This window comes from Saccharopolyspora soli (genome assembly GCF_022678645.1).
Classification (GTDB): Bacteria; Actinomycetota; Actinomycetes; order Mycobacteriales; family Pseudonocardiaceae; genus Saccharopolyspora; species Saccharopolyspora soli.
Map to the genome: position 1 here is coordinate 1 of NZ_JALBWV010000012.1, position 57,671 is coordinate 57,671.

Below are 57,671 nucleotides of genomic sequence, written 5' to 3' on the forward strand. Positions count from 1 at the left end.
AACCGCGCAGTCAGGGGCATAAAAGAACACTAACCAAAACAGTCCACTGTTGAGTTCTCAAAGAACACACCCACACCGAAACCACAACCCAGATCAGGGTCACAGCTCCAGGGAGCATTTCCTCTTTCGCTTTTGCCGTTAGCCAGGCTAGCAGACCCTTTTTTCGGCCTCACCAGGGGGACCCCCACCGATTTGCCGCCGAAAATCAGCTCGCTATTCAGCCCGGCCGCAGCCGAAGCATTATTGCATCAAAGATCTGGAGGAAAACCACACCTCATGCTGGGACAGCAAGCCCCAACTAGAGGATGTTTCAGCTTTCCCGATCGGGGCGCCCACTCTACCACCCAAAGGCAGGAGCTTGGTTCGCGACCCCATGTCAGTGCCCGGTCCGCAATGTCGGCCCGTTCCGCGCTGACTCGAAAGAATTTACGCCTTGATCAACGCCGAGTCAAATCGGCTCCAAACAACCCCGGAAGGAGGCCAACGCGCAGGTCAGCGCCCCTTTCCGGTGCTGAATTCAGGCTAGTGCAGGACCCGAACGCCCGCAGTGTGACGCTTACCACGGCGAATTACCAACCATCGCCCGTGCAGCAAGTCGTCCTTGTTCGGAGACCACTCCTCATCTGCGATTTTCTCGTTGTTGACGTACGCGCCGCCCTCCTTGATGGTGCGTCGCGCCGCCCCCTTCCCGGCCGCCAGGCCGGTCTCCACCAGCAGGTCCACCATGGTCGGCCCGTCGGCGAGCCGGACGTCCGCCGTCGGCACCTCGGCCATCGCGGCGTCCAGGGTCGGCTCGTCGAGCTCGGCGATCTCACCTCGGCCGAACAGCGCCTGGCTGGCCGCGATGACCTTGCGGGTCTGGTCCGCACCGTGCACCAGCGTGGTCAGCTCCTCGGCGAGCTTGCGCTGGCCAGCTCTCAGCTGGGGACGCTCGACCGTGGTCTTTTCGAGTTCCTCGATCTCTTCGCGGTCGAGGAAGGTGAACAGCCGCAGGTACTTCGCCACGTCGGCGTCGGCGGCGTTGACGAAGTACTGGTACCAGGCGTACGGCGAGGTCATCGTCGCGTCCAGCCAGACGTTGCCGCCGCCGGTGGACTTCCCGAACTTGCGCCCATCGGCGTCGGTGACCAGCGGCAGGGTCAGCGCGTGCGCCGTGACCGCTTCCTGCTTCCGGACCAGGTCGACACCGGCGATGATGTTGCCCCACTGGTCGGAGCCGCCGAGTTGCAGCCGGGTGCCGTACTTCCGGTACAGCTGCACGTAGTCGTTGGCCTGCAACAACATGTAGCTGAACTCGGTGTAGGACATGCCGTCGGATTCCAGCCGCCGCTTGACGGTATCGCGGGCCAGCATCGTGTTGATCGAGAAGTGCTTGCCGATGTCCCGCAGGAACGACGTGACCGACAGATCAGCGGTCCAGTGCGCGTTGTTCTCCATGATCGCGCCGGTCGGCGAGTCGTCGAAGTCGACGAACGCCGAGAGCTGGGTGCGGATCTTCTCGGTCCACTCCAGCACCGTGTTCTCGTCGTGCAGGTTGCGCTCGCCGACGTCGCGCGGGTCGCCGATCAGCCCGGTGGCACCACCGGCGAGCGCCACCGGCCGGTGCCCGGCCTGCTGGAAGCGGCGCAGGGTCAGGATCGGGATCAGGTGCCCGGCGTGCAGGCTGGGCGCGGTCGGATCGAAACCGGCATAGAGGGTGAGCGGCCCGTCGTCCAGTTCTCGCCGCAGCGAGTCGAGATCGGTGGACTGCGCGATCAGTCCGCGCCAGGTCAGCTCGTCAAGGATGTGCTCGCTCACGCAGTTCAGTTTCGCGCATCCCCGCAACCGCGTTTACGTCCGGGCCTGGATGCGGCGACGACTGCCACGCCGGTAGGAGCTGACCGCCGTGGACCCGTCCACCCAGGTTCGCCAGGGCAGGTCCATCGCGGCGGCCACGCCGACGCGGGGACCGCTGCGGATGTCGTCCTCGCTGACCGGGGTGCCGTTGTGCAGTCGGATCGAGGACGTCGGACTCGTCAGATCGACCCCGTTGTGGTCCCGCGTGATGCCCAGGACCCCGGCCAGCCGCGCTGGACCGCTGGCCAACTGGGTGTCCTTGCGGACCGCCGGGCGCCGGGTGCGGGCCAGTTCCCAGCCCGCGGTGACCTCACCGGCGCGCAGCAGCACGGCGCCGGGGACGCCGTCGGTCAGGCACACCACGTTGATGCAGAAGTGCATCCCGTAGACGAAGTAGACGTAGAGGTGGCCAGCGGGGCCGAACATCACGGCGTTGCGCTCGGTGCGACCCCGGTAGCAGTGCGACGCGGGGTCGTCCATGCCGCGGTACGCCTCCACCTCGACCAGGCGCACGCGAACCTCGCCCTGCGGGCTGGTCGAGCGCAGCTCGCAGCCGAGCAACCGGCGGGCCACCCACAGCGGATCGAGGGCTAGTTCGTCGCGTGTCACCTGACTCACACCCATGACACTACCGGTTGTGGCCGAACCGTGATCACTTAGACAGCCACTCGCGATGTTCCCGCACCACGGCCGCTACGCGTTCGCGCTGTTCGGCGACCCTGTTGGGGGCAGTGCCACCGTGCGCATCGCGGGAGGCGATGGAGCCTTCGACGTTGAGCACCTCGCGCACCTTCGGGGTCAGCGCGGGATTGGCCGCGGCCAGTTCCTCGTCGGTCAGGGCCTCCAGGCCGACGCCGCGGGCTTCGGCGGTGCGCACGCACTCCCCCGACGCCTCGTGCGCCACCCGGAACGGAACCCCTTGGCGGACCAGCCATTCCGCGATGTCGGTGGCGAGGGTGAACCCGGCGGGCGCGAGTTCGGCCAACCGCCCGGTGTGGAAGGTCAGGGTGGCGAGCATGCCCGCCATCGCGGGCAGCAGCAGTTCCAGCTGCTCGACCGAGTCGAAAACCGGTTCCTTGTCCTCCTGCAGGTCGCGGTTGTAGGCCAGCGGCTGCGCCTTCAGCGTGGCCAGCAGGCCGCTGAGGTTGCCGATGAGCCGTCCGGACTTGCCGCGGGCCAGTTCGGCGACATCCGGATTCTTCTTCTGCGGCATGATCGAGCTGCCGGTTGCCCAGGCGTCGTCGAGGGTCACGTAGCGGAATTCAGCGGTGTTCCAGATGATCACCTCTTCGGCGATCCGGGAGAGGTTGACGCCGAGCATCGCGAGGCAGAACGCCGCTTCCGCGGCGAAGTCGCGCGAAGCGGTGCCGTCGATGGAGTTGTCGACGGCACCGGCGAAGCCGAGTTCGGCGGCGACGGCCTGGGGGTCGAGCCCGAGCGAGGAGCCCGCCAGGGCGCCCGAGCCGTAGGGCGAGTACGCGGTGCGGGCGTCCCAGTCGCGAAAGCGCTGGACGTCGCGCAGCAGCGCCTGGCAGTGCGCGAGGAGGTGGTGCGCCAGCAGCACCGGCTGTGCGTGCTGGAGGTGGGTGCGTCCGGGCAGCACCGCGGCCGGGTGCTTGGTGGCCTGGGAGACGAGGGCATCGACGACGTCCAGGACTCCGGAGACCACCCGGCGGTTGGCGTCCCGCAGCCACATCCGGAACAGCGTGGCGACCTGGTCGTTGCGGGAGCGACCGGCGCGCAGCTTGCCGCCGAGTTCCGGGCCGACTCGTTCCAGCAGTCCCCGTTCGAGCGCGGTGTGCACGTCCTCGTCGTCGAGCACCGGCTGGAAGGTGCCTGCCTCGACGTCCGCGGCCAGGGTGTCCAGGCCCGCGAGCATTCGTTCCAGTTCGTCGGCGGTGAGCAGGCCAGCTCGGTGCAGCACGCGGGCGTGGGCTCGCGAACCGGCGATGTCGTAGGGCGCCAGGCGCCAGTCGAAGTGGGTCGACAGGCTCAGCGCGGCCATCGCCTCGGCCGGGCCGGAGGCGAACCGGCCGCCCCAGAGCTTGGTGGGCTCACTGCCTTGCTGCGTCACGATGTTCCCTCGGTCGTGTCGGTTTTGCGCGGGTTGGCAATTTCTCGCGAAATCGCCAACCTTCACTCGTCGGGGCCAGGCGCCGGTTGTTCCAGTGTGGACGATTCGGCGTCCACTTCGGATTGTCGGCCACCGGCGGCCATGGCGTTGAACCGGTCGGCCAACTCGTGGCCGGTGAGAGGTTCGCGGGCGACGATCATCACCGTGTCGTCCCCGGCGATGGAGCCGACCACCTCCGGCATCGATGCCCGGTCGATGGCGCTGGCCAGGAACTGCGCCGCGCCCGGTGGGGTGCGCAGCACGGTCAGGTTGCCCGCGCCGTCGGCACCGACGAGCAGTTCGCCGAGCAGTCGGCTCAGCCGCGACGTGCCGCCCTGCACGCCGCGGACCGGGCTGCCGTCCTCTGGGATGACGTAGACCGCCGCCCCGCCGTCAGCGCCGCGCAGCTTGACCGCACCGAGCTCGTCGAGATCGCGGGACAGCGTCGCCTGGGTGACGTCGATGCCGTCGTCGGCGAGCAGCTTGGCCAGTTCGGTCTGGCTGCGGATGCCCGTCGAGGCGACCAGTTCGATGATGCGGGCTTGCCGCGCGACCCTGGTCGTCATCGTCGTCGCACCAGCCACGCCAGCAGCGCCTTCTGCGCGTGCAGGCGGTTCTCGGCCTCGTCGAACACGGCGCTGGCCGGGCCGTCGATGACATCGTCGGTGATTTCCATGCCGCGGTGCGCGGGCAGGCAGTGCAGCACGCTGGTGTCGGGCTTGCCGGTGGCGGCCAGCAGTTCGGCGTTGAGCTGGAACGGCCGGAACGGGGTGACCCGGTCCTTGCCGTCGTTCTCCTGCCCCATCGACGTCCAGGCGTCGGTGACCAGCACGTCCGAGCCGTCGACCGCGCCCTTCGGGGTGTTGAACAGCTCGACCGAGCCGCCGGTCTCCACGGCCCGCTTGGTGGCCGCCTCCAGCACCCAGTCCAGTGGCCGGAAGCCTTCCGGCGCACCGATGCGGACGTGCATCCCGGCGGTGGCGCCGCCGACCATCAGCGAGTGCGCCATGTTGTTGGCGCCGTCGCCGAGGTAGGTCATGGTCAGCCCGGCGAGCTGGCCGTGCCGTTCCCGGATGGTCTGCAGGTCGGCGAGCACCTGGCAGGGGTGGAACTCGTCGGTGAGCGCGTTGATCACCGGCACGGCCGATACCGAGGCCAACGCGTCGATGCGGGCCTGCGCGAAGGTCCGCCACACCACGGCGTCGACGTAGCGGGACAGCACCCGCGAGGTGTCCTCTATCGTTTCCTCGCGGCCGAGCTGCATCATCCGGCCGTCCACCACGATCGGCTGGCCGCCGAGCTGGGCGATGCCGACCTCGAAGGACAGCCGGGTGCGGGTGGAGTTCTTCTCGAAGATCACCGCGATCGACTTGGGCCCGGCCAACTCGTCGAAACCGAGCGGATCCGCCTTGAACTGGTCGGCGAGGTCCAGGACCTCGGTCTGTTCGTCGGGACTGAGATCGTCGTCGCGGAGGAAGTGCCGGGTCATCAGTGGGTCTCCTTGGCAGCATCGAGCAGGGCGGGCAGCGCGGCGACGAGTCGCTGCACCTGCTCGGGACGGACGATCAGCGGTGGGCAGAGCCGGATGGCGTCCGGTTGGATCGGGTTGACCAGGAATCCGGCGTCCTGAGCTGCGGCGGCGACTTTGGCCGACACCGGCGCGGTCAGGCCGATGGCGATGAGCAGGCCAGCGCCGCGCACCTCGCCGATCAGCGGGTGGTCGAGCTGCTGCACACCGGTGACCAGGTCTTTGCCCACCTGCTCGACGTGTTCGAGCAGGCCGTCCGCGGCAATGGTGTCCAGCACCGCGAGCGCTGCCGCGCAGACCACCGGATTGCCGCCGAAGGTGGTGCCGTGCTGACCGGGGTGCAGCAGGTCGCCAGCGGCGCCGATGCCGATGCAGGCGCCGATCGGCAGACCGCCGCCGAGGCCCTTGGCCAGCGTGATCACGTCCGGCACGATGCCCGCGCGCTGGAAGGCGAACCACGATCCGGTGCGGCCGATGCCGGTCTGCACCTCGTCCAGCACGAGCAGCGCGCCGTTGCGGGTGGCGATCTCGCGCGCAGCCTGCAGATAGCCCTCGGGCGGCACGATCACGCCGTTCTCGCCCTGGATCGCCTCCAGGAACACCGCCGCGGTGTTGTCGTCCACTTCGGACTCCAGCGCGGCCACGTCGCCGTAGGGCACGTGCACCACGCCGGGCGGCATCGGCTCGAACGGCTGCTGCTTGGCGGGCTGGCCGGTGAGTGCGAGAGCACCCATGGTGCGGCCGTGGAAGCCGCCGTGGGTGGCGACGAGTTTGGCCCGGCCGGTCAGGCGCGCGATCTTGAACGCGGCTTCGTTGGCTTCGGCGCCGGAGTTGCAGAACAGCACCCGGCCCTGCCCGGTCGCCTCGGCCAGGTCGAGCAACCGCTCGGCGAGCGTCAGGCCGAGTTCGTGCACGTAGAGGTTGGAGACGTGGCCGAGCTTGGCGACCTGCTCGGAGACGGCCCGCACCACGGCGGGGTGCGCGTGGCCGAGCGCGTTCACCGCGATGCCGCTGACGAAGTCCAGGTAGGTCTTGCCGTCCGCGTCGGTCAGCTCGCAGCCCGAACCACTGGTGAAGGTCAGCTTCGGGGTGCCGTAGTTGTCCATCATGGACGCACCCCAGCGCTGCGCGCCCGTGGTGTTGCTGGTCATCAGTTCTCGCCCTCCTCTGTTCGCACCGGCAGCACCATCGTGCCGACTCCGGCGCTGGTGAACACCTCCAGCAGCACCGAGTGCGCCAGGCGGCCGTCGATCACGTGCGCCCGCGGCACCCCGCCGCGCACCGCGCGCAAGCATGCCTCCATCTTCGGAACCATCCCGGACGCCAGGTTGGGCAGCAGTTCAGCCAGCTGGTCGACATCCAGGCGGGACACCAGCGAGGAGCGGTCCGGCCAGTTCGTGTACAGCCCCTCGACGTCGGTGAGCACCACGAGCTTCTCGGCGCCGAGCGCGACGGCCAGCGCCCCGGCGGCGGTGTCGGCGTTGACGTTGTGCACGACCCCGTCGACGTCGGGCGCCACGGTCGAGACGACCGGGATGCGCCCGGCCTTGATCAGGTCCAGCACCGCGTCGGCGTTGACCGACACGACGTCGCCGACGAGCCCGACGTCCACGGCTTCACCGTTGACCGTGGCGGTGCGCCGCTCGGCGGTGAACAGCCGGGCGTCCTCGCCGGACATGCCGACCGCGTACGGGCCGTGCTGGTTGATCAGTCCGACAAGTTCGCGCCCCACCTGCCCGACCAGCACCATGCGCACCACGTCCATGGTCTCCGGTGAGGTCACCCGAAGGCCGCCGCGGAACTCCCCTTCCAGGCCGAGCCGGTCGAGCATGGCGGTGATCTGCGGGCCGCCGCCGTGCACCACGACCGGATGCAGTCCGGCCAGCCGCAGGAACACCATGTCGTGCGCGAAAGCCCGCTTGAGCTCGTCGTCGACCATCGCGTTGCCGCCGTACTTCACGACGACGGTCGCGCCGTGGAAGCGCTGCAACCACGGAAGTGCCTCGACGAGGACGCTGGCCTTCTCGGCCGCGGTCGCCAGCCGGTCGCTGGTTTCTTGCTGGGTCATGACGAGTACGCGCTGTTCTCTTCGACGTAGCCGTGGGACAGGTCGGTGGTCAGGATGGTCGCCGCCTGCTCGCCGAGGTGCAGGTCCACGACGATCTCGATCTCGCGGCCGGACAGGTCGGCCTCGCTGCGGTCGCGGGCCTTGGTGCCACCGGAGAACAGCGTGACGCCGTTGGTGGCGATCTCCAGCTTGGCCACGTCGATCTCGGCATCGACCCGGCCCAGTGCCATCGCGATCCGGCCCCAGTTCGGATCGGAGCCGAACATCGCGGTCTTGACCAGGTTGTCCTCGGCGATGGTGCGGCCGATCGCGACCGCGTCGGCCTCGCTTACCGCGCCGCGCACGGTGATGTCGATGGTCTTGGTCACGCCTTCGGCGTCGCCCTGCAAGTGCCGGACGAGATCCGCGCAGACCTCGGTGAGCAGTTCGACGAAGTCCTCTTCGGACGGTTCGACGCCCGAGGCACCGGAAGCCAGCACCAGCACGGTGTCGTTGGTGGAGGTGCCGCCGTCGACGTCCAGCCGGTCGAAGGTGACGCGGGTGGCGGCGCGCAGCGCGGCGTCGAGGGAGTCACCGCTGATCACGGCGTCGGTGGTGAGCACGCTGAGCATGGTGGCCATGTTCGGTGCGAGCATCCCCGCACCCTTGGCGAAGCCGCCGACGGACCAGCCCGCCGGGTGCCTGCCGAAGGCCTGCTTGGGTTTGGTGTCGGTGGTGAGCACCGCGCTGGCGGCATCGAGACCGGCCTGGTCCGTCGCTTCCAACGCCTTGGCCGCGGTGTCCACACCGGACAGCAACGCGTCCATCGGCAGCCGATCGCCGATCAGGCCGGTGGAGCAGACCGCCACCTCGATGGCGCCGACACCGAGCACGTCGGCGACCTGCTCGGCGGTGGCGTGGGTGTCCTGGAAACCTTCCGGGCCGGTGCAGGCGTTGGCGCAGCCGGAGTTGAGCACCACCGCGTGCAGCTTGCGCTCCTGCAGCACCTGCTGCGACCACAGCACCGGCGCGGCCTTGACCTTGTTGGTGGTGAACACCCCGGCCGCGGCCTGCTGCGGTCCGTCGTTGACGACGAGCGCGAGATCGCGCGCGCCACCGGCCTTGATCCCGGCGGCGATCCCCGCCGCCCGGAAGCCAGCAGGTCCGGTAACGCTCATTGCGTCCCACCTCTCCGCGATTCACAGTGGTAGTGGCGTCCACCACGAATCTCACGTTTCGAAGTTTTTTGTGGCTGGCTTGCGTCACGGTCCCCTGGGGTGCGGTTGAGGAGGACCGAGGTTGACACATCGCTACTCATGACGCCTCCTCCACGGTGTGTCCTGCGGCGTTCAGCGCGCCGGCTGCTTTCCCGGCCGCGTCGGCCGGGACCAGGATCCAGTCGGTGTCGAACGTGGACAGGGTGAAGACGCTGATCCCGGCGTCGGCCAGCGGCACCAGCAGCGCGGCCAGAACGCCGGTCAGCGCGAAGTCCAGCGGGCCGTCGACCTCCAGCGCCTGGAACGGGCCCTCCACCCGGACCTCGGGTCCGGCTTCGGCGGCCAGGCAGTGCGGGAAGACGATGGTGCGGCCCGCCTCGGTGGTGAGGCTGCCGTGGATCGGCGCGTTGCCGCCGGTCAGCGCGAGGTTGGCGTGCGCGGGAACCAGGCCGACCGCCAACGGCTCGTCGTGCAGGCGCAGCTTGAGCCTGGTCACGGGGCCACTCCGACGGTCGGCAGCCCGGTGGTCTCCGGCAGCCCGACCGCGAGGTTCATGCACTGCACGGCGCCACCTGCGGTGCCCTTGGTGAGGTTGTCCTCCGCGCCGACGACGATCAGCCGCCCCGCGTCCGGATCGACCGCCAGCTGCAGGTGGACGGTGTTCGCGCCGAGCGTGGCGGAAGTCTGCGGCCACTGCCCCTCGGGCAGCACGTGCACGAACGGTTCGTCGCCGTAGGCGTCGAGGTAGACCTTGCGCGCGGCGTCGGCGTCCGCGCCGGGGCGCAGCGGCGCCGAGCAGGTCGCCAGGATGCCGCGCGACATCGGCGCGAGCACCGGGGTGAACGACACCGTCACCGGTTCCCCCGCCACAGCGGTGAGGTTCTGCACCAGCTCCGGCGTGTGCCGGTGCGCGCCGCCCACGCCGTAGACGCTGGCGGAGCCCATCACCTCGGCCGAGAGCAAGTGCGGCTTGAGCGCGCGACCGGCACCGGAGGTGCCGGTGACCGCGACGACGACCGCATCCGGAGCGACCAGCCCGGCGGCCAGCGCGGGGACGAGCGCCAGCGAGGACACCGTGGGGAAGCAGCCGGGGACGGCGACGCGCTTGGCGCGGCGTAGCCGCTGCCGGGCGCCGGGGAGCTCGGGGATGCCGTACGGCCAGGTGCCGGAGTGCTCGCCGCCGTACCAGCGGGCCCAGTCGGCTGGGTCGTTGAGCCGGTGGTCAGCACCGCAGTCGATGACGACGGTGTCCTCGCCGAGCTCGGCTGCGATGGCCGCGGAGTGGCCGTGCGGGAGCGCGAGGAAGACGACGTCGTGCCCGGCGAGCTCGGCGGCCGTGGTTTCGGTGAGCACGCGGTCGGCCAGCGGGAGCAGGTTCGGGTGGTGTTGCCCGAGCGCGCTCCCCGCGCTGCCGCCCGCGGTCAACGCACCGATCTCCACTTCCGGGTGCGACAGCAGCAGGCGGAGCAGCTCTCCACCCGCGTAACCACTCGCACCGGCCACCGCCACTCGAACCGTCATGCGGATAATTATGCACGTTGATGCAATATCAATCAAACCGGTTTTCGAAGAGCGGCGGAGCATCGAGACGAACGGGACGATCCCCCAAATCCTTCCACGCCACGCCAGCAGCCAGACCAGGCGGAGAACACGGATGCGGAGCACCTGTGGCCCGGTGTTTGGTCGCAGGCGCTCTTGATCCCGAACGGACGATTTTCCGGGGTTGATTCGGTTCAGTCAGCTGCTTCAGCGGTTCGAAAACCTCGAACCGCTGAAGCAGCGTCACCAAAAAACGCTATGTCTCACCAGGGCGAAACCCGGTGGCAATGCCGTCGCAACACCTCGACCCCGCTGCGAGATCGACTGGCCCCGCCCGGCATCATCGGGGCTGATGACGATGATCCCGCCGCGCCCAGGATCGGTGGCCCGCCGCGCCTTGACGTCGATCACGACGCCGGCCTGGGTGGGGCGGCGGGTGCGATTGCGCGAGATCGAGCCCGCGGACCGGCGCACGCTGATCCGGTTCGACCGGGATTCCGCGCACGGCCGCTACCAGCAGGTCGACGGGTATCGGCATTGGGCGGCGCACCGGGCGAACCACCCCGGCTCCGGCGACGACTTCCAGCTCGCGATCGAGACCCGGGACGACCGGACACTGGTCGGCTCGATGTGCACCACCCAGGCCGAACCGGGATCCGGCCGGTTCTCCTACGGCATCGGGATCGGCCCGCAGCACCGCCGCCTCGGCTACGCCGACGACGCCATCAGCATCCTGCTCGCGTACATGTTCGGCCAACGCCGCTACGGCAAGTGCGAGATCGGTATCTACGGCTGCAACTACGCTTCCCTTTCGCTGCACGGCAAACTCGGCTTCCGTGAGGAAGGTCGGCTGCGCGACCAAGAGTTCCTCTGCGGCGGAGCCCAGTACCTGGTCCTGATGGGCATCACCGCCCACGAATTCGCCACCCGGACCTCGATCGACGTCACCACCCGCTGAAGCACGCCATCGGGTCACCGACTCACAGCCCGATGACCGGTGGGGCTGCTTTCGGCATGTCGTCGAACCAGTCGTCATCGTCGTCCGCGAGCCAGGACGGGCGCTGATGCTCCTCGTCATCGCCGCGTTGCGAACTCGCACCGAGCGCTCCGCCACGGCCAGCGGCTCCGCCCGCGCTCGCGGCACCGCCTGTGCCGGGTGCACTCCATCCCGCGCCGCCCAGTCCACTGGCAAGTCCTCCAGCGCCACCACCGATCCCCGGTCCGAAAGCTCCAGCCCCGCTGTCGAAACCGGCTCCGGGAACTCCGGCTGCCCCACCTGCTCCGGCGACCGCCGGTCGCGCCGTTGGATCGGCATCGCTTCGGCTCCAGGGCACCGCCGGGGTTCGCGCCACGCTTCGTTGGGTCGAATCGGCGCGGTCGATGATCTTCCGGCGGAGCTCGATCGGGTCGGGTTCGCCGTCGCCGCGAAGCGCACGGACGCATTCCGCGATCGCCGGGTCATCCGCATCGCGCCCGGCCTCGGCGAGCATGTCCAGCCAGTGGCGAGCCGCGACGGCACCGGCCAGGCACACATCGGCTCCGGCCCGCAGCCCCGAACTCAACGACCGCCGCGAGTCAGCGCACAGCAGGTGGTAGGTCTCCTCGAAGAGCAGGCGCCGCCACTCCGCGTCCGCCCAGCAATGGCGTTCGGACAGGCCGAGGCCGAGTCGGCGGTTGCGGTAGTGCGCGAACAGCGCCCGGTGCAGCTCGGCGAACCGGCTCGGCGACCGACCGCGCCCGTGCCGCACCATCGGCCCGCGGACCACCTGCTGGAAGTGCAGGCGGCCGTGGCTTTCCACGACGAACGGGAATTCGCGCAACCACTGGAACAACCCGGCGGCCCGCCGCGGCCCGGCGAGCACCGCGAGCACGTCCTCGTCGAGCACTCGGGGCAACGCCGCCAGCAGCACGTCCGACCGCCGGGCGGCGTCCGGTTCCCACTTCAGGAACCGCTCCACCGCCATGCCGCTGAGGTCTTGGACCGCACCGCCGGTGTGGGGTCCGTCGGCGAGCGTGGCGACCAACAGCGGTAACCTGCCCGACAGTTCCAGGATCACCTCGATGGTCGGCTGGTCGCTGACCCCCTTGCGTCGCAACAGGGTCCGCGCTTCATCGTCGGTGAACGGATCCAGCCGCCAATCCACCGTGATCGCGGCGTACTCGCCCCACTTGTTCACGTCCAGCGGGTATTGCCCGGCGATGGCGAGCACCAACGTGGTGGGCAGCTCGCCGAAATGCCCTTCCAGCAGGCGGAGCAGCCAAGGCTCGACGATCTCGGTGGTGCGCTCGAAGTTGTCGAACATCAGCACCAGCTGCCGGTGTTGCGCGAGTCGGCGCAGATCATCGACGAGCAGCGGAGCGAGGTCGTCGACGGGCGACAGCAGCAGTTGGACGTCGGCGTGGTTGCGGAACTTGGCGGCGAAGAAAGCGCTGGCCTGGTCCAGCCAGGTGTTGGCCTCTTCAGGGGTTACCGCATCGGCGAGCACGCCGAGACAGGGCAGCGCGCGCACGGCGCTGAACGCGACGCGAACCGCGCTGGTGGTGAGCAGCTCCCGAGCTGCCGATGGCGCTTGCGGATCGGCCAGCACCTCGTCCCGCCGACGCTGGTAGTCGGCGAAGCGCTGGCTGAAGCCGCGGGTCTCGCCGCCCTGCCCAGCGATCTGCCGGGAAACCGCGGCCATCAGGGCGACGAGGTCAGTTTCGTTCTCGTCGGTCCTGGCCGTGAGTGCACCGATTTCCAGCGCGATGCCGTGCAGCTGCCGAAGCAGGTGGGTCTTGCCGATACCGGCCTGGCCGTGCAGGGCGAAGACGAACTTGCGGGTGTCGGGCGGGCATCGCAGGTTGGCGCGGAAATCGTCGCGCTGCTGTTGACGGCCGACGAAGTCATCGCTCTGCCGCGCCCGGATGATCTCCTGCATGCTCCGGGCACCGCCGACGTCCGACACCCACCTATCGTGCCAGTCCGATCATCGAACGGGGACGGTTTCGCCGGAATGCCCAGTGGCCCCTGCTGGGAGAGGTGATCACAGGCCCTTTGTCGTGCCGGTTCCGCTGTTGAAGCTGCCCGCGGGCACCGCCGGGCGCGCGGTGACCATGACTTGGCCGCCGCAGTTCCAGCACTCGGGCTCGTTCTCGGGTGCGGTTCGTCCGGCGACGTCGCAGGACGGACACATCCATGCGGTCAGGATGACGTGGCCGACGGAATCGTGTCGCGGACGCACGGGAAGCCACCCATTCTGATCATGTCGGCGCGGCATCGCTCGCATGTCGTGACCGCATCCGACCAGTGTTCACACTTCTGGGTGGGAATTATCAGTTAGACCTGCACTTGGGGTCAACAACGGCTCCGGGCAGCCGGGAACCGCGGGGGCATTCCTCCCCTTGACAGCGCAGAGCCGCCCGGAGTCTCCTCAAGTTGGGCGCCGGCCTGCGTTGTCGCCCGTCGGCGGTCCGAAGGCGAGATCGAGCTAGGTCTCCGGGAAAGGCCATGGCGACTTACGAGTACGACTGCTCCCGGTGCGGTCGCTTCGAGACGCACCAGCCGATGGGAACGGCGTCGGACTCACATCACTGTCCCGAATGCGGGCGGCCCGCCCGCAGGGTCTTCTCCGCACCGCACCTGACCACCGCGCCCGAGCAGCTCCGTGCCGCGCTCGACCGCGAGCAGCGTTGCCGCGAAGAACCGGAGGTCGTCGCGGAGGTGCCGAGAAAGCAGCCGGTGCCCCAGCCGCACCGAGCACTGTCCCGGCTGCCACGCCCCTGACGGACGCAGACACCACCGGAGGTGTCATCGGTGGCATACGTGGGATTGCTGTACGTCGGCGCCGTGCTGTTCCTCAACGGCGTGATGCTGTTGGGCAAGGCTGATCCGAAGGCGATCGCCGTGTTCAACGTCTTCGTCGGTGGTCTCCAGGTGATCACGCCGACGATCCTGATCGTGGCGAACCTCACGGATCCCGCCACGATCCTCAACGCATCAGGCATCTACCTGTTCGGCTTCACCTACCTCTACGTCGGAATCGGTCTGCTCGGCGACTTCGACAGCAGCGGCGTCGGTTGGTTCTCGTTGTTCGTCGCCATCATGGCGCTCGGCTATTCCTTCGCGAACTTCCGGCTGCTGGGCGACAGCCCGTTCGGGGTGATCTGGCTCTACTGGTCGTTCCTGTGGTTGTTGTTCTTCCTGCTGCTGGGCCTCAAGATCGAAAGCCTCACCCGCTACACCGGCTGGGTGGCCGCGATCGAGGGCTGGGTCACCGGCGCGATTCCGTCCTTCTTGGTCATGACCGGCTACTGGCAGAACCCGAACACCATCGCGCTGGCGCTGCTCGTCTTCGGCGTCGTCGTGTTCGTCGCACTGTGGTTGATCACCACCGGCGTGTGGTCGCTTCGGGGCTTCCGGTGGGGCCAACGGGCCATGCCCACACCCCACTGACCTGCGCATCCGCGAGGAGGTTCTCCCATGCCAGAAGTGATCTTCAGCGTCGACCAGTCGAAGTCGATGCGCGAACAGGCAGTACCCGGGCACAACCGGTGGCACCCGGACATCCCGCTGGCCGCCATGGTTCGGCCCGGCCAGGAGTTCCGCGTCGAATGCCGCGATTGGACCGATGCGCAACTCGGCAACAACGACTCGGCCAACGACGTGCGGGACGTCAACCTGGATCTCACGCACATGCTCAGCGGGCCGATCGGTGTCGAAGGCGCGGAACCAGGCGACCTGCTGGTCGTCGACCTGCTCGACCTCGGTCCGGTCCCGCAGCAGGTCGGTGACGCGCCGGGCCAGGGCTGGGGCTACACCGGTGTGTTCGCCAAGGCCAACGGTGGCGGCTTCCTGACGGACTACTTCCCGGACGCCTACAAGGCGGTCTGGGACTTCCACGGGCAGCAGTGCACCTCGCGGCACCTTCCCGGCATCCGCTACACCGGCATCACGCACCCCGGCCTGATCGGTACCGCTCCCTCGGCCGATCTGCTGGCCAAGTGGAACCGGCGGGAGAAGGCGCTCATCGACACCGATCCGAACCGGGTTCCGCCGCTGGGGCTGCCGCCCACCGCACCTGGCGCGCTGTGCGGTCAGGCCGACGGCAGCGACGCGGAGCGAATCGCCAACGAGGGTGCCCGGACCGTCCCGGCCCGGGAGAACGGAGGGAACCAGGACATCAAGAACTTCACCCGAGGGTCGCGGGTCTTCTTCCCGGTCTTCGTGGACAAGGCGAAGCTGTCCATGGGTGATCTGCACTTCAGCCAGGGCGACGGCGAGATCACCTTCTGCGGTGCGATCGAAATGGGCGGTTTCATCGATCTGCACGTCGACGTCATCAAGGACGGCATGGCGAAGTACGGCGTGACCACCAACCCGCTGTTCATGCCGGGCAACGTCGAGCCGCGGTACTCGGAGTTCCTGTCCTTCTCGGGGATTTCGGTGGACCACGACACGGACACGAACCACTACATGGACGCCACGGTGGCCTACCGGCGAGCCTGCCTGAACGGCGTCGAGTACCTCAAGAAGTGGGGTTACACCGGCGAACAGGCATACCTGCTGCTCGGCTCGGCGCCCATCGAGGGCCGGATCAGCGGCATCGTCGACATCCCGAACGCCTGCTGCACGCTGTACGTGCCAGCGGCGATCTTCGACTTCGACGTCCGCCCCAACGCGGCAGGCCCGGTCCACGCGGACCGAGGCCAGTGCGCCGTCACATCCTGACGACCCCATCCGGATGAAGAGCGAAGGGCACCTTCGACCGAGTAAGCCGGTCGAAGGTGCCATTCACTCCGCCCTGATCGGGTGAGCGGGTCAGGTGCGCAGGGTGGCGCCGAGGTGTTGGGTGGCGGCTTGGACCGCCGCGTCGCGGGCCTCGGTGGCCTCCTCCTGCTTGAGGGTTCGGTCCGGCGCGCGGAAGCTCAGGGCCAGGGCCAGGGACTTCTTGCCCTCGCCGAGCTGCTCTCCCGCGTAGACGTCGAACAGCCGCACGTCCTCCAGCAGGTCGCCGCCGCCGGTGCGGACCACTTCGATCAGCTCGGCCGCGGCCACGCTGTCGTCCACCACCAGCGCGATGTCCATCAGCACCGGCGGGTAGGGCGAGATCTGCGGCGCCGGGCGGCGGTCGGTCAGCGGCAGGGCGTCCAGGTCCAGTTCCATCGCGCAGGTCCGCTTCGGCAGACCGAGCGCCTCGACGACCTTCGGGTGCAGCTCACCGGCGTGGCCGACCACGGTGCCGCCGACCTCCAGCTGCGCGCACCGGCCGGGATGCCAAGGGGCGAACGCGCTGGCCCGCACGGTCAGTTCGACCCCGGCGGCCGACGCGACCACGCGCGCTGCTTGGACCGCATCCGCCCAGCTCGCTTCGCGGCCCTTGCCCCACCAGCCAGCCCGCTCGCGCTGACCGCCCAGCAGCACGCCGACGTGCGTCGGTTGCGCTGGCAGCGCGGCGTGCAGTGCGGCGAGCTCGTCGTCGGTGGGCCGCTTGGCGACGCCGACCTCGGGCACCGGCGGCTGGTTCTCCGCAGGCTGCACGATCTGTCCGATGTGGAACAGCGCGAGGTCGCGCTGGCCTCGGGATACGTTGCGCTGCATGGTTTCGACCAGCCCGGCCAACAGCGTCGTGGTCAGCAGCGACCGGTCGCTTTCCAGCGCGTTGAGCACCGAAACGGTGCGTCGCCGGGGATCGTCCTCCGCCAGGCCGAAGGCGTCCAGCGTCGCCTCGCCGACGAACGGGAACGGCAGCACCTCGACGTAGCCCTCACCGGCCAGCGCCCGCGACACGGCGCGCTTGCGGCGCTGCGCGGCGGTGAGCCCACGTCCGGGCGGCGCCGCGGGCAGCACCGAGGGGATCGTTTGGTAGCCCTCCAGGCGCAGCACCTCCTCCACCAGGTCGGCGGGCTGCAACAGGTCGGGCCGCCAAGTCGGCGGAGTCGCGGTGACCAGGCCAACGCCTTCGTCGGACGTGCTGACCTCGATGCGGCAGCCGATCTGACCAAGCCGTCGCGCGGTCACCCCGCGCTCGTAGTTCACCCCAGCGATCTTGTCCGGCAACGCCAGCGGCATGGTCACCGGCGCGGGAGGCTTCGGCTCCCCGACATCGGTGCGGCCGGGCACGATGGTGCCCTCGCCGTAGCGGACCAGCAGCTGCGCGGCCAGCTCGGTGGCCACGGCGGCGATCGCCGGGTCCACCGACCGCTCGAAGCGCTTGCCCGCCTCGCTGGGCAGCTTGTGCCTTCGGATGGTGCGGGCGATGCTGGCCGGATCCCAGTTCGCCGCCTCCAGCAGCACGTCGCGCGTGTTGTGGCTGATCTCGGTGCTTTCCCCGCCCATCACGCCAGCCAGCGACACCGGACCGGTCTCGTCGCAGATCACGATGTCGTCCGGGTCCAGCTCGCGGGACAGACCGTCCAGCGTGGTCAGCTTCTCCCCCTGCTCCGCGCGGCGCACCACCAGGTCACCGGTCAGCTTCGCGGTGTCGAAGGCGTGCAGCGGCTGGCCGAGTTCGAGCATCACGTAGTTGGTGATGTCCACGGCCAGCGAGATGGAACGGATCCCGGCCAGCGCCAGACGGCGGCGCATCCACCACGGGCTCGGTGCGGTCGGGTCAACCCCGGTGACCCGGCGGAACACGAACCGCGAGCAGGCGTCCGGGTCGCGCAGCTCCACCTTCCGGGACGGCCGGTCGTCGGCCGGGACCGGCCGCAGGCCCGGATCGCCGAAAGGCAGCTCCAGCGCGTTGGACAGCTCGCGGGCCAAGCCGCGCACCGAGAAGCAGTAGCCGCGGTCCGGGGTGATGGACAGCTCGATGATCGCGTCGTCCAAGCCCACCAGCGCGACCGCGTCGTCGCCGGGACTGGCCGAACCGGAGGGCAGCACCAGGATGCCCGCGTGGTCCTCACCGATGCCCAGCTCCTTGGCCGAGCAGATCATGCCCTCGCTGACCTTGCCGTAGGTCTTGCGCGCGGTGATCTCGAAGTCGCCGGGCAGCACGGTGCCGGGCAGGGCGACCACGACCAGGTCGCCTTCCTGGAAGTTGCTGGCACCGCAGATGATGCCCTGCACCCGCGGCTGCCCGGACTCGGTCTCGCCGACCTCGACCTGGCAGTACCGGATCGGCTTCTTGAACTCGGCGAGCTCCTCGATCTGGACGACCCGACCGGCCACGAGCGGCCCGCGCACCTGCGTCAGGTGGGTGACCTCCTCGACCTCCAACCCGATCCGGACGAACGCTTCGGCCAACGTCTCCGCGGTCGTCTCCTCGGGCAGCTCAAGGTGCTCGGCCAACCAGGAAACCGGAATCCGCACTTGGTCAGGCCCTTCTCTCGTTCAGGTGGGTGGTGTCGGTGGGCATCAGATGCCGAACGGCTGGGTGAACCGGACGTCGCCTTCGACCATGTCGCGCATGTCCGGGATGCCGTTGCGGAACTGCAGCGTGCGCTCCAGCCCCATGCCGAACGCGTAACCGGTGTAGACCTCGGGGTCGACGCCGCAGGCGCGCAGCACGTTCGGATTGACCATGCCGCAGCCGCCCCACTCGACCCAGCCAGCCCCGCCCTTCTTCTCCGGGAACCAGATGTCCATCTCCGCCGACGGCTCGGTGAAGGGGAAGAACGACGGCCGCAGCCGGGTCTTGGAGTCCGGTCCGAACATCGAGCGGGCGAACGCGTCCAGGGTGCCCTTGAGGTGCGCCATGGTCAGGCCCTTGTCCACCGCGAGGCCCTCGACCTGGTGGAACACCGGGGTGTGGGTGGCGTCGAGCTCGTCGGTGCGGAAGGTGCGGCCGGGGCAGACCACGTACACCGGCAGCTCGCGGTCCAGCAGCGCGCGGACCTGCGACGGCGAGGTGTGGGTGCGCAGCACCAGCCCGGAGTTCTCCGGCGCCACGTAGAAGGTGTCCTGCATGGTGCGCGCCGGGTGGTCCTTGCCGAAGTTCAACGCGTCGAAGTTGAACCACTCGGTCTCCAGCTCGGGTCCCTCGGCGACCTCCCAGCCCATCGCCACGAAGGTGTCCTCGACCCGCTCGATGACCTGCGTCATCGGGTGCCGTGCACCGGCCGGGACCCGGTCCCACGGCAGCGTGACGTCCACCGTCTCGTCGCGCAGCACCCGCTCGTCGCGCTCCGCTTGCAGCGCGGCGCGGCGCTCGTCGAAGGCGCTCTGGATCGCCTCGCGGGCCTGGTTGACGCGTTTGCCCGCCTCGGCTCGCGCCTTCGGCGGCAGCGCGCCGATCTCCCGGCGCGCGGTCAGCAGCGGCGAGCGGTCGCCGAGGTGCGCGGGCTTGACGGCGGCCAGCGCATCGAGATCGGCGGCCGCGGCGAAGGCTTTGCTGGCCTCGACCACCGCGCGGTCCAGCGTCTCCGGCGACAGCGCGGCGACCTCTTTCGGGTCGTACGAGTCGTTGGCTCCAGACATCGTTAGTGCGTGACTCCCGTTGATCCGACAGGCACCGTTGCCCGTTTCCTGGACCCGTTGCGCCCAGGGGGCGGCGAACCTGCACGTTGGCATACGACTCAAGCCGCAAGCTGGCCCCTAGAGTCTATGCGACGGCCCCAATCCAATTTCGCGGAGATCCAGCCGACACGTCCAGGGACAGTTTTGCCTACAACTGTCGCTCTACGCGGCTAGCGGTGTTGGGCGCGGGCGGAGGCGTAGAGGCAGACCGCTGCGGCGGTGGCCAGGTTGAGGCTTTCCGCTCGGCCGTACAGCGGCACCCGCAGGGTGGTGTCCAGTTCGGACTTGACCTCGGCTGGCAGGCCGTGCGCTTCGCCGCCGAACACCCACGCCGTGGGTGCGGCGAGGTCGCCGCCGCGGTCGGCCGCGTCGAGGTCGCTGGTGGCGTGACCGTCGGCGCCGACCAGTCGGAGCCCGGCCGCGCGGCAGGCGGCGAGCACGGCGGTGACGTCGCGGTCCCGCGCGATGGGCAGGTGGAAGAGGCTGCCGGTGGAAGCCCGCACCGCTTTGCCGTTGAAGGCGTCGACGGTGTCACCGGCGAACAGCACAGCCCCGGCTCCGGCGGCATCGGCGACCCGGACCACCGTTCCGGCGTTGCCTGGGTCGGCCACGCCGACCAGCACGGCGACCAGTTCGGGCCGCTCGGCCAACGCGGCGGCCAAGCTGGTGTCCGGCAGGTCGCAGACCGCGATCAGACCTTGCGGCGTCACCGTCTCCGACAACGAGGCCGCAGCCCGCTCGGTCACCAGGTGCACTGGCACAGACTGCGCCCGAGCCCGTGCCACGAGCTCAACGTGCCGGGGCTGCTCGGTGGCGAACACATCGCGCACCCGCAGCGTTCCGTCCGCGTTCGCGGCCAGCGCCTCGCCGACTGCCTGGGCGCCTTCGGCGAGGAACGCCCCGGCTTTCTCCCGGCCAGCGCGGCGGGTGAGCTTGCGAGCGACCGCGACCCGGGACGATCGCTCCGTCAGCGGAGTGCTCGTCCCGGGTCGCGATGCGGCAGAAGTGCGTTCGGCGATCAGGCCGCACTCTCCGGCAGGTTCTTGCGCGCCACCTCGACCAGCGCGGCGAACGCTTGCGGCTCGTTGACCGCGAGCTCGGCCAGGATCTTGCGGTCCACCTCGACCTCGGCGGCCTTCAGGCCCTGCACGAAGCGGTTGTAGCTCAGCCCGTGCTGCCGACTCGCGGCGTTGATGCGGGTGATCCACAGCTTCCGGAAGTCGCCCTTGCGGGCGCGCCGGTCGCGGTAGGCGTAGGTCATCGAGTGGAGCATCTGCTCCTTGGCCTTGCGGTACAGCCGGGAGCGCTGACCGCGGTAACCGCGGGCCGACTCAAGAATGGTGCGGCGCTTCTTCTGGGCGTTGACTGCCCGCTTGACGCGTGCCACGGGGTCCGTCCTGTTATCTCATCGGGGGCGGGAGACCGCCCGTGCGGGTGGCTGGAACTGCGTTGCTGACCTGCTGCTGTCCGATCGGGGGCAGCAAGATCGGCTCAGCGACCCAGCAGTCGTTTGATGCGCTTGACGTCAGCCTTGGCCACCGCTTCGGTGCCCTCAAGCCGACGGGTCACACGGCTGGACTTCTTCTCCAGGATGTGTCGACGACCGGCCTGCTCGCGCCGCAACTTGCCCGTACCGGTCACCTTGAAGCGCTTCGCGGTGCCCTTGTGGGTCTTGTTCTTCGGCATCTCTTCGTCCTCGTTTCGTACTGATGCCGGGCGGGGGAGCGGATCGCGTCCCGCCCGGCGTCACAACATCACGAGCCCTGGCGACAGGGTCTTACGACGCGTTCGCCTTGGGCTTGGTCTTGTTCGACTTGTGCGGCGCAAGAACCATGATCATGTTCCGACCGTCCTGCTTCGGGTTCGCCTCGATGAACCCGAGGTCGGACACGTCATCGGCCAGTCGCTGCAGCAGGCGGAAACCCAACTCGGGACGCGACTGCTCGCGACCGCGGAACATGATCGTCACCTTGACCTTGTGACCCTGGTTGAGGAAGCGGGACACGTGGCCCTTCTTCGTCTCGTAGTCGTGCGGGTCGATCTTCGGCCGGAGCTTCTGCTCCTTGATGACGGTCTGCTGCTGGTTGCGGCGCGATTCGCGAGCCTTCTGCGCGCTCTCGTACTTGAACTTGCCGTAGTCCATGAGCTTGCAGACCGGCGGGCGCGCCTGCGGGGCGACCTCGACAAGGTCCAGATCCGCTTCCTGGGCAAGTCGCAGCGCGTCCTCGATGCGGACGATCCCGACCTGTTCCCCGTTCGGTCCGACCAAGCGGACCTCCGGAACCCGGATGCGGTCATTGATGCGCGTCTCGGAGCTGATGGGCCCTCCTCGGTTCGATGGCTGTGGTTGACTGCACCGCGGCGCGTAGAGCTCACCCCGGAATGCAGAGGTCCCGTCGGTTTCCGCCTGCGCGGACCGCGGGACCCTGACTCCAAACCGATCGAACCGGTACCGCAATACCGTTCGTGCCGCCGACGGCTCGCGCCGCCAACAGGACCGGGACCCGGAAGCCTGTGGCGGCTACTCGGGTGGGAGCGGGACTCCACTTTGCCGCCCCCGCGTACACAGGGGCTGGTCGTGCGTGTCAGGGTAGCAGGCGTGACCGATCCGCAGCCAACCGCACCCCTGACCGACACGGCCGACCAGACGACCGGTGAGCCAGCGCACGACGCAGACAATGATTTCAACGTCCGTGAGCTCGCGGATGTTCCCAGCGTCGAGGTGATCAGCCGGGCGGCGGTGATGCTGATGTCCGCGGCGGCGGAGAAGCTTGGGCTGGCCGCTGACGACCCGGACACGGCCGCGGCACGCGACCTGGACGAGGCGCGACGGCTGATCACGGCGCTGGCCGGTCTGGTCACCGCCTCCGTCGAATACCTCGGACCGCACGCGGGCCCGATCCGCGACGGCCTCCAGACCTTGCAGCGGGCGTTCCGCGAAGCCTCGACCCACCCGGACGCACCGGGCCGGGGACCAGGCGAGAAGTACACCGGCCCGGTCTACTGATCCAGCGGCCTTCGATGGGACGGCACTTAATCAGTGGTGCCCGGTGCGGGGACTTGTCAGGCTGGCCCAGGAGGTGCACTGGAAAATGGTTTCCGTTGATCGGTTGTTGGTGTTCGCCACGATTTCGCTGGTGCTCATCGCGATGCCTGGGCCGAGTGTGCTGTTCGTGGTGGGCCGCGCCCTGGCCCATGGCAGGCGCATCGCGTTGACCAGCGTCGTGGGCAACGCCATCGGCTGCTATCTGGCCTGCGCCGCGATCGCGCTGGGCCTGGGTGCCGTGGTGACGCAGTCGTTGGTGGCGTTCACCGTGATCAAAATCGCGGGCGCGCTGTACCTGATCTACCTGGGCATCAAGGCGTTGCGCAGCAGCCGCCCGCTGGCTGCGGCCCTGCCCGAGCAATCGCCGCCCCTGGGCAACCTGCGGACGTTGCGGGAGGGCGTCGTGGTGGGCGTGGCGAACCCGAAGACGTTCATCTTCTTCACCGCGGTGGTGCCGCAGTTCGTCGATCCCGCGCTGGGCGGCGTGCCGGTTCAGATGTTGCTGCTGGGGTTGATCCCGATCGCCATCGCGCTGGTCTCGGACAGCGCGTGGGGTCTGTTCGCGGCCAAGGCGCGCGACTGGATCGCCAGCGCCCCGCGCCGGTTGGCGATCGTCCAGCGCGTGGGCGGTTTCGCCATGATCGGCCTCGGCCTGTCCATCGCCGTCACCGGGCGCCGCGACTGAGCGGTCGCGCAGGTCCCGATCCGCGCACCCCAACACGTTCAGGTGAAGCGTGAGGGGCACCCTTCACCAACTTACTTGGTAAAGGGTGCCCCTCACCTCGGGTAGATCAGTCGCCTAGGACGGCGAGGGCGTCGATCTCGACGAGTAGGCCCTGGGGGAGGCCGACGTAGACCGTGGTGCGGGCCGGGAACGGTTCGCCGACCACGCGCGCGTAGGTCTCGTTCATTTCCGCGAAGTGCGCGGTGTCGGTGAGGTAGACGCGCAGCATCAGCACGTCGTCCAGGGAGCCGCCCTCGGCCTCTAGGATCGCGATGACGTTGCGCAGCACCTGCTCGGTCTGCTCCGCGACGCCGCCCTCGACGACCTTGCCGGTCGCCGGGCTGACCGCGGTCTGCCCCGCGACCTGCAGGATGTTGCCCTTGCGGATGCCCTGCGACAGCGGGATGTTCGCGGGCGGCTTCGGGGCTTTGTCGGTGCTGACCACGGTCCTGGCCATCAGACTTCCTTTCGTTGCGGGTTTTCCTGCTGCCACCCCAGCTCGGCGGATACCCCACCGGCGGCGCGCAGCACGTCATCGACGAGCCCCAGCAGGCCGTCGAAGTCCAGCAGTACCTTGGGCACCGACAGCGACACGGCCGCGACGACTTCGCCGCGGTGGTTGCGGATCGGGGCCCCGACGCAGTGGATGAAGTCCTCGTGTTCGCCGCGGTCCACCGCATAGCCCTGGACCCGCACCCGGTCCAGTTCGGCCAGGAACCGCTCGGCCGAGTCGATCGTGTTCGCGGTCAACTGGGGGTAGCTGAGCTGCTGCGCGAACTGGCGGCGCTGGCGCGACGGCCAGTCGGCCACCAGCGCCTTGCCCACGGCTGTGCAGTGCACGGGCGCGCGGCGGCCGATGCGGGAGTACATCCGCACCGGATGCTTGCTGTCGACCTTGTCGATGTAGACGACCTGGTCGTCCTCCAGGGTCGCCAGGTGCACGGTGTGCCCGCTGATCTCCCCCAACTCGACCAGGTGCGGCTGGGCCACACCGCGCACGTCCAGATCTTCCAGGGCGCGGTGCGCCAGGTCGAACAGGGCGCTGCCGAGACGGTAGTGGTGCACGTCCTCGCGGCGCACGAAGCGGCCCGCTTCGAGGGTGCGCAGCAGCCGCATCGCGGTCGATTTGTGCACGCCCAAGCGCTGGGCGAGTTGGTCGAGCGTCTGCGGTCCAGCGGCCAGCGCGGTCAGCACGGTCAGACCGCGTTCCAAGCTCTGACTCACCGGCGACTCCGTCCGTTGACGCACTGCGACGTCGAATGGTACTTACCTAGCTAGCACGTTACGCAATACATGTTGCATTTTGCGCAATAGGAGGCTTTCGTGTCGGCACGGGGGATCAACAGCGCCGCGGTGCGCTCACTGCACGACGAGCGCATCGACTGGCGTTTCAAGGGCATGCCGTCCGAAGCCTTCGGCAGCACCGTCGGTGACTTCCTCGAACAGCGCCCGAAGTTGTTCGACGCGGGTTTCGTCGGCCCGCTGCTGGTGCTCGACGACGCCGCGCTGCGGCACAACCTGCGAACCATGGCGGACTGGTGCGCCGCGCACGGCCTGCAACTCGCGCCGCACGGCAAGACGACGATGGCCCCGCGGTTGTTCGAGCGGCAGTTGGAGCACGGTTCTTGGGGCATCACGGCGGCCAACATCAGCCAGCTGCGGGTGTACCGCGCGTTCGGCGTGTCGCGAATCCTGCTGGCCAACCAGTTGCTGGACGGCAGCGGGTTGGCGTGGCTGGCAGCTGAGCTCGACGCGGATCCGGACTTCTCGTTCAGCTGCTTCGTCGACTCGGTGCGCGGCGTGCACCTGATGGCCGAGGCACTCGCCCGGCACGGCGCGTCCCGGCAGGTCGACGTGTTGGTCGAGCTCGGCAACGACGGTGCCCGAACGGGCGCGCGCACGATCGCCGAGGCCCGCGAGATCGCGGACGCCGTGGTCAACAGCCCGGTGCTGCGGTTGGTCGGGGTCGGTGGTTACGAGGGCGCGCTGGCGCACGATGTCAGCGAGTCGGCGATTTCCACTGTGGACGAATACCTTCGGCGGCTGCGCGCGCTGGTCGCGGATCTGGCCAAAGCCGGGCACTTCTCGGGTTTGGACGAGGTGATCGTGACCTGCGGTGGCAGCGCGTACTTCGACCAGGTCGCCGAGGCGTTCATCGAGCCTTGGCCCGTCGAGGTGCCGGTCGTGCCGGTGCTGCGCAGCGGTGGATATCTGCTGCACGACGACGGTTTCTACCGGGTTCGCTCGCCGTTCGGCCGCGAGCACCGGCTGCCCGGTTCGGAAACGCCGTTCCAGCCCGCGATGCGGGTGTGGGCGCAGGTGACCTCGCGGCCCGAACCGGGCCTAGCACTGCTGACCATGGGCCGCCGGGACGTCTCCTACGACCAGGAACTACCGGAACCGCAGGTGATCCGGGGCGCCGACGGAGTCGTCCGGGAGTTGGCCGCCGGTTCCTGCCAGGTGACGGCGCTGGCCGACCAGCACGCGTTCCTGACCATTCGGGACGCCGATCCGCGAATCGGCGACTGGCTGGGTTTCGGCCTCTCCCACCCCTGCACGGTGTTCGACAAGTGGACGCTGATCCCGGTGGTCGACGGTGACGCGGTGGTCGACTTGGTCCGCACCTTCTTCTAAACGAGGCGACGAACACCCGGAAGGGTGGTGAGTGAAGGGCACCTTCGACCGACTTACTCGGTCAAAGGTGCCCTTCATCTCGAAAATTGAGGACCCCGGGGAGGTTTCGTGGACGTGGTGGTGCGCGGGGCGCGGGTCGTCGACGGTGACGGCGGACCGAGCTACCGGGCCGACGTCGGGATCGCCCGAGGACGGATCGCCGAAATCGCCGAGCCCGGACGATTGAGCGGCAGAGGCGCGATCGACGCCGACGGTCTGGTGCTGGCGCCCGGCTTCATCGACATGCACGCGCACTCCGACCTGCAGATCCTGGCCGAGCCGGAGCACACCGCGAAGGTGTCGCAGGGCGTGACGTTGGAGGTCATCGGCCAGGACGGGCTGTCCTACGCGCCGGTGGACGACGCCACGCTGGCCACGCTGCGCACCCAGCTCGGGGGTTGGAACGACGATCCGGTCGGGTTCGACTGGAACTGGCGCAGCGTTGCCGAATACCTCGACCGGCTCGACGTCGGCATCGCCGCCAACGCCGCCTACCTGGTACCGCAGGGCACCCTCCGGCTGCTGTGCGTCGGGTACGACGACCGGCGCGCCACGGATGCCGAACTGGACCGGATGCGCGAGGTGCTCGCGCGGTCGCTGGACGAGGGCGCCTTCGGCATGTCGTCGGGGCTGACCTACACCCCCGGCATGTACGCCGACACCGGTGAACTCGCCGCGCTCTGCGAAGTGGTCGCCGCACGCGGCGGGTACTACAGCCCGCACCATCGCAGTTATGGTGCTGGTGCGTTGGCGGCGTACGCGGAGATGATCGAGGTCAGCAGGACCTCCGGCTGCCCGCTGCACTTGGCGCACGCCACGATGAACTTCGATGTCAACAAGGGCCGGGCTGTTGAGCTGCTGTCCATGTTGGACACCGCGTTGGCGGACGGCTGCGACATCACCCTCGACACCTACCCGTACCTGCCGGGTAGCACCTCGCTGCACGCGCTGCTGCCCAGCTGGGCGATGGCAGGCGGAGTGGCAGCCACCTTGGAGCGCTTGCGGGATCCGGCGCAGCGCGAGCGGATTCGCGTCGTCATGGAGGAAGCGGGCTCCGACGGCTGCCACGGTGTGCCGGTCGACTGGGCCACCATCGAGATCAACGGGGTTCGGCGTCCCGACAACGGTCACCTGGTCGGCCGCAGCGTTGCCGAATCCGCCCGCGCCACGGGAAAGCAGCCGACCGAGTTCTACTTCGACGTGCTGCTGTCCGAAGAACTCGGCAGCTCGTGCTTGATGCACATCGGTCACGAGGACAACGTGCAGGCCATCATGCGGCACCGAACCCACACCGCGGGCAGCGACGGGCTCCTGGTCGGCAGCCGTCCGCATCCGCGCGCATGGGGCACGTTTCCCCGCTATCTCGGGCGTTACGTGCGTGAGCTCGGGGTGCTCGGACTGGAGGAATGCGTCCAGCACCTGACCGCTCGCGCGGCCGACCGGCTGGGCCTGACCGATCGGGGCCGGATCCGTCCGGGATTCGCCGCCGACCTGGTGCTCTTCGACCCGGACACCGTTGCCGACACCGCGACTTTCGACGAGCCCCGCCAGCAGGCGACGGGGATTCCGCACGTCCTGGTCAACGGTGTCGCGGTGATCGACGACGGCCGCCGCACCGACGCCCTGCCGGGCCACGCGCTTCGCAAACCCACTCAGACCCGCCGACAGTCGTGGGGGGGGGGCCCCCCCCCCCCCCCGGGGGGCCCCCGGGGGGTTGTGGGGGGGGGGGGGGCCCCCCCCCCCGCCCCCCCCACCCCAAACCCCCCCCCCCCCCCCCCCCGGGGGTGGGGGCCCACCCGGCCCCCCCCCGGTTAACCCCCCCACGACCCCGTTCGCGTAAGAGGTGAGGGGCACCCGTGACCCAGTTACTTGGTCACGGGTGCCCCTCACCCATCACCGTCGCTATGGAGCGCGCCAACGTGGGGTTCGTTTCCTCCCGCGGGGGCGCTCACGACGTCGGCTCGGCCGAACGTCCTAAACGGTGTGGTGCTGGATCGCTTGCTGGGGTGTTCGGAACGTCCGTAATCTGCCACAGATCGACAATCGAAGAACGGTTCACCGACGGCGAGGAGTGTCCGCATGGACCTGAGCAGACGGTCGTTGCTGCGAACCGCTGGTGCCGCAGCCGGTTTGGTGGGACTGACGCCGACGTTGGCCAACGCGAGCGCGCTGGTGCCAGCGGATTCGCCCACGCCGCCCCGCGGTCCCGGAGAAGGCCAGGGCCCGTTCGAGAAACTGGTGATCCGCGGCGTCAACGTGATCGTCGGGACCGGCGGCGCGGTACGCGGGCCGGTGGACGTCGTCATCAGCGGCAACCGCATTCAGCAGATCATCCCGGCGGGTGCGCCGTCCCAGGTGCTGGCACCGAACCGCCCACCGCACGATGCCGAGCACGAGATCGACGCGACGGGCATGTGGATGCTGCCCGGTCTGGTGGACGAGCACACCCACACCGGGACCGGCGATACGCCGCGGACATATGCGTACAAACTGTGGCTGGGCCACGGTGTTACGACGGTGCGGGGCGTTTCGATCGCCGATAACGACGACGCCGTGTCAGACCGGGAACGCAGCGAGCGCAACGAGATCGTGGCACCGCGCATCATCAACTACCAGACTCCAGGCAGTGGCTGGGAAGACGGTCCGGTCGACTCGCCGGACAAGGCCCGCCGTTGGGTGGCGTGGGCGGCACAGCACGGCGTCGACGGGATCAAGTTCTTCGGCGAGGGACCCTACGGACGCGCGGAGATCGAAGCCGCGATCACGGCTGCGGGGCAGCACGGGATGGGCACCACCATGCATCACTCGCCGCCGATCTACCCGCAGCTCAACGCGCTGGAAACCGGCCGGATGGGCCTCGGCACCGTGACGCACTTCTACGGCCACTTCGAGGCGCTGCTCAAGGAAGGCCGGGAACACCCCAAACCACCGGGCTACGACTACGAGAACGAGGCGTCCCGGTGGCGCGCGGTGGCCGAGGTGATCAACTACACCTTCGCACCGGACTCGCCGCAGTGGCGGTCGTATCTGGCGCAGCAGCGCGACAACGGCGTGACGTTCGGGCCCACCTTCGGCGTCTACCTGGCCGGACGCGACCTGCTGCGGGTCCGCGGCCTGGAGTGGCATCCGCGCTTCGCCCTGCCCTCGCTGTGGAACTTCTGGGAGCCCAGCCCGGAAGCGCACGGTTCGTTCTACTACGACTGGCGGACCGAGGACGAGGTGAGCTGGAAGCGCTTCTACCTGCAGTACATGCAGCTGGTCCACGACTACAAGTCGATCGGTGGTCGCATCGCGGGCGGCACCGACCCCGGCTACATCTACAACCTCTACGGTTTCGCCAACATCACCGAACTGGAGATGCTGCGCGAGGCCGGACTGACGCCGATCGAAGCGATCGAGGCGATGACGTACAACACCGCTCAGACGCTGGCCGAGCCCACCGGGGCGAAGCCGGAGTTCGGTCTGGTCGAGGAGGGGCTGCTGGCGGACCTGGCCATCGTCGGCGAGAACCCCTTGCAGGACTTGAAGACGCTGTACGGCACGGGCACACCGCGGCTCGATGCGGAAACCGGGGACATCACCCGCATCGGCGGCGTGCAGTGGACGATCCGCAACGGCGTCGTCTACGACGCGAAGCGGCTGCTCGCCGATGTCGCGGAGATGGTGCAGGCGCAGAAAGCCGGTGGTGCCTGCCGGGACGTCGATCCCGACTGGAGCACGGCAGGTCCCTGCGGCGGCAGCCGAGGCGCCGACGTGGCTCCCGCCGCCAAGCCCGCGCAGCGGGCGGCCGCGCTGCCCTGAGCTGCGATGCGCGGGTGGGCGCCTCGAAGCGAGGGGCGGAGCGTGCGTCGGTGACGTGCACGATACGTCCGGAGGTGGGCACCGAGCACTACGCCATTTTGGTCTAGTCCACTGGGGTCGGATGCGGCAGACTGTCCCGCGATCATCCACCGAACAGGGAGAACATCGTGCGGGACAACGGAATGCCGCGTCGCCGGTTCCTCACCGCAGTCGGCGCGGTCGGCTTCGCCGGTGCGGCCGGTGCGATCACCACGACGAGCGCCGCCTGCGCGGCGGCTCCGGCGGCCGCACCGCAGCCCGCGGTGAGCCACCAGGCGGGCTTGATGACGCTCATCGGCAGCTACACCTCCGCCGCCCCGCCGGGCCGTGGCCTGGAGGTCGCGATCCGCGACGACGCAGGTGTGCTCGAACCGTCCGGAATCGTCGACGGAGTTCCCGACGCGTCGTTCTTCGCCTGGTCGCCGGACCACCGGTACCTCTACGTCACCAACGAACTGCCGCAGGGCACGATCACCGCCGTCGACCTGTCCGGGCATCACCCGGTGGTCCTGGGCAGCCAGTCCAGCGGCGGCGCGGGTCCGACGCACCTGACCGTGCACCCCAGCGGCGAGTTCCTGTTCACCGCCAACTACACCGACGGCACGGTGGCCGTGCACCGGCGCAACGCCGACGGCAGCATCGGCGAATCCACCGACCTCATCAAGCATCCCGGCGCCGAGCCGCACGCCCACCAGGTGCTCGTGGACCCCAGCAAGCAGTGGGTCGTGTCCGTCGACCTCGGCGCTGACGCGGTGTTCGTCTACGCCTTCGACCCGGCCACCGGCAAGCTCACCCAGCACCAGCACCTGGAACTGCCCGCTGGCACCGGTCCCCGGCACTTGGCGTTCAACTACGACCGCGCGTACCTGCTCGCCGAGCTGAACTCCACGATCACCGTGCTGGACTGGGATCTCGAAGCCGGGCAGTTCGCCCCGGGGCAGGTGCTCAGCAGCCGCGAACCGGGTGCGACCGGCGAGAACTTCCCGGCCGAGATCGCGGTGTCCCGCGACGCCAAGTTCGTCTACGCCTCCAACCGGGGCGACGACAACATCGCCACCTTCACCACCGACGACGCGGGCCTGACCTTCCAGAGCGTCACGCCGACCGGCGGCAACTGGCCCCGCCACTTCACCCTCGACCCGGAGGAAACCTCGCTGTACGTCGCGAACCAGCGCGCGGGCGTGATCACCCGCCTGGCCCGCGACCCCGCCACCGGAGCCCTCACCCCGACCCAGGACCGCTACGACTGCCCATCCGTCGCAGCCCTCACCTTCCACGGGTGACCCACATCCGAGCGATTTTTCCGAGGTGAGGGGCACCCGTGACCCAGTTACTTGGTCACGGGTGCCCCTCACTCATCACGCGGACGGATGGTTTGGCAGAGCAGTGCGTCCGGTTCGCGGGTTGGGGAGTACACGCGGGCGCTCCAGGCCACACCGGCGATGTTCTCGCCGTCGGCGCACTGTCCTTTGAAGTGGCCGGAGGCGAAATCGCCGCCGTGGGCGTCCGGTGGGCGGGCATCGGCGCGGTCGAACCAGACCGTGCGCCCGGTCGTTCCTGGTGGCTCGCCGACCTTGCCGCACAGCACCGATGACAGGTCCGCACTGCGGGCGGCGTAGCCGGTGACGAACGAGTCCGGCGGGCACTGGAACTTCGTGAAGCCCGGCGCCCAGTCGTCGGTCACGTGCCGCTCGTCGCGGACCACTTCGTAGCCCGCGTCCCACTGATCCGCTCCGCCGGTGTCGCTGCACAGACCGCGTGAGCCCGTGTGGCTCAGCCCGATCAGGCGCTGGCCGTCCGGGCAGACCGCCTTGCGGGCACCCGGATCCCAGTCCGGTTCGCCGCGCATCCGCGCCGACTGGACGAGATCGCCGTGATCCACACCCAACATCCGCCAGGTATCCACGGGCCGCGCGCCCCCAGCTGCGGCGCCCACCAGGCGGTGCCAGGCCGGTGCCCGCCAGTCGTCGCCGTCATCGATGAACATGCGGTTGCCCGCCGCGTCCCAGTGCGCCAGGCCCCAGCCGTTGCCCTGCCGGTTCTGGTGCCAGCCGACCAGCGGCCAGTAGGCGAAGTCCGTGTCGTTGGCGATCAGGAAATCGACGAAATCGTTGAACCACGCCCGGACCTTCGGGTCCTGCTCGTCCCGCCGCCCACGCCGAACTCGCTGATCCACAGCGGCGCGGTGAAGTGCTGGCCTTCCTCGGTGATGAAGAACGCCTGCCTGCGCAGCACCTCGTACAGCTGGTCGCGTCCCAGGTCCTGGTAGCGGGGGTCGTGCGTCTCGCCGATCCCGATGGCACCGCTGTGGTTCGGGCCGGTGTAGCCGTAGAAGTGCGCCAAGTACACCAGTTTCCCCGAGGTCACCAGCGTGTGCGAGAGGGTGCGGGCCCGTTCCAGCGTCGGCCGACCGTGCGGCAGCCCGTCGGCCGGGATGCCCACCCAGTTGATGCCTTCGATGATGATCAGCAGGTTCGGGTTGGCTTCGGTGAGGAAGCGGTCGCCCGCGCGCTGCGCCGCCGCGTACCAGTCGTGGTCGTCGCCCAACCCCCAGTTCGGGTCGTTGAGGATGTCGCGCCGCACCTCGTTGTAGAGGTCCGCGCCCACCACGCGCGGGTTGTCCCGGTACCGACCGGCCATGAAAAGCCAGCCTGCCTGCCACTTCTCGGCGCTCTGGCTGCTGTTCCAGCGCTCGTTGCCGTCGATGCCGCAGCACCAGCGCGTCGTGTTCGTGTGGTTGTTCAGGATCACCGCGAAGCCGCTGTCGGTGAGCGCGGCAACGGCCGCGTCGTACACCTGCAGCCGGGTCTTGCCCCGCAGCTGCGGATTCGCGGCCACCGCCGCATCCGGCACGATCGCCGCGTCGTGGATCATGTCGTTGGAGAACGGCAGCCGGATGCTGTTCAGCCCGAGTTCCTGGAAGCTGCGCACGATTTCATGCATCGGGGCCCGGTCCAAGCCGAGCGGGATGCCGCTGCTGTTCTCGCCCTCGTGGTAGTTGGCCGGATCGTTCACGTCGCCGATGCCGTTCCACGTGCCGCTGGCACCGTGCCAGTTCCCGGCCTTGAGCTTGAAGCGGTTCCCACTGCTGTCGACGATGTAGCGGCCTTCGGTGCGCAGCGGACCGGTCCACGCATCCGGTTGGACCGGCGCCACCAGGGAGGCCGCGAGGACGGCGGCGAGGACTCCGGCGATCATGCGCGCGTCTCCACAGTCGGCTCCCTCGACGGGTCGGACGACGGCGGCGGATGATCAATCCTGGCAGCGGCAGGCACTCCGCGACGATCTGTGAAATCCCCGATTTTCCCGTTGTTCACGGGGAAAAACCTAGATCGCGGCCCGGTCACGGCGGCGCAGCGACACGATCCCGCACGAGCGAAGATTGGTTCAGACCTTGCCATCGGGCAGCGTGATCCATACCATCCGATTGCTCAGCGCCTGTCTTCGATCTCGCTGTTCGCAGCGGGTTTTCAGGCGTCGTCTCGGGGAAGACAGCCACAACGGCAGCGAGACGGCGCAGCCCCAGGACGAGGACAGGCCCGCAGCGCAGAACCGGAACTGCGGACAGTGCAACGGAGAACGCCATGCGGGCATGGAAAGCCATCACCGTCGCGGCCATCGGCGCGTTACTGGCGGCCTGCGGTCCTCCGCAGGTCCAGCAGACCGCGCCCGCCGAGGACGAACGCACCGGCATCCTGCGGGTCTGGCTGTTCGACGAGGCCAACCGCGGCCCGAAGCAGGCCACTGTGGACGAGGCGGTCGCCCGCTTCGAGGCCGAGCACCAGGGCGTGCAGGTCGACGTGCAGTACATCGCCGTGGACACCCGAGCGCAGCGGTTCACCGGCGCGTTCAACGACCCGGCCAGCGCCCCGGACGTCGCTGAGTTCGGCAACACCGACCTGGCCGGATACGTCGCCGCCGGTGGCCTGGCCGACCTCACCGGGAACCTCCCGCAGTGGCCGGAATCCGCCGACCTGAACCCATCGGTGCTGGACACCGCGAAGGTGGACGGGAAGGTCTACGGCGTGCCCTGGTACACCGGCATCCGCGCGCTGTACTACCGCACCGACGTCTTCGCCGAGCTCGGCCTGCAACCGCCCCGCACGACCGCGGAACTCGTGGACACCGCGCAGCGGATCCGCGCCGCCCGCCCCGACATGTACGGGATCGCCGTCGGCGGCAAGTACCACTACGCGCTGATGCCGTTCATCTGGTCCGCTGGAGGTGACCTGGCCCGCCGCGATGGCGACCGCTGGGTATCCACTGTGGACCAGCCAGCCGCCCGTCAGGGCATCGCCACGTACGCCTCGCTGATCAGTGGCGGAGCTTGCCCGCGCGAGCAGTGCGCGGACCTGACCGGCAGCCAGGCCGTGCAGGCGTTCGCCTCCGGCAAGGCCGCGATGACCATCGGCGGCGACTTCAACCGCGCCGCGGTCAACGCCGGTGCCGCTGCTGGGAAGTACGCCGTCGTGCCGCTGCCCGGTGACACCGCCGGTTCGCTGGCCCCGGCCTTCGCGGGCGGCAACATGCTGGGCGTTCTGAAGTCGTCGAAGCGCGCGACGCTGTCCCGGGAGTTCGTGCAACTGCTCGCGGGCAAGGAGTACCAGCGCAAGATGTACGCGGCGATGGGCAACCTGCCGACGTTCACCGATGTGCAGCAGGAGCTCGCGGCAGGTGACCCGGCGGTCGCGCCCTTCGTGCAGACCCTGCAGGCCGGCACCCGATTCGTGCCGACCTCGGCCGCTTGGTCGGAGATCGACGCGCAGGGCGTGCTGCCGACCATGGTGCAGCGGATCATCACTGGCAGCACCGTCGAAGCGGCCACCAGCGGTGCGGCCGAGCAGATGAACGCCGTCTTCGAAGGCCGCTGAATGGCGGCGCTGCTCTACCTGGCTCCGGCCGGGCTGCTGCTCATCGGCATGATGGGCTACCCGCTGTACCAGCTGGTGCAGATCTCCCTCTACGAGTACGGCCAGGCGCAGTCCTCCGGTGGGGCTCCGCTGGAATTCCTCGGCGCGGGCAACTACCTGGCGCTGCTCGGCGACGACCGGTTCTGGACGATCCTGCTGCAGACCTGCGTGTTCGCCTTGGTGTGCGTGGTCGGCAGCCTGGCGGTCGGCATCGCGCTGGCCGTGCTGGCCACCAGGATCAGCCCGCTGCCCCGGATGCTGCTGTTCCTAGCCGCGATGGGCGCCTGGGCGACCCCGGCGGTGGCCGGTTCGACGGTCTGGCTGTTCCTGTTCGACCAGGACTTCGGGCTGGTCAACGAGGTGCTCACCGGTGTCGGCGTGGACGCCGCGGCGGGCTTCTCGTGGACCTACGACCGGTTCGTGGCCTTCGGGCTGGTCGCCGCCGAGGTGATCTGGTGCTCGTTCCCGTTCGTGCTGGTCACCACCTATGCCGGGCTCAGCGGGATTCCCGGCGAGATGGTGGAGGCCGCCGCGCTGGACGGAGCGTCGGTGTTTCGGACCGCGCGCAGCGTGCTGTTGCCGATGCTGCGCCCGGTGCTGGTGATCGCCACCATCCAGTCGATCATCTGGGACTTCAAGATCTTCACCCAGATCTACGTGATGACCAACGGCGGTGGCGTCGCCGGGCAGAACATGGTGCTCAACGTCTACGCCTACCAAGAGGCGTTCGCCGGGTCGAACTACGGCCTCGGATCGGCGATCGGCGTGGTGATGACCGTGCTGCTCATGCTGATCACGCTGGGCTACCTGCGGGCGCAGCGGAAGGGCGAGGCGTTGGGATGAGTGCGTTGCGCAAGCCGCGGCTGCTGGCCGCCAACGCGGTCGCCGTTGTGATCGCCCTGGTGGTGGCCTTCCCGCTGTACTGGATGGTGCTGTCGGCGTTCAAGCCGGAAGGCGAACTGCAGTCCACCGACCCCCGCCCCTGGACGTTCGCCCCCACCTTGGACGGGTTCCGGCGGGTGTTCACAGTGGACGGACTGGGCGGGTACTTCGTCAACAGCCTGCTGGTTGCCGGTGCGGTCGTGCTGCTGTCGCTGCTGATGTCGTTCCTCGCCGCGGTCGCGCTCACCAGGTTCCGGTTCCGCGGCCGCGTGGTGCTGCTGCTGATGTTGTTGGTGGCGCAGATGGTTCCGGTGGAGGCGCTGACGATCCCGCTGTTCTTCCTGATGCGCGAGGTCGGTTCGGTGGCCCCGGCGTTCGGGCTCAACCACCTCGGCTCGCTGGTGCTGGTGCACCTCGCGTTCAGCCTGCCGCTGGCGATCTGGATGCTGCGCGGGTTCGTGGCCGCGGTGCCGGTCGAGTTGGAGGAGGCCGCCATGCTGGATGGCGCCAGCCGCACCCGGTTCGTCTGGCAGGTGCTGTTCCCGCTGGTGGCGCCCGGCCTGGTGGCCACCAGCGTGCTGTCGTTCATCCACGCCTGGAACGACTTCCTGTTCGCCAAGACGTTCATCATCTCGGCGACGGAGAACCAGACGCTACCGATGGCGATCCTGGTGTTCTTCACCCCGGAAGGCAACGATTGGGGAGCCATCATGGCGGGTTCCACGCTGATGACCATCCCGGTGCTCATCTTCTTCGTCGTGGTGCAGCGGCGTCTGGTGTCGGGACTCGCCGGGGCGGTAAAGGGATGAGCAGCCCTGTGTCAACCCCAGTCCGCACCTCATGGGACCGTGACGCAACCCAGCCACAAGAAACCACGCAACGCGAGATCGAGCCAGACGCAACCACCACTGCGAATCGCGGAGAGGCGGACCAGTCATGAGTAGCCGTGCGCCAACCCCAGTCCTCCTCAACCGCACCCCAGGGGACCGTGACGCAAGCCAGCCACAAGAAACCACGCAACGGGAGATTCGTCTGGACGCAACCACCACTGCGAAACGCGGAGAGGCGGAACTGGAGGCGGACCAGCCATGAGCTGGGACTCGCTGGTACCTCGCCCATCGCTTGTGGCACCCGGAGCCGGGGTGCTCGAACTCGACCAGGGCACCACGGTCGGCGGCGAACCCACCACCGCGGAGTGGTTCCGGCAGCACATCGGCGCGGCCACCGGGCTGCCGCTGCCCGACTCACCGCGGCCGACGATCGAGTTCCGCACCGATCCGGGCGAGTCCGGGCCGGGCGGCTACCGCGCGGAGATCCGGCCGGGCGGGGTGGAGGTGGTGGCGCACGACGCGGCCGGTGCGCACCACGCCGCGCAAACCCTGCGGCAACTGCTCGACCCGACGGCGTACCGGTCCGTGCCGATCCACTATGGACGGTGCGTGCTGCCGTGCGGCCGGGTCGAGGACCGGCCGCGGTTCGGCTGGCGCGGCTGCCACCTGGACGTGGCACGGCACTTCCTGCCCAAGCGCGAAGTGCTCCGGTTCATCGAACTGCTGGCGATGCACAAGCTCAACGTCCTGCACCTGCACCTGACCGATGACCAGGGCTGGCGCGTCGAGGTCCCCAGGTTCCCCGAACTGACCCGCGTCGGCGCCTGGCGGCGCCGGTCGATGGTCGGGCGCGGCGAGCCACCGCAGTTCGACGACCGCCCGCACGGCGGCTACTACACCGTCGAGGACCTGCGGGAGATCGTCGGCCACGCGGCCCGGCACCACATCACCGTGGTCCCGGAGGTCGACGTGCCCGGACACAGCCAGGCCGCGATCGCCGCCTACCCGGAACTCGGCACCGGCGAGCGCCCGCAGGTCTGGGACTGCTGGGGGGTCAGCGATCAGATCCTCAACACCGATCCGTCCACATCGGACTTCTACCGAGCGGTTTTCGACCACCTGATGGACATCTTCCCATCCCCGGTGATCTGCGTCGGCGGCGACGAGATCCCCGGCGCCACCGCGGAGCACGGCGCGTTCCTGCGGTCGCTCATCGAGCACGTCCAGGCGCGCGGCCGACGGGCCTCCGGCTGGGACGAGGTCCTCGATTCGGTGGACCCGCTGCCGCCGGACACCATCATCGCGGCCTGGCGCGACGAGCGGACCGCGATCCGCGCGGCGGACCGGGGGCACGACGTCGTGCTGTGCCCGGAGCACCGCCTCTACTTCGACCACCGGCAAGCCGACCACCCCGACGAGCCGATCCCGGTCGGCTACCTGACCACGCTCGAAGACGTCTACGCCTACGAGCCGCTGACCGAACGCGTGCTAGGCGTGCAAGCGCAGGTCTGGACCGAACACCTCGACACGCCCCGCCGGGTGGACTACGCGGCCTTCCCGAGGCTCACCGCGTTCGCGGAGACCGCCTGGAGCCGGGACCGCGACCTCGCCGACTTCCGACGCCGCCTGGTCGACCACCACCTCCCCCGCCTCGACGCCCTCGGCGTCGAATACCGCCCCCTCGGCGGCCCCCACCCCTGGCAAACCCGCCCAGGGGTCGCAGGTCGGCCGAGGTGAAAATAGTCAAAGCGGACCGGAATCCGTCGTCCACCGGTAACGTCGATCAATCGGCTGACGTCAGGGGGTTCGCGTGTCCGAAACACCAGCGAACCGCGGAATCGCCGTATCGAGGCTGTCCGAGGGCCTCGAACAGCGTTGGTTGCGGCGCAACCGGTTCGGGCGGTTTCCGGACCAGCCGGTGGTCCACCTGTTGCGCGACACCGATGCGGACGCACTCATCACCCAACTCTCGGAACATTTCGGCAGGACCGTGCCGCACGCCGAACTCGACGTCGGCGCCGCGCCGAACAGCAGCGACCGCGAACAGTCGGCACAGCTGCGGGAGCAGCTCGCAGATGCCGCGCTGGCGTTGCTCGAACACGACTCGCGGCGGCGGATCGGTCGACTGCGGTTCCCCAGGTACTCACTGCTGGTGTGGCTGCTCAAGCAGAACCAGCCGCGGCGCGAATTGATCCACCAGCCGCAAGGCGTCATCCGCGAGAGTCTGCATGCCTACCTGCGTCGCCGCTGGAAGCGCACGAGACAATCCGAACACAGGTCGGCGGCCTGGGCGGCGGCGGCCGGGCAGCTGCCCTGGTATCTCTTGTTGGTCTCGTTGTCGATCTTGCCGCTGTACTACGCGCTTTGGGTGCGCTGGGGCAGCGCGCCGCGCTGGTTCATGCGGCAGCGCTACCTGGCACCCCGCGAGTCAGCCGACTTCCCGAGCTTCGCGCAGCGGTTGATGACCACGCCGTCGCAGTGGGAAAGCCCCGAAGAGGTCCGGAAACTCCTGGTGCACGCCTTCTTGACCGACCTGGCCGTCGTCCACACCAGGCGGCCCTGGCGGTGGCGGTGGGTGTCGAAGGACTGCTATCCGGTGCTGCTGCTGAGGAACCTACGCCCTGGCACGATCGGTGAAACCCTGGTCAAGCTGCTCAACGACGTGCGGAACGAAACCGGCGCGCCCGACCCATTGCTGGTGGTCGCCGCGGGCGAGCAGCAACTCCGGGACGCACCGGTACTTCACGAGTCCGGCACGCTCAAGGAGTGGCAGGCCAACCTGGAGGCAGCGCGACGAAGACGTTCGCCCACCGCTTGGTACGTGCCGCTGCGGATCTCCGAAGCGCCGGTCGACGAGGAGCAATCCAATCCGCTGGGTCGCGCGGTACCACGACTCAAGCATTCCAAGCTGCTGCGCCGGATTCCGGTCATCCTGATCATCTTGCTCGTGTTCGGCTCAACCGGTGGTTATTTCGAACATCGGAGCAATCACTGCGGCATTTGGACGCCGTGGCGCAACCCCGACCTCTGGTGGCAGGACGCTGAGCCCGAACCAGCGCAGAACGCCGACGATGGGCCGCAGGACAGCGGCACGTGCATCGGGATCTCGGATGGCACCTACTTCTTCCTCACCGACATCCCGGACAGCGTGCGGCCGCAAGAAGACATCGAACAAGAAAAGCTCCTCAGAGGTCTGCAGGAGAACATCGCCCAGCAGAACGCCTTGGCCGTGGACAGCCACCAACGGGACCCGGTGCGAAGACCGCTCGTCACGGTCATCTACTTCAGCACCCTCACAATCCGCGACCTGGATTCGTCGACGTTGGCGGGAGTGGCGAACGAGTTGCAAGGACTCATCGCCGCCCAGGAGGAGGCGCGCGGGGCCAACGTCCCGATGCGGATCTTGTTGGCCAACGGTGGTGAGGGCATGCGCCACGGACGCCTGGTCGCCGACCGCATCGTCGATTTCGCGGCACGGAGCACAGCAGCCCCGGTGATCGGCGTGGTCGGGCTGGGTGGCAGCTGGAAAGAGACGAAGGATTCGATCAAGGCGCTGGAGCCCGCAGCACTGCCCGTGATCGGCACGGTCACCTCGGCCAGCGACCTGCCTGAGTCCAGCAGGCTCTACCACCAGGTCGGGCCGAGCAACAAGCGCGAAGCCGAAGTCGTCGCCGCGTACCTGCTCCACAACAAGACGGACGAGAACGGCCAGCTCCGTCCCCCGGACGGCGTCACCGTCTTCTTCGCCAAAGGTGACCACTACAGCGAGAACCTGGCCGCCAACCTGGCAGAACAACTGACGTCGAAGGTAACCCGCTTCAAGGCGGAGAGCGGAGATCCGAGCGAGGTCGAGATTCCCTGCGGCCCGCAGGAAACCGTGTTCTTCGCCGGGCGCACGGACGATCTCAGCGATTTCCTCAGCAAGGTCGAGGGCGACTGCAGCCTGCACCCCAATGCCTACCCCCACCTGATGGCGGGCGACGATGCCACGCAGGTCAAACTCGACCAGGAGATGGCTGGGAGGCCGGGCGTCTCCGTCGACTACGTATCTTTCGACGACGTGCCGAAGCAGAACAGTCCCACGCCGGGGCAGAGCAGTCCCACGCTGCGCGGGCGTGCTCTCCTGGCGTTCGACGCCGTCAAGCTCCTCTACTTCGCGGTGGACAAGGTCAAAACCACCGACAGCCGAATCCCGCTGACCGGGGCGACGGTCTGGCGCGGGATCGCCGAATTCAACGGGGCGAATCCGTTCCCCGGAAGTAGCGGCGCAATCGACTTCGGGACACCGAGCGGCCAGGTTCCCGTGGACAAGGCGATTTCCGTGTTGCGCAAAACCAGCGGTACCCCCGAACCCGGTTACGTACTCGTCTGCGGTCGGGGTGTGCACCCCACCGGACGCTGCCCCGCCCCTACCTGACCCAGGCGCTCGTTCGCGATCGAAGGCGAAGCTCGGACAGCGCTGGCTGCGCCGGAACGGACTTTCCGCGATCCCATGCAATTCTTTCGCCCGCGACGGTAACGTCACGTCGGATGATCAGCTGACCGCAGGGGGTGTACGTGGCAGAACTGCCGACGAGCCAGGGGATACCGGTTTCGGACCTGCCGTGGCGCCTCGGTCGGCGGTGGATCAGGTCGCGTCGGCTGGCGAAGATCCCCGACCAGCCGATCGTCCACCTGCTGCGGGACAACGACGCCAACGCGCTGATCAACCAGCTCTCCGACCACCTCGGCACCGTCGTGCCGAAGGTGACGCTGGACATCGGGGGTGCGCCCGACAGCTCCCAGCAGAAGCAGTCGGTCCAGATCAGGAATCTGCTGGACAAAGCCGCCCAGCGGTTGCGCGAGGCCGACTCCTCGCCGCGGATCGGACGCCTGCGGTTCCGCCGGTACGCGCTGCTGAGCTGGCTGCTCAGCAAGAACGTGCCGCCGACCAGCCTGGTGCACGGCCCGAACGCCAACACCCGGCAACTGCTGCGCGAATACCTCAGCAGCCGCCGTCCCAAGCGCGACAAGCAATCCGAGCTGAAAAGCGGGGCCTGGGCCTCGGCCGCCCAGCAACTGCCCTGGTACCTGTTCGTGCTGTCGCAGGTCTTCTTCCCGCTGTACTACGCCTGGTGGGTGCACCGGGGCCGCGTCACCCGCTGGTTCATGCGACAGCAGTACCTGACCCCGCGCGAGTCAGCGGACTTCCCGAGCTTCGCGCAGCGCCTGATCACCACCCCGTCGCGCCGGGAGAACGCCGAACAGGTCCGCAAACTCCTGGTGCACGCGTTCCTGAGCGACCTCGCCGACGTCTACACCAGGCGGCTGTGGCGCTGGCGCTGGGTGCCCAAGGACTGCTACCCGGTCCTGCTGCTGCGGAACCTGGAGCCGGACACCATCGGCGAAACGCTGGTTCGGCTGTTCAACGACGTGCGCAACGAGACCGGCGCACCGGATCCGCTGGTGGTGATCGGCGCGGGCACCCGGACGCTGCCGGACGCCCAGTCCGCGAGCGAATCCGGAACGCTCGACAAGTGGCAGCAGGCGCTGCAGGAAGCGCGCCGCAAGCGCTCCCCAACCGCCTGGTACGTGCCGCTGCCCGTCGCGGAGGAGTCGAGTTCAGAGGACGAGCCGAACACGCTAGGCCGCACCGAGCTGCCGTTGAAGCATTCCAAGCTGCTGCGCCGCATCCCGGCCCTGGCGCTGGTCCTGCTGCTGGTCGCTGGCACCGGCGCGTACCTCAAGCAGTACTTCGGCCCCTGCGGGCAGCTCCTGCCGTGGCAGGGCCTCGGGCTGTGGGCCGAAGGAACGGAATGCGTCGGGATTTCCGACGGCAGCTTCCAGTTCTCCGCGAACATCCTGGCCGAGAACGCTGCCGAGCTAACGTTCCGCAACGAACTGGTCGGTCTGCAGAAGACGATCCAGCGGCAGAACCGGAACGCCGCGGACGAGCACGAGCTGAACAGGGAGAAGCCCTATGTGACGATCGTCTACTTCAGCACGCTGACGGTCCCCGATCGGAACTCCTCGACGCTCAACGGGGTTCTGGAGGAGCTGCGCGGACTGGCCCACGCGCAGAACTCCGCCCAGCTCGACGGTGGCGTGCTGATCCGGATCGTGCTCGCCAACGGCGGTGCCGGGATGGCGCACGGCCCCGACGTCGCCGAGAGCATCGCCGCCCTCGCCGAACGAAGCGCGGACTCCGAGGCGCCGGTCGTCGGCGTCGTTGGGCTCGGTGGTAGCTGGACGTCCACGCGCGAGTCGATCGAACGGCTCGGACAGGCCGGGCTCCCGATGGTGGGCACGACGACCTCGGCCGACGAGTTCAAGAACGTCAGCCTGCTGTACCACCAGGTGGGGCCGGACAACAGGCGGCAGGCCCAGGTCGTCGCGCAGTACGTCCGCGCCCACTACGGCCTTGCGATGAACGTCAAGATCTACTACACGTCGAACGATCTCTACAGCGAGAACCTGGCCCACGACCTGGGTGAGGAGCTCCGTCTACCACCAGACCGGATGGACGACAGGAACCCGCCGGTCCGGGACGAAATCCCGTGCGGCCAGCAGCAGCTGCTGTTCTTCGCCGGGCGAGCGGACCAGCTCGGGCGGTTCGTCGAATCGGTGACCCAGCGCTGCCGCAGCCTCGGCCAGGACGTCCCGCACTTGATGGCCGGCGACGACATCACCAAGTTCATGCTCGACCGGACCCTGCCCATCGGCGTGACGCTGGAGTACACGTCGTTCTACGGCACCATCGTCCGCGACGAGGGCCTGACCGGACGGGCGATGCTGGCCAACGACACCGTCGAGGTGTTGCAGGAGGCCGTGCTGAACGTGACAGACGGCAGGGTCGCCGCGGAGGGCCGGAATCCGGTGCCGCTGAACGGGCTTTCCGTCTGGCGCGGCATCGCCGAGATCAACGGCGCGGGTCGGGTGCCCGGCACCACCGGGATCATCGACTTCGGACCGGAATCCGGGCAGGTCCCGGTGGACAAGGCGATCTCGGTCCTGCGCATGAACGGCCCGAACACCGACGCCGACGTCGTGTGGCGGTGCGGCAACGGTCTGGAACCGCGGGGCCTCGGCTGCACCTCGCCGAACTGACCCTTGGTCAGACCGTTTCTGTTTGGTTGTCCTCGACGTAGCACTTCAGGCGTTGCAGGGTGGCTTTGATCGATTGCAGGTTCTGCTTGGGAATACCGGTTCGGGACACCACTTTCGGCAGCATGGCGGCGTAGTCGTAGGTCTCGGTCACCTTCGTCGCCGAGACGCCTTCCGGTTCCAGTTCGTACCGCCAGCGGGCGGGCAGGATGTGCCGCCACGCGATCAGCCGGTTCTCCTCGTACTCCACCACGGTGCTGGTCATCCGATAGTCGACGCCCTTGTGCATCCGCATGCCGAACTTCGAGCCGAGCGCCAACCGCGCCGGGTCGCCCAAAACTCCTTGCACCGTGCCGGAACCATCGATGAGCGGGTGTTTTCTCGGATCGGCCAACACGTCGAACACGGCCTCCGCCGGAGCTTGCACGATCAGGCTGCTCCACACCGAGTACTCGTTCTGCGCCATGCTCCGAACCTAGTGACAGAAAGTCACAAACCGGACACAACGCACGAATCGATTCGTGGGTGCGAACGCGGCCTCCAGCCCGCGTTCGCACCCACGACCGCTCAGCTTTCGGCGAGGGCTCGGGCGAGGAAGCGGCCGGTGTGGCTCTCGTCGATCTCGGCCAGGTCCTCCGGCGTTCCTTCCGCCACCAGGTCGCCGCCGCCGGAACCGCCCTCCGGACCCATGTCCAGCACCCAGTCCGCCGTCTTGATGACGTCGAGGTTGTGCTCGATCACGATCACCGTGTTGCCCTTGTCCACCAAACCGTTGATCACGCCGAGCAGCTTGCGGATGTCCTCGAAGTGCAGGCCGGTGGTCGGCTCGTCCAGCACGTAGACCGTCTTGCCGGTGGACCGCTTCTGCAACTCGCTGGCCAGCTTCACGCGCTGCGCCTCGCCACCGGAGAGCGTCGGCGCGGGCTGGCCCAGCCGGACGTAGCCCAACCCGACGTCCACCAGCGTCTTCAGGTGCCGGTGGATGGCGGTGATCGGCTCGAAGAAGTGCGCGGCCTCCTCGATCGGCATGTCGAGGACCTCGGCGATCGTCTTGCCCTTGTAGTGCACCTCCAGGGTTTCCCGGTTGTACCGGGCGCCCTTGCACACCTCGCACGGCACGTACACGTCCGGCAGGAAGTTCATCTCGATCTTCAGCGTGCCGTCGCCCGCGCACGCCTCGCACCGACCGCCCTTGACGTTGAACGAGAACCGGCCCGGCTGGTAGCCGCGCACCTTGGCCTCGGTGGTCGCCGCGAACAGCTTGCGGATGTGGTCGAACACGCCGGTGTAGGTGGCCGGGTTCGACCGCGGGGTGCGACCGATCGGCGACTGGTCGACCTGCACCAGCTTGTCCACGTTTTCCAGGCCCTTGACCCTGGTGTGCCGACCGGGCACCTGCCGGGCGCCGTTGAGCTTGTTCGCCAGCACCGCCGCGAGGATGTCGTTGACCAGCGTCGACTTCCCCGAGCCGGACACCCCGGTGACCGACACCAGGCACCCCAGCGGGAAGGACACGTCGATCTTGCGCAGGTTGTGCTCGCGCGCTCCGACGACCGTCAGCTGCCGCTTGCGGTCCCGCGGACGCCGCACCGCGGGCAGCGGGATCTGCTTGCGCCGCGCCAAGTAGTCGCCCGTCAGCGACCTGGTGTTCTCCAACAGTTCCTTGTACGGTCCACTGTGGACGACCTGGCCGCCGTGCTCGCCCGCGCCGGGCCCGATGTCGACCACCCAGTCCGCGCTGCGCACGGTGTCCTCGTCGTGCTCGACGACGATCAGCGTGTTGCCCAGGTCGCGCAACCGCTGGAGGGTGTCCAGCAACCGGTGGTTGTCCCGCTGGTGCAGGCCGATCGACGGTTCGTCCAGCACGTAGAGCACGCCGACCAGGCCCGAGCCGATCTGGGTGGCCAACCGGATGCGCTGCGCCTCGCCACCGGAGAGCGTCCCCGCCGCGCGGTCCAGCGACAGGTAGTCCAGCCCCACGTCGAGCAGGAAGCCCAGCCGCGCCTGCACTTCCTTGAGCACCCGCCCGGCGATCATCTGCTCCCGCGGACCCAGCACCAGCCCGTTGAGGAACGCGGCGCACTCGCGCACGCTCAGCGCGCTGACTCCGGCGATGGACAGCTCACCGAGATCGTCGTTCTCCATCGTCACGGCCAAGATCTCGGGCTTGAGCCGGGTCCCGTCGCAGGCTGGGCAGGGCACTTCCCGCATGTAGCCCTCGTACTTCTCGCGGGCGTAGTCGGACTCGGTCTGCTCCAGCCGCCGCTCCAGGAACGGGATCACGCCCTCGTAGCTGGCGTAGTAGGAGCGGGTCCGCCCGTAGCGGTTGCGGTACCGGACGTGCACCTGGTCGCTGGTGCCGTGCAGCACCGCCTTCTTGACCTTGGTGGACAGCTGCCGCCACGGCGCGTCCATCCGGAACCCGATGGCCTCCGACAGCGAGGTGAGCAGCCGGGTGAAGTACTCGGCGGTGTGCCCACCGGCCCACGGCGCGATCGCCCCCTCGGCCAGCGACATGTCCTCGTCGGGGACCACCAGCTCGGGGTCGACCTCCTTGCGGATGCCCAGCCCCGCGCACTCCGGGCAGGCGCCGTAGGGCGAGTTGAACGAGAACGACCGGGGTTCGAGCTCGTCCACGCCGAGCGGGTGGCCGTTGGGGCAGGCCAGGTTCTCGGAGAACTTCCGCTCCCGGTTCGGGTCGTCCTCGTCGAGGTCGATGAACTCGATCAGCACCAGCCCGTCGGCCAGCCGCAACGCGGTCTCCACCGAGTCGGTGAGCCGCTGCTTCGCGCTGGGCTTCACGGTGAGCCGGTCGATGACCACCGCGATGTCGTGCTTCTCCTGCTTCTTCAGCTTCGGCGGGGTGTCCAGCGGGTGCACCACCCCGTCGACGCGGGCCCGCGCGTAGCCCTGCGACTGCAGCTGCTCGAACAGGTCGACGTACTCGCCCTTGCGCCCGCGCACCACCGGGGCCAGCACCTGGAACTTGGCCCGCTCCGGCATCTCCAGCACCTGGTCGACGATCTGCTGCGGGGTCTGCTTGCTGATCGGCTCGCCGCAGGCCGGGCAGTGCGCTTTGCCCGCCCGCGCGTACAGCAGCCGCAGGTAGTCGTAGACCTCGGTGATGGTGCCCACCGTCGACCGCGGGTTGCGGCTGGTGGATTTCTGGTCGATCGACACCGCCGGGGACAGGCCCTCGATGAAGTCCACATCGGGCTTGTCCATCTGGCCGAGGAACTGCCGGGCGTACGCGGACAACGACTCGACGTAGCGCCGCTGCCCTTCCGCGAAGATGGTGTCGAAGGCCAGGCTCGACTTCCCGGAGCCGGACAGCCCGGTGAACACGATCAGGCTGTCTCGGGGCAGGTCGAGGTCGATCCCGCGCAGGTTGTGCTCACGGGCGCCGCGAACGACAAGGCGGTCAGCCACGGTGATCCCTTCGAAAAGTTCTGGCGTTGACGTGGACGCGCGCCGACTGCAAACGATGCATCGGCAGGTGCGCGACGTCGCACGTCCATGCTATTCGGGGCCCCTGACAGTCCCGGATCGCGTGCGGCGCGCAGCCCGGCAACCACCTTCCCGTAACTCGTACGAGTGAGTTACAGGGAAGTCGACCGCCACTCTCCGACGATACGCAAATTCCCCCGGAATGGGCACTGTCGTCGCTGTGGCCTGCGCACTTAAGCTCGGTGTTTCACCGATCGCGAGCTCCCCTCGTTCACGCAGAGGTTGACCCATGGCTGACATCGCTCTCGGGAGCGGTGGCCGCAGCAGTGCGCACTACGCGGCCGCCGCGCAACTCGCCCACCAGGTCACGGCCCAACTCGCCGCGATCGAACACGCCAGCACACGGCTGCTGGACGCGGTCGCCGACCTGGACGACTTCGCGGTGCGCCAGGCCAGCCTGCTGCCCGGCTGGAGCAGGGCGCACGTGATCTCGCACCTGGCGCGCAACGCCGACGGCTTCGGGAACCTGCTGATCTGGGCGCGAACCGGCATCGAGCACCTGATGTACGCCAGCGGCGACGACCGGGACGAGGCCATCGTCGAAGGAGCGACGCGCAGCCACCGGTTGCTGCTGGAGGACCTGACCGCCTCCTGCGACCGCTTCGCGCACGGCGTCCGCTCGCTGCCCGCCGCCGCGTGGACGGCGGAGGTCGCCGACGCCGTCGGCGACGTGATGCCCGCGCACCACGTGCTGCGCCTGCGGCTGCTTGAGGTGTGGGTGCACCTGGTCGATCTCGACTGCGGTGTCGGCTTCGACGACATCCCGCAGCAGGACGTGGAGCAACTGCTGGAGGACGCGGTGCAGCAGTTCGGCGGCCGCGCGGACGTCCCGGCGCTGTCGGTGGAGGTCGACTTCGGCGATCACCGGCGGACCTGGGACCTGCGCGGCACCACCTCGCCGCCGAGTCGGGTGCGCGGTGCGCCGGGCCCGATGCTGGGCTGGTTGCTGGGCCGGACCGGGCCGGAACTCCTGGAAGGCGACGTGCCCGAACTTCCCGCCTGGCTCTGATGTTCATCCACAATGGACGTCACGGTGGGTAGCGGATCCTGCGTTCCGCACCGCCGGTGGCCTGCAGCGCGGTACCGGCGCGTCCCCCGGCCGTGCTGCACGAATGCCCTGAACGCGCGACGCTGGTGGCGGACATGCCATCGAGCACGTGGAGGGGGCGTTCACGATGTCCAGTCCACCGACCGGGCCCGGTTACGAGGAGAAGGCCGAAACGGCCGAGACCAAGGCGCCTGAAGAGCAGAAGCAATGGGCGATGGCACCCGCGCAGCCGACGGCCGGAACGTCGGGGTGGCTGGCGTTCGCGGGTTCGCTGATCCTGCTGGTCGGCGTCTTCGACATCATCAGCGGCCTGACCTCGTTGTTCCGGCCCGACTACTTCCTGGTCGCCGCTGGCGAGCTGTTGATCTTCAACTTCACCACGTGGGGCTGGATCTGGCTGGCGCTGGGTGTCGTGCAGGCGGCGGTCGGGGTGGGCTGCATGCTCGGGCAGGTCTGGGCACGGGTGGCCGGTATCGTGCTCGCCGCGCTGTGCGCGATCGGCCACATCGCGTTCCTCGCCGCGTTCCCGGTCTGGTCGCTGCTGGTGATCGCATTGTCCGTGCTGGTGATCTACGCGCTGATCGTGCCAGCCAAGACAGCATCCGCCTGACTGCGGAAAAACCGGACACCGCGGATCTTGCGCGGGACTGGTAGCACCGCGCGTTACGCTCGCCACGTGGAGCCTCAAGGACAGTACACCGGGCACGTCGAGCCGGGCGGCGCTCCGGCGCGCCGCGAGCTGGACGCGCTGACCATCACCAAGATCTCGGTCGGCCCGATGGACAACAACGCCTACCTGCTGGTGTGCCGCCGCACCGGGGACGCGCTGCTGATCGACGCCGCCAACGACTCGGAACGGCTGGCCGACCTGCTGGGCCACGACGACCAGCGCCCGCGGCTGCGCACCATCGTGACCACCCACCAGCACGCCGACCACTGGCAGGCGCTCGGCGCGGTCGCTGGCCAGACCGGCTGCTTCACCCTGGCGCACCCCGCGGATGCCGAGGCGCTGCCGGTGCCGCCGGACCGCCTGGTCGAGCAGGGCGACACCGTCGAAGTCGGCGAGTCGCAGCTGTCGGTGATCCACCTGCGCGGCCACACGCCGGGTTCGATCGCCCTGCTCTACCGCGACCCGACCGGCCACCCGCACCTGTTCACCGGTGACTCGCTGTTCCCCGGCGGTCCCGGCCGGACGACGAACCCGACCGACTTCACCAGCCTGATGGACGACCTGGAAGCCAGGGTCTTCGGCGAACTCCCCGACGACACCTGGTTCTACCCGGGCCACGGCGACGACTCCACGCTCGGCGAGGAGCGCCCGAAGCTCAGCGAGTGGCGCCAGCGCGGCTGGTGAGCCGGGGCAACCGGTGGCCGGACGCCGGGTGTCATAGCCTGCCGTCAGACAGCGCAGCTGTGCGGTGATCCAGGTAGGAGCGCGGGAAATGTCGCTCTTCGGGCGGGAGCGGGAACAGGAGCGCCTGACCGAGCTGGTCGACGGGGTGCGCCATCGCGGTGGCGCGCTGATCGTCCGGGGCGAGGCTGGCATCGGGAAGTCGGCCCTGCTGGCCGAGGTGTACGCGCACGCCGCGAACTCCGGGGTGCGGGTGCTGACCACGATCGGCGTGGAGTCCGAGGAACATCTGCCCTACGCCGGGTTGCACCAGCTCCTGCATCCGATCCGGGCGGGTATCGACGCGCTGCCCGGCCCGCAACGCGCTGCGCTGCGCGCCGCGCTCGGGCTCGCCGATGAGGCGGTGCAGGACGTGTTCCTGGTCGGGCTGGCCGCCTTGAACCTGCTGGCCGAGGCTGCCGCCGACGCGCCGCTGGTGCTCATCGCCGAGGACGCCCACCGGTTGGACCGGTCCAGCGCCGACGTGCTCGCCTTCGTGGCTCGCCGTCTGGAGTCCGAGCCGATCGTGCTGATCATGACCGTGCGCGACGGCGCGATGTCCCGCTTCGACGACGCCGGACTGCCTTCGATGCGGGTCGAGCGGCTGCCGGAGGACGCCGCCGCCGAACTCCTCGACGCGGTCGCTCCCGAACTCGCCGCGCCGGTTCGGTCGCGACTGCTGCGGGAGGCCGCTGGCAATCCGCTGGCGCTGACCGAACTGCCAGACGCGGTGCGGCGCCTGGGCGGCGACGCGGTGCTGCTAGCCACCTTGCCGCTGACCGTTCGCCTCGAACGGGCATTCACCGCCCGCGTGGCGGGACTGCCCGCCGAAACCCGCACGAGCCTGTTGATCGCCGCGCTCAACGACAGCGGCTCCATCGCCGAGACCCTGGCTGCCGCCACATCGGCGCTCGGGACAGAGGTCGGCGTGGCTGTTCTGACGCCTGCGGTCGAGGCACGGCTGATCGAGCTCGGCCCCAGCACGCTGGCCTTCCGACATCCGCTGATGCGCTCGGCAATCCCGCAGGCCGCGGATGCCGCCGAGCGGCAGGCAGCCCATCGGGCGTTGGCTGCGACGTTGAGCGGGCAGCCGGACCGGCAGGCATGGCACCGGGCGGCGGCCACCGCCGGGACGGACGAGAGCGTCGCCGTCGAGCTGGAGCTGACCGCTGACCGCGCCCAGCGCCGGGGTGGCGTCTCCGCTGCCGTCGCGGCTCTGGAGCAATCGGCGCGGTTGAGCGACGTTCCGGCTCTGCGGGCCGAGCGGCTGCTGCGGGCGGCCGATCTCGCGGTCGAGTCGGGCCGCCGAGACGTCGTCGAGCGCCTGTTGGGCGAGGTGGCGACGTTGGAGCTCTCAGCACAGCAGCGCGCTCGGGCCACCTGGCTGTTGAGCAGCTTCGACGATGGGATGCGCAGCGACGCGGCGGGACCGGTGGAGCTCGCCGGGCTAGCCGAGTCGGTCGCCACCGGCGGCGATGTCGACCTTGCCATGCGCATCCTCTGGGGCGCCGGGATGCGCTGCTTCTGGACCGAGCCCGGCCTGGTCGCCCGACAGCACCTCATCACCGTGGCGGACCGCCTGCCCATCGACGAATGCGATCCGCGCATGGTGGCGATCTCGGCGTACGTCGCTCCGATCGAACGCGGTGGTGCCGTCCTGGCCAACCTCCAGGAGCTGGCCGGTGTTTCGGGCGGAGATCCGCAGGTGGAGCGCTTCCTCGGCAGTGCCGCGTTGCAGGTCGGGGCGTTCGACCTGTCGGCGCGGTTTTCCGCTGCCGCGCTGTCCGGGTTGCGGGCCCAGGGCAGGCTCGGACTCCTGACGCGGGCGCTGGCAGTCCAGGCGTGGAGTTCGGTGCGCCTCGGTGACCTCGCGGTGGCGCTGCCCGCCGCCGAGGAAGCCAGCCGACTCGGCCAGGAGACCAACCAGCCGTTCATGTACGGGTTGGCCAAGGCGGTCCAGGCCGAGATAGCCGCGCTTCGCGGTGCTTACCAGCAGGCCAAGGTCCTGGCCGCGGAGGCGGAGCAGGTCGGCTTGGCCGCAGGCGCCCGGCCGGTGCTGGCCACCGTGCAAGTGGCGCGCGGCCTGACCGCGCTCGGCGAGGGGCGCTACGCCGACGCCTTCGCGGACTTCCAGCGGATGCACGACCCCCCCGACCCGGCCTACCAGCGCGCCCTGCGCTGCTACTCCGTCGCGGAGCTCGCGGAAGCCGCGATCCGCACCGGTCAGGCCGACGCGATGCGCGAGACCGTGCGCGAGCTGGAGGCGTTCGCGCCATCGATGTCGTCACCGGCTCTGCACATCGGCCTGCGCTACGCGCGGGCCGTCCTCGCGCAGGGTGACGACGCGGAAGACTTGTTCAAGGCCGCGCTGACCGCCGACCTGACCGGATGGCCGCTCGAACGCGCGCGCATCCAACTCGTCTTCGGCGAGTGGCTGCGACGGCAGCGTCGGGTGGCCGAGTCCCGGTTGCACCTCCGGGCGGCCCGCGAGACCTACGACGCCCTCGGGGTGGTCCTGTGGAGCGAACGGGCCCGCGACGAACTGCGCGCCGCCGGTGAGACGAGTCCCCGTCGCAGCGCGGACGCCCGCGACCAACTCACCGCACACGAGCTGAACATCGCCCAGCTGGCCGCCGAGGGCCTGACCAACCGCGAGATCGGCCAGCGGCTCTACCTGTCCCACCGGACCGTGAGCACGCACCTGCACCGGATCTTCCCCAAGCTCGGCATCACCTCCCGCGCCGAGCTCGGACAGGTGCTCCGGCCCAGCACCGAGCCGCCTTCCGCGTAGCGGGTGCGCGGTGACGTACACGGACAGCGTCACCCGACGGGCGCGGAGCCGATCAGTGGGCACCTAGTTTTCGCAGCTGTGCCGAACCGAAGACACGAGGCATCAGCCGCCGCCTCCAGAACCGAACCAACGAGCAGTCGAGCGACACCTTGATGGTGTTGCTCGACCATGCTTGACGTACTGATACGAACTTTCGCAGGAGAATTCCAGATGCTTAGCAGGAGGCAATTTTCGCAGGGTTTCGCGGCGGCGTTGGCGGGAGCCTCGCTCGTCGGCTGCTCGGCGAAATCCGCTTCAGCACCGGCGAGTGCGACAGCAGCGACGGGTGCTGGGACGCATACGTCTTTCGGCCCGTTGAAGCAGATCGAGGCTGGTCTCGTGAACATCGGATACGCCGAAGCGGGTCCCGCCGATGGTCCTGCGGTGATTCTGCTGCACGGCTGGCCGTACGACATCCACAGCTACGTCGATGTGGCCCCGGCGTTGGCAGCGGCGGGTTACCGGGTGATCGTGCCGTATCTGCGCGGCTACGGCACCACGCGCTTCCTCTCCGACAAGACGTTCCGGAATGCCCAGCAGTCCGCGGTCGCGCTGGACATCATCGCGCTAATGGACGCCCTCAAGATCAACAGGGCGGTCCTCGGCGGTTTCGACTGGGGAGCGCGGACGGCCGACGTCATAGCAGCGCTCTGGCCGGAACGTTGCAAGGCGCTCGTCTCGGTGAGCGGTTACCTGATCACCAATCTCAAAGCGAACCTGCAGCCGCTTCCGCCAGCGGCCGAATTGGGGTGGTGGTACCAGTACTACTTCGCCACCGAACGCGGCGTGCTCGGCTACCGCCAGAACTCCCACGACTTCAACAAGCTCATCTGGAAGATCGCCTCGCCGAAGTGGAATTTCGACGACGCCACGTTCGACCGCACCGCGGCGTCCTTCGACAACCCGGACCACGTCGACATCGTCATCCACAACTACCGCTGGCGGCTGAGCCTGGCCCCCGGCGAGCCGCAATACGACCAGCTCGAACAGAAGCTCGCCGGATCTCCCGTCATCACCGTGCCCACCATCACCATCGCCAGTGATTTCGACGGGGCCGCGGCGGACGGAGCGGCGTACCGCAAGCAGTTCCCGGGCAAGTACGAGCACCGGATCCTCAAGAACATCGGCCACAACGTGCCGCAAGAAGCCCCGCAGGACTTCACCAAGGCCATCATCGACGTCGACCGCTTCTGATACCGGCGAGCCGCCATCCGGGCACGGTCGGTCTGCTCCGATACCACGGGCAATGGTCAGGGGCCAGGCCTACGCTGACCCGTGGAGGCAGCACGGTGCGGCCAGAGCCGCGCCGCTCGGGGTGGAGGCTTGGTCATGGGTGATGCTGTCACGTTGGACATCGGGGGCACCGAGGTATCGGTGTCGCATCCCGACAAGGTGTTCTTCAGCCAGCGCGGCGAGACGAAACTCGACCTGGTCCGCTACTACCAGGCCGTCGCCGAGCCGCTGATGACGGCTTTGCGGGGGCGGCCGCTGCTGTTGGAGCGGTACCCCGACGGGGCGGGTGGCAAGTCCTTCTTCCAGAAACGGGTGCCGAAGTCGGCACCGTCGTGGTTGCAGACCACGGTGGTGGCCACCCCCAACGGCACCACCAGCGACGCCCTGGTGGGCGCCGACCTGGCGCACGTGATCTGGGGGGTCAACCTCGGTTGCCTGGGCTTCCACGTGTGGCCGTACCACGCCGACTCCCCCGAGTTCACCGACGAGTTGCGCATTGATCTCGACCCGTCTCCCGGCGTGCGGTTTCCCCAGGTGCAGGAGGCGGCTTCGGCGACTCGCGAAATGCTCGGCGAACTAGGCATCGATGCGCGGCTGAAGACCTCCGGATCTCGCGGTCTGCACATCTACGCCGCGTTGCAGCCGCGCTGGGACGGCTACGAAGTGCGCGCGGCCGCGGTCGCGTTGGCCCGCGCTCTGGAGAAGCGCCACCCCGACCTGATCACCGCGAAGTGGTGGAAGGAGGAACGCGGTGCTCGGGTGTTCGTGGACTTCAACCAGAACGCGCCGCACAAGACCGTTTTCGGTGCGTGGTGCGCGCGTCCCCGCGTCGGCGCGCAGGTCTCGACACCGATCAGCTGGGACGAACTGGCGGACGTCGAGCCGGACGCGCTGACCATCGCCACCGTGCCGGAGCGGGTCGCCGAGCGGGGCGATCCGTGGGCCGATCAGCAGCCGCAGTCGATCGAGCCGCTGCTCGAATGGTCGCGCCGCGACCTCGCCGCCGGACTCGGCGACGCCCCCTGGCCGCCGGTCTACCCCAAGCAACCGGGCGAACCACCACGGGTCGCACCCAGCCGCGCCAAACGCACCTAGAGGGTGCGCGACTGGTCTTGCGTGGCGGTGCGGGTAGCGGAACCTCAACAGTGCTATGCGGGGACACCCGCACCCCGGGCTATCTCGACTCCGGGATCCCCGACATCATGTATGCCAATACGCCACGTCGGGGCAGGTCCTCCCCGAGAACGCCAGTGGGCACAGTCTGAGAACCTGCGGCGGTGCAAGTGGCGAGAGCGGAGGAAAGCGGCAGACGCCGCTCGCCTGACGATCACCCACGTCACAACCCAATCCGCGCGATTCGGACCACCGCCCGCCGGGTGGTCCCGGCGGGCATCGTGCGGGACCAGGTCACCGCGCCAGCGCGGTCGAAGCTCGGGTCGAAGTCCAGTGCAGGACCCGTTCGAGCGGGCCGCGACCGAGCAATGGTCGCCACAGTCCGCAGAACAGCACAGCCACCAGGACGAACGCGATCAGCGGCAGCCACGCGTGTGCCGCCAGGGATTGCGAGTTGGCGTCGATCACGAACTTCAGCGCCACGACTTGCAGTGTGTAGACGGTCAGGGCCAGCGCACCGACGGCCGTCAGCGGTGCGAGCGGCGTTCGCAGCCGATCGGCGACGAACAGGCAGAGCGCGAGGACAGCCAAGGCGAAACCGGTGGAGCCCACTATCTCGAACGTGGTTCCGGAATGGGGTGCGTCGAGCAGCAGCAGCGCTGGATTGCTGGTGGGAACCGTTCCGAAGCTCACCATCTGCAGCAGTTCCAACGGGGTCTTGCCGACCTGGTCGGCGAATGGTCGCAACGCGTCCAGGATCGGGGTCAAAGCTTGGAGCCCGCCGAACACGTGCAGGGCGAGCCAGGACCCGCCGGAGCCGAGCACAGCCAGGCCGACGCCGGTGCCGAGCAGCCGCAGGCGAACTGCGGTCGAGCGCAGGTCGAGCCGCCCGACGGCGAGGCCGACCAGCACGAACGGCATCCAGGTCAACACCGGGTAGGCACCGTCGAGGAGCAGCCGGAGGAGCCCGGCACCCGCGTCGGACGGCGTCGCCAGATCGCTGAAGGACAGCGCTCCGCCCGCGGTTTGCTCGCCGAGCGAGCGGCGGATGAAGAACGAGAGCAACGGCGCGACGACCGCCCAGATCCCGGCGAGCACCGCGAGGACGGCTGGCGACAACCGCAGAACTGGTAGGGCCAGCAGGAAGTACACGGCGTAGAACGACAGGATCACCATGACCGGAGTACCGAGCTGGGTGAGCGCCATGCCGAGGACGAACAGGATCGCCGCTCGCACCGCGATGCGGATCCGGTCCCGCCGCAGCGCTAGGCCGTCATGCGGCTGGCTGCCGCCGGTCAGCAACGCCAGCGACACCCCGGCCAACGTGGCGAACAGGATCGAGGCGTGCCCGTTGCCGAAAGCGGCCAGCACTCCGGCCGCGGTGCCCGCGTGCGGATCGAGCATCAGCGGTCCGATGTGCGCGACGAACATGCCCAGCACGGCTAACGCGCGAGCCAGATCGACACCGTTGAGGCGAGGTTGCGCGGCCTTTGCGCCGGAGGTGTCGACAGCGCGGGGCAGCACGACTGTTGGACTTTCGTTCGGGTTGACCATGCAACAAAGCTATGGCGCGGGGCGCTACGCGGGCGTCGTCCGCAGGTGCCATCTGCTGATCATCCTGTGATCGCAGGAAAATCGCAGATCAGCCGGGAGCTGTCATACCTGGGGACTACGACCCCAGGCCAATTCGGTCCCGGTGCGATTCCCATAGGCTTTCCGGTGTGGCAGAGCCAAAGCTGATCGCGAACCTCCCGGAGCCGACCGGTTCGGACGATCTGCGGTACTTCCTCGGCTCGCGGCCGGGCTGGCTGGCGCGGGTACCGAGATGGGTGGTGCTCGCCGCCATCAGCGGATTCGTCCTGCTGATCTCGGTCTGGAGCGTTTTCAAGAACCAGCCCCCTGGCGCGCCCGTCCCGTTCCTGGACCTCGCGATCGTGCTGGTGGGCTCGCTGGCCCTGCTGGCGATGCGCCGTTTTCCAGCCTCCGTCACGACGTTCACGGTTCTCGCGCACCTCGTGACCCCGATGTTCTTGGGAGACCTCGTAGCGCTGTACGCGCTGGGCGCCTACGGCCGGAAGCGCTGGCAGATCTGGAGCGTCGCGGCGCTCGCCGTCTTGGCGTATCCCGGCTTGCTGCGCACCTTCCCGCCAGACGACGGGTTCCTTTTCCAAACTCTCCCCGCGATCTTGGTCCTCAACCTCTTCCCCCTCGTCGTCGGGCTCTACATGGCCGGGCGCCGCAGCCGGTTGTTCCACTGGGTGGAGCGAGCCGAACGCGCCGAACGCGAGCAGGCCCTGATCGCCGAGCGAACCCGCGCCGAGGAACGCACCCGCATGGCCCGCGAGATGCACGACTCCATCGCGCACCAGGTGAGTCTGGTCGTGGTGCACGCGGGTGCGCTGGAGCTCGTCGTGAAGCGGGACCCGGAGCAGGCCGCCCGCGCGGCGGCGACCATCCAGGAGGTCGGCCGGGGCGCGCTGAACGAGCTGCGGCAGATGATCGGCGTGCTGCGCGCCGATCCGTCCGACGACACACCCGAACCGCCCCAGCCGACCTTGCGGGACGTCGAAGCGCTGGTTTCCGCCTCCAGCGACGCGGGGCTGGAGGCGGAACTGCGCGTCGAAGGGGAGCGCCGACCGCTGCCCGATCACATCGAGCGCGCCGCGTACCGGGTCATCCAGGAGGCGTTGACGAACGTGCACAAGCACGCGGGCGGATCCAAGGCGACGGTCACGCTCACCTACGAGCCGGAGCGCCTGGTGACTTCGATCCGCAACACCCGGCCCGCCAAGGATTTCCGGCGCAGCCTGCCCAGCGGCGGGCAGGGCCTGATCGGACTCGCCGAA

The 57,671-nt window shown here is 68.8% G+C and carries 48 protein-coding genes (1 of these 48 running past the window's edge); 23 read left to right on the plus strand and 25 right to left on the minus strand.

Annotated elements, in window-relative coordinates; all coding sequences use genetic code 11:
- Positions 1–522: 522 nt before the first annotated feature.
- The 10 genes from tyrS to argC all read right to left on the minus strand — a co-directional run bounded on the left by tyrS (position 523) and on the right by argC (position 10,262).
- The gene (gene tyrS / locus MOQ72_RS11220) at positions 523–1,797 is read right to left on the minus strand and encodes a tyrosine--tRNA ligase (protein ID WP_242182772.1); all 1,275 of its coding nucleotides are present in this window, start codon (positions 1,795–1,797) and stop codon (positions 523–525) included.
- A gap of 33 nt (positions 1,798–1,830) precedes the next feature.
- On the minus strand, positions 1,831–2,460 hold the full coding sequence (locus MOQ72_RS11225; RefSeq protein ID WP_242182774.1) for a DNA-3-methyladenine glycosylase: 630 nt from the start codon (positions 2,458–2,460) through the stop codon (positions 1,831–1,833).
- Between the two features lie 28 nt (positions 2,461–2,488).
- Entirely contained in the window at positions 2,489–3,910 is a 1,422-nt protein-coding gene (argH, locus tag MOQ72_RS11230; RefSeq protein WP_308197867.1) for an argininosuccinate lyase, read from the minus strand.
- 62 nt (positions 3,911–3,972) lie between these two features.
- Entirely contained in the window at positions 3,973–4,515 is a 543-nt protein-coding gene (locus tag MOQ72_RS11235) for an arginine repressor (protein ID WP_242182776.1), read from the minus strand.
- On the minus strand, positions 4,512–5,438 hold the full coding sequence (gene argF / locus MOQ72_RS11240) for an ornithine carbamoyltransferase (RefSeq protein WP_242182778.1): 927 nt from the start codon (positions 5,436–5,438) through the stop codon (positions 4,512–4,514). Before argF ends, MOQ72_RS11235 begins: the two co-directional genes overlap by 4 nt.
- Positions 5,438–6,628 carry an acetylornithine transaminase gene (locus tag MOQ72_RS11245; protein ID WP_242182780.1) on the minus strand — a complete coding sequence of 397 codons (1,191 nt, stop codon included), beginning with the start codon at positions 6,626–6,628 and terminating at the stop codon, positions 5,438–5,440. Before MOQ72_RS11245 ends, argF begins: the two co-directional genes overlap by 1 nt.
- Complete coding sequence (argB, locus tag MOQ72_RS11250) at positions 6,628–7,545, minus strand: acetylglutamate kinase (protein ID WP_242182782.1); 918 nt, start codon at positions 7,543–7,545, stop codon at positions 6,628–6,630. The genes MOQ72_RS11245 and argB overlap by 1 nt, the downstream gene beginning before the upstream one ends.
- Complete coding sequence (argJ, locus tag MOQ72_RS11255; RefSeq protein ID WP_242182784.1) at positions 7,542–8,702, minus strand: bifunctional glutamate N-acetyltransferase/amino-acid acetyltransferase ArgJ; 1,161 nt, start codon at positions 8,700–8,702, stop codon at positions 7,542–7,544. Before argJ ends, argB begins: the two co-directional genes overlap by 4 nt.
- A gap of 136 nt (positions 8,703–8,838) precedes the next feature.
- Positions 8,839–9,237: an ACT domain-containing protein gene (locus MOQ72_RS11260; protein WP_242182786.1), complete on the minus strand. Its 399-nt coding sequence runs from the start codon at positions 9,235–9,237 to the stop codon at positions 8,839–8,841.
- Positions 9,234–10,262, minus strand: a complete 1,029-nt coding sequence (gene argC / locus MOQ72_RS11265; protein WP_242182788.1) for an N-acetyl-gamma-glutamyl-phosphate reductase — start codon at positions 10,260–10,262, stop codon at positions 9,234–9,236. The genes MOQ72_RS11260 and argC overlap by 4 nt, the downstream gene beginning before the upstream one ends.
- A gap of 370 nt (positions 10,263–10,632) precedes the next feature.
- Here argC and MOQ72_RS11270 point away from each other — a divergent pair, with 370 nt between their 5' ends.
- Positions 10,633–11,238, plus strand: coding sequence for a GNAT family N-acetyltransferase (locus MOQ72_RS11270; RefSeq protein ID WP_277953927.1), 606 nt, complete (start codon positions 10,633–10,635; stop codon positions 11,236–11,238).
- Between the two features lie 22 nt (positions 11,239–11,260).
- Here MOQ72_RS11270 and MOQ72_RS11275 read toward each other — a convergent pair whose 3' ends face one another.
- Positions 11,261–13,225 carry an ATP-binding protein gene (locus MOQ72_RS11275; protein ID WP_242182790.1) on the minus strand — a complete coding sequence of 655 codons (1,965 nt, stop codon included), beginning with the start codon at positions 13,223–13,225 and terminating at the stop codon, positions 11,261–11,263.
- 78 nt (positions 13,226–13,303) lie between these two features.
- Positions 13,304–13,501 (minus strand): hypothetical protein, encoded by a 198-nt coding sequence (locus MOQ72_RS11280; RefSeq protein WP_242182792.1) that lies wholly within the window; start codon positions 13,499–13,501, stop codon positions 13,304–13,306.
- Positions 13,502–13,767: 266 nt separating this feature from the next.
- On the opposite strand from MOQ72_RS11280, the gene MOQ72_RS11285 reads away from it, so the two are divergent.
- Genes MOQ72_RS11285 through fmdA form a run of 3 tightly spaced genes read left to right on the plus strand, consistent with a single transcriptional unit; the run spans position 13,768 to position 15,987 of the window.
- Positions 13,768–14,043: an FmdB family zinc ribbon protein gene (locus MOQ72_RS11285; RefSeq protein ID WP_242182794.1), complete on the plus strand. Its 276-nt coding sequence runs from the start codon at positions 13,768–13,770 to the stop codon at positions 14,041–14,043.
- A gap of 30 nt (positions 14,044–14,073) precedes the next feature.
- Positions 14,074–14,712 (plus strand): AmiS/UreI family transporter, encoded by a 639-nt coding sequence (locus MOQ72_RS11290; protein WP_242182795.1) that lies wholly within the window; start codon positions 14,074–14,076, stop codon positions 14,710–14,712.
- A 27-nt stretch (positions 14,713–14,739) separates the two neighbouring features.
- Positions 14,740–15,987, plus strand: coding sequence for a formamidase (gene fmdA, locus MOQ72_RS11295; RefSeq protein ID WP_242182797.1), 1,248 nt, complete (start codon positions 14,740–14,742; stop codon positions 15,985–15,987).
- Positions 15,988–16,077: 90 nt separating this feature from the next.
- Here the strand turns inward: fmdA and pheT are convergent, their stop codons facing one another.
- The 6 genes from pheT to infC form a co-directional block, all read right to left on the minus strand.
- A complete protein-coding gene (gene pheT / locus MOQ72_RS11300) occupies positions 16,078–18,570 on the minus strand; it encodes a phenylalanine--tRNA ligase subunit beta (RefSeq protein WP_242182799.1) in 2,493 nt (830 codons plus the stop codon).
- 45 nt (positions 18,571–18,615) lie between these two features.
- A complete protein-coding gene (pheS, locus tag MOQ72_RS11305; protein WP_242182801.1) occupies positions 18,616–19,677 on the minus strand; it encodes a phenylalanine--tRNA ligase subunit alpha in 1,062 nt (353 codons plus the stop codon).
- Between the two features lie 209 nt (positions 19,678–19,886).
- The gene (locus MOQ72_RS11310) at positions 19,887–20,735 is read right to left on the minus strand and encodes a TrmH family RNA methyltransferase (RefSeq protein ID WP_242183059.1); all 849 of its coding nucleotides are present in this window, start codon (positions 20,733–20,735) and stop codon (positions 19,887–19,889) included.
- Entirely contained in the window at positions 20,735–21,103 is a 369-nt protein-coding gene (gene rplT / locus MOQ72_RS11315) for a 50S ribosomal protein L20 (protein ID WP_242182803.1), read from the minus strand. Before rplT ends, MOQ72_RS11310 begins: the two co-directional genes overlap by 1 nt.
- 104 nt (positions 21,104–21,207) lie before the next feature.
- The gene (gene rpmI, locus MOQ72_RS11320) at positions 21,208–21,402 is read right to left on the minus strand and encodes a 50S ribosomal protein L35 (protein ID WP_242182805.1); all 195 of its coding nucleotides are present in this window, start codon (positions 21,400–21,402) and stop codon (positions 21,208–21,210) included.
- A 91-nt stretch (positions 21,403–21,493) separates the two neighbouring features.
- Positions 21,494–22,036 carry a translation initiation factor IF-3 gene (gene infC, locus MOQ72_RS11325; protein ID WP_242183061.1) on the minus strand — a complete coding sequence of 181 codons (543 nt, stop codon included), beginning with the start codon at positions 22,034–22,036 and terminating at the stop codon, positions 21,494–21,496.
- 279 nt (positions 22,037–22,315) lie between these two features.
- On the opposite strand from infC, the gene MOQ72_RS11330 reads away from it, so the two are divergent.
- Entirely contained in the window at positions 22,316–22,723 is a 408-nt protein-coding gene (locus MOQ72_RS11330; protein ID WP_372495345.1) for a DUF1844 domain-containing protein, read from the plus strand.
- 85 nt (positions 22,724–22,808) lie between these two features.
- Positions 22,809–23,447 (plus strand): LysE family translocator, encoded by a 639-nt coding sequence (locus MOQ72_RS11335; protein ID WP_242182807.1) that lies wholly within the window; start codon positions 22,809–22,811, stop codon positions 23,445–23,447.
- A gap of 106 nt (positions 23,448–23,553) precedes the next feature.
- Here the strand turns inward: MOQ72_RS11335 and MOQ72_RS11340 are convergent, their stop codons facing one another.
- On the minus strand, positions 23,554–23,943 hold the full coding sequence (locus MOQ72_RS11340) for a RidA family protein (RefSeq protein WP_242182809.1): 390 nt from the start codon (positions 23,941–23,943) through the stop codon (positions 23,554–23,556).
- Positions 23,943–24,710, minus strand: coding sequence for an IclR family transcriptional regulator (locus tag MOQ72_RS11345; protein ID WP_242182812.1), 768 nt, complete (start codon positions 24,708–24,710; stop codon positions 23,943–23,945). The genes MOQ72_RS11340 and MOQ72_RS11345 overlap by 1 nt, the downstream gene beginning before the upstream one ends.
- A 99-nt stretch (positions 24,711–24,809) precedes the next feature.
- On the opposite strand from MOQ72_RS11345, the gene MOQ72_RS11350 reads away from it, so the two are divergent.
- From MOQ72_RS11350 to MOQ72_RS11365, 4 genes are all read left to right on the plus strand, one after another.
- The gene (locus tag MOQ72_RS11350) at positions 24,810–26,120 is read left to right on the plus strand and encodes an amino acid deaminase (RefSeq protein WP_242182814.1); all 1,311 of its coding nucleotides are present in this window, start codon (positions 24,810–24,812) and stop codon (positions 26,118–26,120) included.
- Between the two features lie 108 nt (positions 26,121–26,228).
- Positions 26,229–27,974, plus strand: a complete 1,746-nt coding sequence (locus MOQ72_RS11355) for an N-acyl-D-amino-acid deacylase family protein (RefSeq protein ID WP_242182816.1) — start codon at positions 26,229–26,231, stop codon at positions 27,972–27,974.
- Positions 27,975–28,238: 264 nt separating this feature from the next.
- Positions 28,239–29,960, plus strand: a complete 1,722-nt coding sequence (locus MOQ72_RS11360; RefSeq protein WP_242182818.1) for an amidohydrolase family protein — start codon at positions 28,239–28,241, stop codon at positions 29,958–29,960.
- A 167-nt stretch (positions 29,961–30,127) separates the two neighbouring features.
- On the plus strand, positions 30,128–31,282 hold the full coding sequence (locus MOQ72_RS11365; RefSeq protein ID WP_242182820.1) for a lactonase family protein: 1,155 nt from the start codon (positions 30,128–30,130) through the stop codon (positions 31,280–31,282).
- Between the two features lie 68 nt (positions 31,283–31,350).
- On the opposite strand, the gene MOQ72_RS11370 is transcribed toward MOQ72_RS11365, so the two are convergent.
- A complete protein-coding gene (locus MOQ72_RS11370; protein WP_242182822.1) occupies positions 31,351–32,175 on the minus strand; it encodes a hypothetical protein in 825 nt (274 codons plus the stop codon).
- Positions 32,091–33,197, minus strand: coding sequence for a glycoside hydrolase family 5 protein (locus tag MOQ72_RS11375; RefSeq protein ID WP_242182824.1), 1,107 nt, complete (start codon positions 33,195–33,197; stop codon positions 32,091–32,093). The genes MOQ72_RS11370 and MOQ72_RS11375 overlap by 85 nt, the downstream gene beginning before the upstream one ends.
- A 386-nt stretch (positions 33,198–33,583) precedes the next feature.
- On the opposite strand from MOQ72_RS11375, the gene MOQ72_RS11380 reads away from it, so the two are divergent.
- From MOQ72_RS11380 to MOQ72_RS11405, 6 genes are all read left to right on the plus strand, one after another.
- Entirely contained in the window at positions 33,584–34,870 is a 1,287-nt protein-coding gene (locus MOQ72_RS11380) for an extracellular solute-binding protein (protein WP_242182827.1), read from the plus strand.
- The gene (locus tag MOQ72_RS11385) at positions 34,871–35,752 is read left to right on the plus strand and encodes a carbohydrate ABC transporter permease (protein WP_242182829.1); all 882 of its coding nucleotides are present in this window, start codon (positions 34,871–34,873) and stop codon (positions 35,750–35,752) included. It abuts the gene before it with no gap.
- Complete coding sequence (locus MOQ72_RS11390) at positions 35,749–36,600, plus strand: carbohydrate ABC transporter permease (RefSeq protein ID WP_242182831.1); 852 nt, start codon at positions 35,749–35,751, stop codon at positions 36,598–36,600. Before MOQ72_RS11385 ends, MOQ72_RS11390 begins: the two co-directional genes overlap by 4 nt.
- 279 nt (positions 36,601–36,879) lie before the next feature.
- The gene (locus MOQ72_RS11395) at positions 36,880–38,358 is read left to right on the plus strand and encodes a beta-N-acetylhexosaminidase (RefSeq protein ID WP_242182833.1); all 1,479 of its coding nucleotides are present in this window, start codon (positions 36,880–36,882) and stop codon (positions 38,356–38,358) included.
- Positions 38,359–38,431: 73 nt separating this feature from the next.
- Entirely contained in the window at positions 38,432–41,038 is a 2,607-nt protein-coding gene (locus tag MOQ72_RS11400; protein WP_242182835.1) for a hypothetical protein, read from the plus strand.
- 140 nt (positions 41,039–41,178) lie between these two features.
- Complete coding sequence (locus MOQ72_RS11405) at positions 41,179–43,707, plus strand: type 1 periplasmic-binding domain-containing protein (RefSeq protein ID WP_242182837.1); 2,529 nt, start codon at positions 41,179–41,181, stop codon at positions 43,705–43,707.
- A gap of 7 nt (positions 43,708–43,714) precedes the next feature.
- On the opposite strand, the gene MOQ72_RS11410 is transcribed toward MOQ72_RS11405, so the two are convergent.
- Positions 43,715–44,170 carry an SRPBCC family protein gene (locus MOQ72_RS11410; protein ID WP_242182839.1) on the minus strand — a complete coding sequence of 152 codons (456 nt, stop codon included), beginning with the start codon at positions 44,168–44,170 and terminating at the stop codon, positions 43,715–43,717.
- A gap of 101 nt (positions 44,171–44,271) precedes the next feature.
- Positions 44,272–47,133, minus strand: a complete 2,862-nt coding sequence (uvrA, locus tag MOQ72_RS11415) for an excinuclease ABC subunit UvrA (RefSeq protein ID WP_242182841.1) — start codon at positions 47,131–47,133, stop codon at positions 44,272–44,274.
- 307 nt (positions 47,134–47,440) lie between these two features.
- On the opposite strand from uvrA, the gene MOQ72_RS11420 reads away from it, so the two are divergent.
- The 6 genes from MOQ72_RS11420 to ligD all read left to right on the plus strand — a co-directional run bounded on the left by MOQ72_RS11420 (position 47,441) and on the right by ligD (position 54,807).
- Positions 47,441–48,220, plus strand: coding sequence for a maleylpyruvate isomerase family mycothiol-dependent enzyme (locus MOQ72_RS11420; protein WP_242182843.1), 780 nt, complete (start codon positions 47,441–47,443; stop codon positions 48,218–48,220).
- A 166-nt stretch (positions 48,221–48,386) separates the two neighbouring features.
- Positions 48,387–48,869 carry a DUF7144 family membrane protein gene (locus MOQ72_RS11425; RefSeq protein ID WP_242182845.1) on the plus strand — a complete coding sequence of 161 codons (483 nt, stop codon included), beginning with the start codon at positions 48,387–48,389 and terminating at the stop codon, positions 48,867–48,869.
- 66 nt (positions 48,870–48,935) lie between these two features.
- Positions 48,936–49,613, plus strand: a complete 678-nt coding sequence (locus MOQ72_RS11430; RefSeq protein ID WP_242182846.1) for an MBL fold metallo-hydrolase — start codon at positions 48,936–48,938, stop codon at positions 49,611–49,613.
- Between the two features lie 88 nt (positions 49,614–49,701).
- Entirely contained in the window at positions 49,702–52,440 is a 2,739-nt protein-coding gene (locus MOQ72_RS11435) for an ATP-binding protein (protein WP_242182847.1), read from the plus strand.
- A gap of 210 nt (positions 52,441–52,650) precedes the next feature.
- Positions 52,651–53,673 carry an alpha/beta fold hydrolase gene (locus MOQ72_RS11440; RefSeq protein ID WP_242182848.1) on the plus strand — a complete coding sequence of 341 codons (1,023 nt, stop codon included), beginning with the start codon at positions 52,651–52,653 and terminating at the stop codon, positions 53,671–53,673.
- A gap of 135 nt (positions 53,674–53,808) precedes the next feature.
- On the plus strand, positions 53,809–54,807 hold the full coding sequence (gene ligD, locus MOQ72_RS11445; RefSeq protein ID WP_242182849.1) for a non-homologous end-joining DNA ligase: 999 nt from the start codon (positions 53,809–53,811) through the stop codon (positions 54,805–54,807).
- Between the two features lie 312 nt (positions 54,808–55,119).
- Here the strand turns inward: ligD and MOQ72_RS11450 are convergent, their stop codons facing one another.
- Positions 55,120–56,379, minus strand: coding sequence for a DUF418 domain-containing protein (locus MOQ72_RS11450; protein WP_242182850.1), 1,260 nt, complete (start codon positions 56,377–56,379; stop codon positions 55,120–55,122).
- Positions 56,380–56,546: 167 nt separating this feature from the next.
- On the opposite strand from MOQ72_RS11450, the gene MOQ72_RS45150 reads away from it, so the two are divergent.
- A protein-coding gene (locus MOQ72_RS45150) for a sensor histidine kinase (RefSeq protein WP_242182851.1) crosses the window boundary here: on the plus strand, positions 56,547–57,671 show its 5' portion. It continues 96 nt past the right edge of the window; 1,125 of the gene's 1,221 nt are visible here — the first part of the coding sequence; the start codon lies at positions 56,547–56,549; the stop codon falls past the right edge of the window.

Coding starts and splice junctions, on each gene's coding strand:
- MOQ72_RS11225 (WP_242182774.1), bottom strand. CDS start 2,460: ATGGGTGTGAGTCAGGTGACACGCGACGAACTAGCCCTCGATCCGCTG.
- MOQ72_RS11235 (WP_242182776.1), bottom strand. CDS start 4,515: ATGACGACCAGGGTCGCGCGGCAAGCCCGCATCATCGAACTGGTCGCC.
- argF (WP_242182778.1), bottom strand. CDS start 5,438: ATGACCCGGCACTTCCTCCGCGACGACGATCTCAGTCCCGACGAACAG.
- MOQ72_RS11245 (WP_242182780.1), bottom strand. CDS start 6,628: ATGACCAGCAACACCACGGGCGCGCAGCGCTGGGGTGCGTCCATGATG.
- argB (WP_242182782.1), bottom strand. CDS start 7,545: ATGACCCAGCAAGAAACCAGCGACCGGCTGGCGACCGCGGCCGAGAAG.
- argJ (WP_242182784.1), bottom strand. CDS start 8,702: ATGAGCGTTACCGGACCTGCTGGCTTCCGGGCGGCGGGGATCGCCGCC.
- argC (WP_242182788.1), bottom strand. CDS start 10,262: ATGACGGTTCGAGTGGCGGTGGCCGGTGCGAGTGGTTACGCGGGTGGA.
- MOQ72_RS11270 (WP_277953927.1), top strand. CDS start 10,633: ATGACGATGATCCCGCCGCGCCCAGGATCGGTGGCCCGCCGCGCCTTG.
- MOQ72_RS11285 (WP_242182794.1), top strand. CDS start 13,768: ATGGCGACTTACGAGTACGACTGCTCCCGGTGCGGTCGCTTCGAGACG.
- fmdA (WP_242182797.1), top strand. CDS start 14,740: ATGCCAGAAGTGATCTTCAGCGTCGACCAGTCGAAGTCGATGCGCGAA.
- pheS (WP_242182801.1), bottom strand. CDS start 19,677: ATGTCTGGAGCCAACGACTCGTACGACCCGAAAGAGGTCGCCGCGCTG.
- rpmI (WP_242182805.1), bottom strand. CDS start 21,402: ATGCCGAAGAACAAGACCCACAAGGGCACCGCGAAGCGCTTCAAGGTG.
- MOQ72_RS11335 (WP_242182807.1), top strand. CDS start 22,809: ATGGTTTCCGTTGATCGGTTGTTGGTGTTCGCCACGATTTCGCTGGTG.
- MOQ72_RS11340 (WP_242182809.1), bottom strand. CDS start 23,943: ATGGCCAGGACCGTGGTCAGCACCGACAAAGCCCCGAAGCCGCCCGCG.
- MOQ72_RS11360 (WP_242182818.1), top strand. CDS start 28,239: ATGGACCTGAGCAGACGGTCGTTGCTGCGAACCGCTGGTGCCGCAGCC.
- MOQ72_RS11375 (WP_242182824.1), bottom strand. CDS start 33,197: ATGATCGCCGGAGTCCTCGCCGCCGTCCTCGCGGCCTCCCTGGTGGCG.
- MOQ72_RS11380 (WP_242182827.1), top strand. CDS start 33,584: ATGCGGGCATGGAAAGCCATCACCGTCGCGGCCATCGGCGCGTTACTG.
- MOQ72_RS11385 (WP_242182829.1), top strand. CDS start 34,871: ATGGCGGCGCTGCTCTACCTGGCTCCGGCCGGGCTGCTGCTCATCGGC.
- MOQ72_RS11390 (WP_242182831.1), top strand. CDS start 35,749: ATGAGTGCGTTGCGCAAGCCGCGGCTGCTGGCCGCCAACGCGGTCGCC.
- MOQ72_RS11395 (WP_242182833.1), top strand. CDS start 36,880: ATGAGCTGGGACTCGCTGGTACCTCGCCCATCGCTTGTGGCACCCGGA.
- MOQ72_RS11410 (WP_242182839.1), bottom strand. CDS start 44,170: ATGGCGCAGAACGAGTACTCGGTGTGGAGCAGCCTGATCGTGCAAGCT.
- MOQ72_RS11420 (WP_242182843.1), top strand. CDS start 47,441: ATGGCTGACATCGCTCTCGGGAGCGGTGGCCGCAGCAGTGCGCACTAC.
- MOQ72_RS11425 (WP_242182845.1), top strand. CDS start 48,387: ATGTCCAGTCCACCGACCGGGCCCGGTTACGAGGAGAAGGCCGAAACG.
- MOQ72_RS11435 (WP_242182847.1), top strand. CDS start 49,702: ATGTCGCTCTTCGGGCGGGAGCGGGAACAGGAGCGCCTGACCGAGCTG.
- MOQ72_RS11440 (WP_242182848.1), top strand. CDS start 52,651: ATGCTTAGCAGGAGGCAATTTTCGCAGGGTTTCGCGGCGGCGTTGGCG.
- ligD (WP_242182849.1), top strand. CDS start 53,809: ATGGGTGATGCTGTCACGTTGGACATCGGGGGCACCGAGGTATCGGTG.
- MOQ72_RS11450 (WP_242182850.1), bottom strand. CDS start 56,379: ATGGTCAACCCGAACGAAAGTCCAACAGTCGTGCTGCCCCGCGCTGTC.